This window comes from Halanaerobium hydrogeniformans, from assembly GCF_000166415.1.
GTDB lineage: Bacteria > Bacillota > Halanaerobiia > Halanaerobiales > Halanaerobiaceae > Halanaerobium > Halanaerobium hydrogeniformans.
Window position 1 is genome coordinate 461372 of record NC_014654.1, and the last position, 57671, is coordinate 519042.

General features: G+C 36.8%; 48 protein-coding genes and 1 pseudogene (1 of these 49 cut by a window edge). 43 read left to right on the forward strand and 6 right to left on the reverse strand.

The window, feature by feature from the left end; all coding sequences use genetic code 11:
* The 31 genes and pseudogenes from atpA to HALSA_RS02205 form a co-directional block, all read left to right on the forward strand.
* Nucleotides 1-3, forward strand: the 3' portion of a protein-coding gene (gene atpA / locus HALSA_RS02055; RefSeq protein ID WP_013404983.1) for a F0F1 ATP synthase subunit alpha. It extends 1584 nt beyond the left edge of the window; the window shows 3 of its 1587 coding nt (coding positions 1585-1587); its start codon lies off the left edge, out of view; the stop codon is at nucleotides 1-3.
* A 2-nt stretch (nucleotides 4-5) separates the two neighbouring features.
* Entirely contained in the window at nucleotides 6-908 is a 903-nt protein-coding gene (gene atpG / locus HALSA_RS02060) for an ATP synthase F1 subunit gamma (RefSeq protein WP_013404984.1), read from the forward strand.
* Nucleotides 909-932: 24 nt separating this feature from the next.
* Nucleotides 933-2345 (forward strand): F0F1 ATP synthase subunit beta, encoded by a 1413-nt coding sequence (atpD, locus tag HALSA_RS02065; protein ID WP_013404985.1) that lies wholly within the window; start codon nucleotides 933-935, stop codon nucleotides 2343-2345.
* A 2-nt stretch (nucleotides 2346-2347) separates the two neighbouring features.
* Nucleotides 2348-2779, forward strand: coding sequence for a F0F1 ATP synthase subunit epsilon (locus HALSA_RS02070; RefSeq protein ID WP_013404986.1), 432 nt, complete (start codon nucleotides 2348-2350; stop codon nucleotides 2777-2779).
* 147 nt (nucleotides 2780-2926) lie between these two features.
* Entirely contained in the window at nucleotides 2927-3487 is a 561-nt protein-coding gene (locus tag HALSA_RS02075) for a YueI family protein (protein ID WP_013404987.1), read from the forward strand.
* Nucleotides 3488-3561: 74 nt separating this feature from the next.
* The gene (locus tag HALSA_RS02080) at nucleotides 3562-4812 is read left to right on the forward strand and encodes a UDP-N-acetylglucosamine 1-carboxyvinyltransferase (RefSeq protein WP_013404988.1); all 1251 of its coding nucleotides are present in this window, start codon (nucleotides 3562-3564) and stop codon (nucleotides 4810-4812) included.
* 40 nt (nucleotides 4813-4852) lie between these two features.
* Nucleotides 4853-5830, forward strand: a complete 978-nt coding sequence (locus HALSA_RS02085; protein WP_238524768.1) for a 1-phosphofructokinase family hexose kinase — start codon at nucleotides 4853-4855, stop codon at nucleotides 5828-5830.
* 3 nt (nucleotides 5831-5833) lie between these two features.
* Nucleotides 5834-6292, forward strand: coding sequence for a CBS domain-containing protein (locus HALSA_RS02090; protein ID WP_013404990.1), 459 nt, complete (start codon nucleotides 5834-5836; stop codon nucleotides 6290-6292).
* A gap of 91 nt (nucleotides 6293-6383) precedes the next feature.
* Nucleotides 6384-7673, forward strand: coding sequence for a cation:proton antiporter (locus HALSA_RS02095; RefSeq protein WP_013404991.1), 1290 nt, complete (start codon nucleotides 6384-6386; stop codon nucleotides 7671-7673).
* Between the two features lie 97 nt (nucleotides 7674-7770).
* Entirely contained in the window at nucleotides 7771-8811 is a 1041-nt protein-coding gene (gene mreB / locus HALSA_RS02100; protein ID WP_013404992.1) for a rod shape-determining protein, read from the forward strand.
* Nucleotides 8812-8835: 24 nt separating this feature from the next.
* Nucleotides 8836-10815, forward strand: a complete 1980-nt coding sequence (locus HALSA_RS02105; RefSeq protein WP_013404993.1) for a SpoIVB peptidase S55 domain-containing protein — start codon at nucleotides 8836-8838, stop codon at nucleotides 10813-10815.
* A gap of 39 nt (nucleotides 10816-10854) precedes the next feature.
* Complete coding sequence (locus tag HALSA_RS02110) at nucleotides 10855-15294, forward strand: translocation/assembly module TamB domain-containing protein (RefSeq protein ID WP_013404994.1); 4440 nt, start codon at nucleotides 10855-10857, stop codon at nucleotides 15292-15294.
* Between the two features lie 46 nt (nucleotides 15295-15340).
* Nucleotides 15341-17047 (forward strand): BamA/OMP85 family outer membrane protein, encoded by a 1707-nt coding sequence (locus tag HALSA_RS02115; protein ID WP_013404995.1) that lies wholly within the window; start codon nucleotides 15341-15343, stop codon nucleotides 17045-17047.
* 57 nt (nucleotides 17048-17104) lie between these two features.
* Nucleotides 17105-17560, forward strand: coding sequence for an OmpH/Skp family outer membrane protein (locus HALSA_RS02120; RefSeq protein WP_013404996.1), 456 nt, complete (start codon nucleotides 17105-17107; stop codon nucleotides 17558-17560).
* Between the two features lie 40 nt (nucleotides 17561-17600).
* Nucleotides 17601-18488, forward strand: a complete 888-nt coding sequence (locus HALSA_RS02125) for a coiled-coil domain-containing protein (protein ID WP_013404997.1) — start codon at nucleotides 17601-17603, stop codon at nucleotides 18486-18488.
* Nucleotides 18489-18508: 20 nt separating this feature from the next.
* Entirely contained in the window at nucleotides 18509-18847 is a 339-nt protein-coding gene (locus HALSA_RS02130; RefSeq protein ID WP_013404998.1) for a hypothetical protein, read from the forward strand.
* 18 nt (nucleotides 18848-18865) lie between these two features.
* Nucleotides 18866-19930, forward strand: coding sequence for a UDP-3-O-(3-hydroxymyristoyl)glucosamine N-acyltransferase (gene lpxD, locus HALSA_RS02135; RefSeq protein ID WP_013404999.1), 1065 nt, complete (start codon nucleotides 18866-18868; stop codon nucleotides 19928-19930).
* Between the two features lie 141 nt (nucleotides 19931-20071).
* Nucleotides 20072-21141 (forward strand): annotated as a pseudogene (locus HALSA_RS02140) (IS30 family transposase).
* Between the two features lie 148 nt (nucleotides 21142-21289).
* Nucleotides 21290-22156 (forward strand): UDP-3-O-acyl-N-acetylglucosamine deacetylase, encoded by an 867-nt coding sequence (lpxC, locus tag HALSA_RS02145; protein WP_041595753.1) that lies wholly within the window; start codon nucleotides 21290-21292, stop codon nucleotides 22154-22156.
* Between the two features lies 1 nt (nucleotide 22157).
* Nucleotides 22158-22607: a 3-hydroxyacyl-ACP dehydratase FabZ gene (gene fabZ / locus HALSA_RS02150; protein ID WP_013405001.1), complete on the forward strand. Its 450-nt coding sequence runs from the start codon at nucleotides 22158-22160 to the stop codon at nucleotides 22605-22607.
* A 9-nt stretch (nucleotides 22608-22616) separates the two neighbouring features.
* Nucleotides 22617-23441 (forward strand): acyl-ACP--UDP-N-acetylglucosamine O-acyltransferase, encoded by an 825-nt coding sequence (gene lpxA, locus HALSA_RS02155; RefSeq protein ID WP_013405002.1) that lies wholly within the window; start codon nucleotides 22617-22619, stop codon nucleotides 23439-23441.
* An 11-nt stretch (nucleotides 23442-23452) separates the two neighbouring features.
* Nucleotides 23453-24283 (forward strand): LpxI family protein, encoded by an 831-nt coding sequence (locus HALSA_RS02160; RefSeq protein ID WP_013405003.1) that lies wholly within the window; start codon nucleotides 23453-23455, stop codon nucleotides 24281-24283.
* Nucleotides 24277-25434: a lipid-A-disaccharide synthase gene (lpxB, locus tag HALSA_RS02165; RefSeq protein ID WP_013405004.1), complete on the forward strand. Its 1158-nt coding sequence runs from the start codon at nucleotides 24277-24279 to the stop codon at nucleotides 25432-25434. Before HALSA_RS02160 ends, lpxB begins: the two co-directional genes overlap by 7 nt.
* Nucleotides 25427-26005 (forward strand): LPS export ABC transporter periplasmic protein LptC, encoded by a 579-nt coding sequence (gene lptC / locus HALSA_RS02170; protein ID WP_013405005.1) that lies wholly within the window; start codon nucleotides 25427-25429, stop codon nucleotides 26003-26005. Before lpxB ends, lptC begins: the two co-directional genes overlap by 8 nt.
* A complete protein-coding gene (locus HALSA_RS02175; RefSeq protein WP_013405006.1) occupies nucleotides 25998-26624 on the forward strand; it encodes an LptA/OstA family protein in 627 nt (208 codons plus the stop codon). Before lptC ends, HALSA_RS02175 begins: the two co-directional genes overlap by 8 nt.
* Nucleotides 26614-27333 (forward strand): LPS export ABC transporter ATP-binding protein, encoded by a 720-nt coding sequence (lptB, locus tag HALSA_RS02180; protein ID WP_013405007.1) that lies wholly within the window; start codon nucleotides 26614-26616, stop codon nucleotides 27331-27333. The genes HALSA_RS02175 and lptB overlap by 11 nt, the downstream gene beginning before the upstream one ends.
* Before the next feature lie 15 nt (nucleotides 27334-27348).
* Nucleotides 27349-28449 carry an LptF/LptG family permease gene (locus tag HALSA_RS02185; RefSeq protein ID WP_013405008.1) on the forward strand — a complete coding sequence of 367 codons (1101 nt, stop codon included), beginning with the start codon at nucleotides 27349-27351 and terminating at the stop codon, nucleotides 28447-28449.
* A gap of 15 nt (nucleotides 28450-28464) precedes the next feature.
* The gene (locus tag HALSA_RS02190) at nucleotides 28465-29745 is read left to right on the forward strand and encodes a DUF3084 domain-containing protein (protein WP_013405009.1); all 1281 of its coding nucleotides are present in this window, start codon (nucleotides 28465-28467) and stop codon (nucleotides 29743-29745) included.
* The gene (ruvX, locus tag HALSA_RS02195; RefSeq protein WP_013405010.1) at nucleotides 29738-30157 is read left to right on the forward strand and encodes a Holliday junction resolvase RuvX; all 420 of its coding nucleotides are present in this window, start codon (nucleotides 29738-29740) and stop codon (nucleotides 30155-30157) included. The genes HALSA_RS02190 and ruvX overlap by 8 nt, the downstream gene beginning before the upstream one ends.
* Nucleotides 30158-30467: 310 nt before the next feature.
* On the forward strand, nucleotides 30468-32276 hold the full coding sequence (locus HALSA_RS02200) for an S-layer homology domain-containing protein (protein ID WP_013405011.1): 1809 nt from the start codon (nucleotides 30468-30470) through the stop codon (nucleotides 32274-32276).
* 97 nt (nucleotides 32277-32373) lie between these two features.
* The gene (locus tag HALSA_RS02205) at nucleotides 32374-33114 is read left to right on the forward strand and encodes an outer membrane beta-barrel protein (protein WP_013405012.1); all 741 of its coding nucleotides are present in this window, start codon (nucleotides 32374-32376) and stop codon (nucleotides 33112-33114) included.
* Nucleotides 33115-33307: 193 nt separating this feature from the next.
* Here HALSA_RS02205 and HALSA_RS02210 read toward each other — a convergent pair whose 3' ends face one another.
* Nucleotides 33308-34627 (reverse strand): ISNCY family transposase, encoded by a 1320-nt coding sequence (locus HALSA_RS02210; protein ID WP_013405013.1) that lies wholly within the window; start codon nucleotides 34625-34627, stop codon nucleotides 33308-33310.
* A gap of 358 nt (nucleotides 34628-34985) precedes the next feature.
* Here HALSA_RS02210 and HALSA_RS02220 point away from each other — a divergent pair, with 358 nt between their 5' ends.
* From HALSA_RS02220 to HALSA_RS02240, 5 genes are all read left to right on the forward strand, one after another.
* Entirely contained in the window at nucleotides 34986-36848 is a 1863-nt protein-coding gene (locus HALSA_RS02220; RefSeq protein WP_013405014.1) for an S-layer homology domain-containing protein, read from the forward strand.
* A 139-nt stretch (nucleotides 36849-36987) separates the two neighbouring features.
* Nucleotides 36988-37683, forward strand: a complete 696-nt coding sequence (locus HALSA_RS02225; RefSeq protein ID WP_013405015.1) for an aspartate/glutamate racemase family protein — start codon at nucleotides 36988-36990, stop codon at nucleotides 37681-37683.
* Between the two features lie 25 nt (nucleotides 37684-37708).
* A complete protein-coding gene (locus tag HALSA_RS02230; protein WP_013405016.1) occupies nucleotides 37709-38080 on the forward strand; it encodes a VOC family protein in 372 nt (123 codons plus the stop codon).
* Between the two features lie 75 nt (nucleotides 38081-38155).
* A complete protein-coding gene (locus tag HALSA_RS02235) occupies nucleotides 38156-39652 on the forward strand; it encodes a TrkH family potassium uptake protein (protein ID WP_013405017.1) in 1497 nt (498 codons plus the stop codon).
* A 170-nt stretch (nucleotides 39653-39822) separates the two neighbouring features.
* Entirely contained in the window at nucleotides 39823-41661 is a 1839-nt protein-coding gene (locus HALSA_RS02240; RefSeq protein WP_013405018.1) for an S-layer homology domain-containing protein, read from the forward strand.
* A gap of 117 nt (nucleotides 41662-41778) precedes the next feature.
* Here HALSA_RS02240 and HALSA_RS12325 read toward each other — a convergent pair whose 3' ends face one another.
* The gene (locus HALSA_RS12325) at nucleotides 41779-44823 is read right to left on the reverse strand and encodes a PAS domain S-box protein (RefSeq protein ID WP_013405019.1); all 3045 of its coding nucleotides are present in this window, start codon (nucleotides 44821-44823) and stop codon (nucleotides 41779-41781) included.
* A 247-nt stretch (nucleotides 44824-45070) separates the two neighbouring features.
* Here HALSA_RS12325 and HALSA_RS12330 point away from each other — a divergent pair, with 247 nt between their 5' ends.
* Both HALSA_RS12330 and HALSA_RS13110 read left to right on the forward strand, forming a co-directional pair.
* Nucleotides 45071-45958: a leucine-rich repeat protein gene (locus HALSA_RS12330; protein WP_013405020.1), complete on the forward strand. Its 888-nt coding sequence runs from the start codon at nucleotides 45071-45073 to the stop codon at nucleotides 45956-45958.
* A gap of 58 nt (nucleotides 45959-46016) precedes the next feature.
* Nucleotides 46017-46841, forward strand: a complete 825-nt coding sequence (locus tag HALSA_RS13110; protein ID WP_013405021.1) for a leucine-rich repeat protein — start codon at nucleotides 46017-46019, stop codon at nucleotides 46839-46841.
* Between the two features lie 99 nt (nucleotides 46842-46940).
* Here HALSA_RS13110 and HALSA_RS02260 read toward each other — a convergent pair whose 3' ends face one another.
* Nucleotides 46941-47585 (reverse strand): outer membrane beta-barrel protein, encoded by a 645-nt coding sequence (locus HALSA_RS02260; protein ID WP_013405022.1) that lies wholly within the window; start codon nucleotides 47583-47585, stop codon nucleotides 46941-46943.
* Nucleotides 47586-47803: 218 nt separating this feature from the next.
* On the opposite strand from HALSA_RS02260, the gene HALSA_RS02265 reads away from it, so the two are divergent.
* Entirely contained in the window at nucleotides 47804-49741 is a 1938-nt protein-coding gene (locus HALSA_RS02265) for an S-layer homology domain-containing protein (RefSeq protein ID WP_013405023.1), read from the forward strand.
* Between the two features lie 100 nt (nucleotides 49742-49841).
* Here HALSA_RS02265 and HALSA_RS02270 read toward each other — a convergent pair whose 3' ends face one another.
* The 3 genes from HALSA_RS02270 to HALSA_RS02280 form a co-directional block, all read right to left on the reverse strand.
* Nucleotides 49842-50159: a cytochrome c biogenesis CcdA family protein gene (locus HALSA_RS02270; protein WP_083789286.1), complete on the reverse strand. Its 318-nt coding sequence runs from the start codon at nucleotides 50157-50159 to the stop codon at nucleotides 49842-49844.
* 174 nt (nucleotides 50160-50333) lie between these two features.
* Nucleotides 50334-51587, reverse strand: coding sequence for an RNA-guided endonuclease InsQ/TnpB family protein (locus HALSA_RS02275; protein ID WP_013405024.1), 1254 nt, complete (start codon nucleotides 51585-51587; stop codon nucleotides 50334-50336).
* 251 nt (nucleotides 51588-51838) lie between these two features.
* A complete protein-coding gene (locus HALSA_RS02280; protein WP_041595757.1) occupies nucleotides 51839-52039 on the reverse strand; it encodes a cytochrome c biogenesis CcdA family protein in 201 nt (66 codons plus the stop codon).
* A gap of 126 nt (nucleotides 52040-52165) precedes the next feature.
* Here HALSA_RS02280 and HALSA_RS02285 point away from each other — a divergent pair, with 126 nt between their 5' ends.
* The 4 genes from HALSA_RS02285 (at nucleotide 52166) to HALSA_RS02300 (ending at nucleotide 57567) form a co-directional block, all read left to right on the forward strand.
* Nucleotides 52166-53122 carry a hypothetical protein gene (locus HALSA_RS02285; protein ID WP_013405025.1) on the forward strand — a complete coding sequence of 319 codons (957 nt, stop codon included), beginning with the start codon at nucleotides 52166-52168 and terminating at the stop codon, nucleotides 53120-53122.
* A 78-nt stretch (nucleotides 53123-53200) separates the two neighbouring features.
* Complete coding sequence (locus HALSA_RS02290; RefSeq protein ID WP_013405026.1) at nucleotides 53201-54865, forward strand: LPS-assembly protein LptD; 1665 nt, start codon at nucleotides 53201-53203, stop codon at nucleotides 54863-54865.
* Nucleotides 54866-54980: 115 nt separating this feature from the next.
* The gene (locus HALSA_RS02295; RefSeq protein WP_013405027.1) at nucleotides 54981-55676 is read left to right on the forward strand and encodes a hypothetical protein; all 696 of its coding nucleotides are present in this window, start codon (nucleotides 54981-54983) and stop codon (nucleotides 55674-55676) included.
* 145 nt (nucleotides 55677-55821) lie between these two features.
* Nucleotides 55822-57567, forward strand: a complete 1746-nt coding sequence (locus tag HALSA_RS02300) for a phospho-sugar mutase (RefSeq protein ID WP_013405028.1) — start codon at nucleotides 55822-55824, stop codon at nucleotides 57565-57567.
* The last annotated feature ends 104 nt before the right edge of the window (nucleotides 57568-57671 follow it).

Sequence of the window (57671 nt, forward strand, 5' to 3'; positions counted from 1 at the left end):
TAACAATGCAGAATATGAAAGATATTCAGCGGAGGATAAGCAGTGTAAAAAACACCCAGAAGATCACAAGGGCCATGAAAATGGTTGCTGCAGCCAAGCTGAAAAATGCTCAGGATAGAGCAGAAGATGCAAGGCCCTTTTTTAATAAAACGGTTGAGGTTCTTAGAGGAGTATTTACCAGGACCTCAGAAGAAATACATCCACTTTTAGAAGAAAGTGAAGAGGGCAGTCATCTGCTGATTGTTATTACTGGTGATAGAGGACTATGTGGAGCCTATAATAATAAGGTGATTAATGAAGCTGAAAAGATTTTAGAAGAGGAAGAAGATGTTTCATTGATCTTAATGGGGCGTAAAGCCAGAGATTATTTCCGGAGAATAAATGCAGATATAGTTGCCGAATATGTACAGCTTGATGATTATCCAGGTTATGGCTTTTCTAATAATATTGCCGAAGAGATAATGCATTACTTTTTAGCAGGTGATGTAAGGAAGGTATCTTTGATCTATACCCACTTCAATTCGGCGATCAGCCAGAAAGTAAAGACAATGCAGCTTTTACCGGTTGAAAAGTTTAGTGATGCAGAAATGGATTCACAAAAAGAAGCTACAGGTGATGAACAGGCAGAAGATGATATAGCTAAAAAATATGTTGACTATATCTTTGAGCCCACTCCAGCTGAGGTATTTGATAATATTTTACCCCAGTACCTGATTAATGTAATCTATTCTGCCCTTTTAGAATCAAAGGCCAGTGAATTTGGGGCCCGGATGACTGCAATGGATTCTGCAACGGAAAATGCCAGCGAAATGATAGATAAATTAACATTGAAATATAATAGAGCTCGCCAGGCAGAAATCACCAAAGAAATTACTGAAATTGTCGGTGGAGCAGAGGCGCTTAAATAAAGTTTTAATAAAGGAGGAATTTGAGTGAGTGACCAGAACATTGGTAAAGTAGTTCAGGTAATCGGTCCGGTAGTTGATATAGAGTTTCCGGGCGGCAAACTACCTGTTATCTACAATGCTATAAAAATAGAAGATGAAGAAAGAGACATAGATCTAGTCTGTGAGGTCATGCAGCAGCTCGGTGATAATAGAGTTCGTTCAGTTGCGATGTCGTCTACAGATGGACTTGTTAGAGGAATGGAAGCTGTTGACCAGGGTGATCCCATCAGTGCTCCTGTTGGAGAAGCTGTTTTGGGAAGAATTTTTAATGTACTTGGAGAAACAATCGATAATAGAGGTGGGGTAGATACCGAAGAGAGGATGCCGATTCACCGCTCTGCACCTAAATTTGAGGAGCAGGAAACATCAACCGAATTATTTGAAACTGGAATCAAGGTAATCGACCTGCTAGCCCCTTATACAAGAGGTGGTAAGGTAGGTTTATTCGGTGGTGCTGGTGTTGGTAAAACAGTACTTATCCAGGAATTGATCAATAACATAGCTACCGAGCATGGAGGTTATTCTGTATTCTCAGGTGTTGGCGAAAGAACCAGAGAGGGTAATGACCTCTGGTTAGAATTCCAGGAAGCTGATGTTTTAGATAAGGTGGCGATGGTTTTTGGCCAGATGAATGAACCACCTGGAGCACGGATGAGAGTTGGTTTAACAGGTTTAACAATGGCTGAATATTTCCGTGATGAAGCCGGTCAGGATGTATTATTATTTATCGATAATATCTTCCGTTTTATTCAGGCCGGTTCAGAGGTTTCTGCTCTTTTAGGTAGAATGCCTTCTGCTGTTGGTTATCAGCCTACCTTAGCCTATGATGTTGGTACACTTCAGGAGAGGATTACCTCAACCAAAAAAGGTTCCATCACATCTGTACAGGCTGTTTATGTACCTGCTGATGACCTTACTGACCCTGCTCCTGCGACAACATTTGCTCACCTTGATGCTACAACTGTTCTTTCGAGAGATATCGTGGAAAAGGGTATTTACCCTGCTGTAGATCCACTTGATTCTACTTCCAATATCTTAGACCCCAGAATTTTGGGAGAAGAACACTATAATGTAGCCCGTCAGGTACAGGAAATACTGCAGGAATACAAAGATCTTCAGGATATCATCGCGATTTTAGGTATGGATGAGCTTTCTGAGGAGGATAAATTGGTTGTAAACAGGGCCAGAAGAATCGAGAGATTTTTATCTCAGCCTTTCTTTGTTGCCGAACAGTTTACAGGTACTCCAGGTAAGTATGTAGAGCTTGAACAGACCATTAAAGGTTTTAAAGGAATCTTAGAGGGTCGTTATGATGATCTACCTGAGGAAGCTTTCTATATGGTAGGTACCATAGAGGATGCGGTTGAAAAAGCTAAAAGGTTAGAAGAAGGTGAATAAAAATGGCTGAAGCTCCTAAAATTCAACTTGATGTAGTTACACCACAGAAACTGATCTTCAGTGGTAAGATCGATAAGCTAGAGGGTCCAGCGATCGATGGTTTAATCGGTATTTTACCAAGACATGCACCTTTAGTAACTGCAATGAAAATTGGAGTTGTTAGAATCTCTAAAGATGAAGAAGAAACCCAGATTGCAATCAGTGATGGGTTTATGGAAGTACAGCCAGATCAGATCAACCTGGTTGTTAGAACCGCCGAAACTCCCGATCAGATCGATGTTGAAAGGGCAAAAAGAGCTAAAGAAAGGGCAGAAGAAAAACTGGAAAAAGATGAAGAAAAAATAGATTTTGCCAGAGCTGAAGCAGCCTATGAAAGAGCTGTTGCCAGATTAAAGGCTGCCGGTCATCATGACCATGGCTATTCAGGCATTTAAATCTCAGATTATTTTCTGCTTTAAATAGTGATTATTTTTATCAACTCCCCTGCCTGCAGGGGAGTTTTTTACTCAAAGGTCGATTTTATTCAAAAAAATTTTGAATTAAAAAATATAAATGATAAAATAAAGCAAGGAGGTATAGATATGCAGAACAATAATGGAGAAAGTAAATTAGAAAAAACTGCCCGGGAAGGTGCTTTTGGTGCCCCTGAAATAAAAAAGGGAGAAAAAAATCGCTTTTTAGGAGAGTTTGAAGAACGGATACTCGGCTATTTAGTTGAAGAACAGCTTAAAGAAAATGCAGTTTATCCTGAAATAAAGGAGCTCTTAGAAAAAGATGAGGCCAAAAAGCTTATCATCCGGGGAGATATGGACAAAGATCAGATAGAAAAATACCTTGAATGGGCAAGAGAACTGGGAGTTAGATTTACCCGTAAAAATTCCCCAGATTTCCGGGGAAATGTAGCTCTAGCAGTTGCTGGAAATGATGCAGTAAAATACCAGGTAGCTAAGATTGAAGATCGACAAGAAAAGTTGCAAAACAAAGGCGTATCTGATAATATTATAAAGAATGCAGGAACAACATTGTGTAAGGACTGCTGGGAGCAATTGATGAAAAAAGCACCAGAAGAAAAGGTCAACTATAATAAACCCAGCATATTTGATAAATTAACAGGTACAGGCTGTACAGGCTGCAGTAAATAATAGAAATCAGATAGAGTATAGATGATTTTTTGAGGCGGCCTTTAAAGGCAAAATTCAGAAAGGAGCTTTTAGAGGTGGGAAAATATTTAATAACAGGAGAGAAAGCACTAAAAGGTGAGGTCAAAGTTGGTGGAGCAAAAAATGCTGCTTTACCGATTATAGCATCTGCCTTACTTGCAGATTCACCGGGGGTTTTAGAGGATATACCCAGATTGAGAGATGTAACAAACCTCTGTCGAATTATAGAAGACATGGGAGCTAAGGTAGAAAGAAACGAACATCAGATAAAGATTGATCCAACCACGGTTTATAAGAGTGAGGCAGATCATGAACTGGCAAGAACATTGAGGGCCTCATATTACATACTTGGGGTGATGCTGGCCAAAGAAGGCCATGCCAGAACAACCCTGCCGGGTGGCTGCAATATCGGTAATAGACCGATCGACCTACACTTAAAAGGTTTTAGAGCCCTGGGGGCAGATGTCAGACTGGATCATGGGGTTGTAGAGGTTAAAGCAGATCACTTAACAGGAGCAGATATTTATCTTGATTATCCAAGTGTGGGGGCTACGATAAATATCATGATAGCTGCCAGCAGAGCTGATGGTAAAACAATTATCGAAAATGCTGCGAGAGAACCAGAAATAGTAGATCTGGCTAACTTTTTAACAGTAATGGGCGCTAATATAAAAGGTGTAGGTACAGATGTAATAAAAATAGAAGGTGTAGATAAAATGCACGGGGTTGAACACAGGATTATTCCCGACCGCATCGAAGCAGGCACCTATATGATAGCTTCTGCAATTACCAGAGGCGATATTTTTGTCCGCAATGTTTTAACAGAACATGTTAAACCGGTTATTGCTAAAATGTATGAGATGGGTATTACAGTTGAGGAAGATATAGCAGGAGTAAGGGTCAAGGCTGATGGTAATTTGAAGTCAGTGGATGTTAAAACCCTGCCCTATCCGGGTTTTCCAACCGATATGCAATCCCAGATGATGGCTCTATTAACCCAGGCAGATGAGACAAGTATGATCATAGAAACGGTCTGGGAAAACCGTTTTATGCATGTAGATGAGTTAAAAAGGATGGGAGCCAGGATTAAAATCGATGGACACAGTGCAATAATAAAACCAGGTCGTCTGACCGGAGCTGAGGTTAAAGCTACAGATCTTAGGGCAGGAGCTGCACTTATTCTGGCCGGACTGGCTGCTGAAGGAAAAACTAAAGTGAGCAATATTTACCATGTAGAACGTGGTTATGAAAATATAGAAAAAAAGCTTAGTTCAGTTGGAGCTGAAATAAAAAAAATATCTGAGTAATATAACCTGCCGCTGATATTTCAGCGGTTTTCTGTTTAATATGAAAAAAATAGAGGTGGTGAGAATTTTGATTACAACCGTGACCTTAAATCCTGCCATAGATAGAGAATACTTTGTCGATAAACATGAGGTAATGCAGAATAAATTCATTTATGATTCAAAAGACCTCAAAATATATCCGGGTGGTAAGGGTTTGATAAGTGCTGTAAATTTTAAAGCACTTGGCTATCAGGATGTACAAAATATCGGCTTTATCGGGGGTAAACAGGGCTTATTTTTCGAAAAGATGGTACAGAAATACAATGTTATCAGCAACTATATCCATACAGATAGTGAGATCAGAAATAATGTCAAAATTATCGGCAAAGATCCTGCAACATATACCCAGTTTAATGATTATACCTTTCATGTAGAAAAAGAAGAGGTAAAAGAACTTTTGATTCGCTTTGAAAGATCTATATCAGAAAGCAATTATATATTGATTTCTGGTTCACTACCAGATGGGGTTGATTTTGACATTTATCGGCGTTTAATAAAGATCGCCAAAGAAAAAGATAAAACAGTAATGCTGCAGGCAAGTGGAGAAGCACTTAAACTGGCTTTAGAAGCAGAGCCCGATATAGTGGCTCCCTATTTTAAACACCATAAAAGTCTGCTTGATGTTGAAATAGAGAGTAGAGAAGAATACATTAAAATGGGCAGAGAGATCCAAAAAAGAGGGGCCAAATATGTGATGATCCCCTTCCACTGTGATAGGCTGCTTTTTGATGCCGAGGGAGATGTTTATCAGCTTAGCCCCAAAGAATACTGTATAGTAAACTGGCTTGGGGCAAGTGATGCCTATAACACAGCCTTTTTGGATTATATATTCAAAAATGGTTTTGATTTTCTTGAGGCCAACTTACATGCGGGAGCTGCAGCCCTCTGGATATCTGAAAACAGAGAAATATATTTAGAAAGCCGTGATGATTATCGTCACTGTCTGGATAGGCTGAAGCTAGAAAAACTGGAGGTGTAGAGATTGAGCAGGGTTAGAAAATATATGATCAGAACCATGAATTCTGTTTCACCTGATGACAGTATAGACAAAGTCATAAAAATAATGTATAAATCAGAGCTGTCAGTACTACCGGTGGTTGACCATCAGAACATCTTTATAGGCACCATTTACAGCAATAACATTTTAAAGAATATTATCCCCGAAAGTTTTGGTTTTATAGATAGTTCCAGACTTTTTTATGAGGTCAATGAAGCTGTAGAAAACCTTAAATATGTTAAAGACGAAAAGGTTGAAAAATATATGTCCAAAAACAGGGATGCTGTTAGAGAATCGAGTAATATGAAAAAAATAGCGGAAATGATGCTTGAGAACAAGGAATCTCTGCTCTTTGTGGTCAATGATAAGGGGTATTTAAGGGGTTTTATCGAACGATCTCAGCTGCTCCACTATCTGCTTGATGAAGCAAGTAAGGATGAGTAGCAAAAAAATAATAATTATTTTCAGAATTGCTGACTAAAAAGCATAATTTTAATCTTTTTTTAAGATTCATAGTATATAATGAGGTGTGAAAATGGAAAATATAATAGTAAGCTCTTCTGAACTCTATCAACTTGAACAATGGTTACAGTTAAATGATCTTCAGACAAGGGCAATATATCTGCTGGCATTCTTTTTACTTTTATCACTACTGGCGGTTGTTATATCAAAAAAATACAGTTTACCAATTGTGGTTGGGTATGTTTTATTTGGTATATTAATTTCACCGGATATTCTAGGGCTTCTACCATTTTTAGAAAGTGAGTTTCATCACTGGTATGAGTTTTTAGTTTTTAACCTGGATTATATAACCCAGATAGCTCTGGCCTTTATCGTTTTTACCATCGGAAGCGAATTATCGATTCGAACCTTTAAACGACTTGGTAAAAACATTTATTTAATTGCGTTATTTGAGGCCCTGGCCGCGGTAATCTTTACCGCTCTGGCAGTTTATCTGATCGGAGTTCCAGCTTATGCAGCAGTCCTGCTTGGAGCAATAGCAGCAGCTTCGGCACCTGCTTCAACTGTAATGGTGCTTAAAGAATACAATGCAGAAGGACCTTTAAGTTCTACCCTAATGGCCGTTGTTGGTTTAGATAATACCTTAGCTTTGATTATCTTTGGACTTTTAAGTCCACTTTCTATACTGATGATCGAGGGTGGAGGAGCATTTTTATCGATAGATGTTTTGCTAGTTCCGTTTTTAAATATTATTGCTGCTGTAGTACTTGGTCTGGGAATAGGTTATGCTGCCCAGCATTATATTAGCTATGTAGATGATAAAACAAAAAAGGTTATCAGTATCATCACAGCAGTTGTTTTGAGTTCAGCTTTAAGCCTCTTTTTTGGGCTTTCTTCTTTGATTACCAACCTGGCGGTCGGTTTTTCGATCCGTAATTTTGCCGAAAAAAATCTCCAGATATCTGAGTATCTTGATACTCTTACAATTCCATTATATGCGATGTTCTTTATTTTCGCAGGTGCAGAAATTCGTTTCAGTCAAATGGCATCTTCTACCTTTATCTATACTGCTTTAGTTTTCCTTACTGTCAGAATTATTGCCAAAGTTGGCGGAGCATTTATTGCAGGCAGGATTTCAGATGCTCACATAAATGTTAAAAAATATATTGGAATGGGATTGATACCCCAGGGAGGGGTAGCAATAGCACTTGCATTTTCGGTACAGAAACAGTTTTCCCAGGTTCCCGAAACAGCTTTGTTGATTTTTAATTTAATCATTTTAACAGCTGCCATAACAGAAATTTTTGGTCCGCTTCTAACCAAAGAAGCTCTTATTCGTTCTGGAGAAGCAGAACATGATTAGCAGGAATTCGCTCTTTTTTAGAGAAATTAAATACAATAGACATCTAAATAAATCTAAGATAATTTTAAGCAATTTATAGTAGTGAAAGGGGTAATATATGTTTACAAAACTTTTGAATAAATTTAGCAAAAAAATTGCGATCGATCTCGGAACAGCTACAGTAATTATATATGAACAAAACAAAGGAATAGTACTTCAGGAACCTTCTTTTGTTGCTATTAACACTAATAGTAATAGTGTTATTGCAGTAGGAGAAGAAGCAAGAAGAATGTTAGGAAGAACACCAGATCATATTAAAGTGGTTAGACCATTAAAAGATGGTGTTATAGCAAATTTTGAAGTGGCAGAATTAATGTTGAAAAGTTTTTTGAAAAAAGTCGGGGTAAAAAGCCGTTTTATAAAGCCGCTGATCATGGTTTGTATCCCGGTTGGTGTTACAGGAGTTGAAAGTAGGGCAGTGCTGGAAGCTGCACTTCAGGTTGGGGCCAGACAGGCCTTTTTGATCGAAGAGCCAATTGCTGCAGCAATCGGATCCGGGCTGCAGATCGAAAAAGCAGAAGGCAATATGATAATCGATATTGGAGGAGGAACAACAGAGATTGCAGTTTTATCACTGGGAGGAATAGTTACCGGAGAATCGATCAGGGTAGGTGGAGATAAATTTAATGAAGCTTTAGTTCGTTTTGTTAGAGAACACTACAACCTGGTGATCGGTGAATCTACCGCTGAGGAGATAAAGATCAATATCGGAACCGCAAATCCAGAGCTTGAACTAAGTTATGAAGTTAAGGGAAGAGATCTGATGACCGGTTTACCAAGACATATAGAGATCACCAGTGCAGAAACCCAGAAAGCTTTTAAAGAACTGCTCGATAATATTGCCCATGCTGCAAGAAGGGTTTTAGAGAAAACACCCCCGGAACTTTCTGGTGATATAGTTGAAAAGGGAATAATATTAACAGGTGGGGGAGCACTTTTAAAAGGGATAGATAAATTTATTTCAGCTAACACAGAAGTTAGTGCTTTTGTAACAGATGACCCCCTTATCTGTGTTGCAGAAGGAACAGGCCATGCATTATCGGAACTTGATAATATATCCAATGTTTTAAGTACGGGAGAGAAAGGAAGTTCTTCTTAAATTTATCTGGAGAGGAATGATAATTTGAAAAATAAAAAAGTTTTATTTGTATTTTTGTTGACCATTATAATGATTTTAAGCCTATCGCTGGCCATTTCGGCAGCTGAAAATATAATGCCTTTAGAAGATATAGAGGCAGGTATGAGCGGTTATGGGAGAACGGTTTTTAGGGGGACGGAGATAGAGGAGTTTCCGGTCGAGATTATAAGTGTCACCAGAAACAGGAATTTTGACCACAATTTAATCCTGATTAAGGTAAGCGGAGACAAAATTGAAGCTGCCGGTGGAGTTGCTTCCGGGATGAGTGGTAGTCCAATCTATGTTGATGATAAATTGATCGGTGCTATAGGTTATGGCTGGAATTTTAGTGACCACCGCTATGGTCTGGTAACTCCAATCGAGAGAATGCTGGATCTTTTAGAAGACAAAGAATTGGATGAAGATGAATTTTTCGATGAAGAATTTGAAGGTGAGGTTGAAGATCAATTTGAAGATGAGATAGAAAGTGAATCACTTTCTTTAAGTGAAAATCTGGCCAGAACAAATACTCCATTGATGGTCAGTGGAATGAGCGGTAGGGCCCTAAAAAGATTAGAAGAAGATATGGAAGAATTAGATTTAGAGGTTGTTGTAAGCCCTGGTGTTATGGAAGAAGAAGAGGACCTTGGTGATCTACAGGCAGGAGATGCGGTAGCGGTTCAGCTTGTAAGAGGAGATATTAATGTAGGCTCAACTGGTACGGTCAGCTATGTTGATGATAATCAAATTATAGCATTTGCTCATCAGTTTACAAATCGAGGTGAGGTAAATTATCTTTTAAGCAGGGCTTTTGTGCATGAGATCATTCCAAGTCTACAGGCACCTTTTAAGATGAGCTCTCCCTATCAGACTTTAATCGGCTCAATTACCCAGGATAGAAATGCTGGTATTGCCGGTCAGGTAGGACAATTCCCCCGGATAATTCCCCTCTATGTTTCAATTTCAGAGGATGGGGTCGAGAAAAAAGAAGTTAGTTTACAGATCATAAATGATGAAACTCTTTTTCCAGGACTAGCCAATAGTGCTGCCCTGCAGTCTATCGATGCAGCACTGGACAGAATCGGTTCCGGAACTGCGCGTTCTAGATTAAAAGTAATGGGAAGAGGTCTGCCCGGCTTACAGGTAGAGTCAACTGATATGTATTACAGCCGGAATGATATTGCGATGGTTTCTCTGAATGATTTTGCAGGACTTATTAATTTAATTACTACAAATCCATTTAAAGAAATTAATTTAATAGATGTTAGATTAGAGATTGATATAGATAAATCAGATAGTGTTGCTTTGATTCAGGAAGCTGAGGTTTTAAATGACGAAATATATCCAGGTGATGAGCTTGAGGTAGAGGTAACCCTGCACCGTTATCGAGATGGGACCGAAACAAAAATTGTCAAACTACAGCTGCCGGATGATGTTGAGCCAGGACTGGCCACACTTTTTGTAGATGGAGGCTTTACTGGAGAAACTGCCAGGCTCGAAGACAGCAATCAGCTGCAGAGCAGCTCAAATGGAAGGGCAGAAATTTCTGGCCACACAAGTTTTGAGTCGATGCTGCAGAGCTATCTTGATAGCCCGGATAACAATGATTTAATCTTACAGCTTTATCCAGCTTTTTCCCGCTCAGAATATCTAGAAAGCAGTGATCAAGCACCTGGTGAAGCTGAAGAGATAGATGAGGAAGAGATTCCTGAACCGGAGCGTGAACCTGAAAATGATGAGGAAGTCGAAAAACCTCAAGAAATCAGTGAGGAAGATGAAATTAAACAAAGGTATCCAACCGACTATGTACTGGAAGGAAGCCTTAATTTAGATATAGAAATTCTGGCGCTTGATGAGGATACAGAAACAGATGATTCAGAGATAACTGTTGAAGAGGAAACTGAGGTAGAAGTTGAGGACGAAATTTCTCCAGAAAACGAAGAAGATAATGATCTAGAAGATGAAGAAACTGAAGGCGATAACTAGCCGAAAAGGAAGGGTATCCTGATTAGTGGAGGTTTTTAAATGGATAAGCAAATTAAATATCTAATTGGTGTTCTGATATTCTTGATTCTTGCTGCTTATGTACTAAGCTTATTATCAGGCCTTCCAAGATTTTTTGAAGATGACATTATTGCCCTGCTGGAAAGAGAAATCGGGGGCGATATTGCCTTTGAATCCATTTCACTATGGCCTCTCAACAGAATAAATATTGAAGAATTTGAGTACAGTGATGAACTTGGTAATTCCTTTAGGGCCGAAGAGTTTGAGCTTGATTATAGTTTTAACTTCAGGGCTGATAATGGTTTTATCGGGATAGAATTTATCGGCTTAAAAAATGCTGTTATAGAGATCGAAGAACTTGATATTGAGCTGCCCGGTGCTGGCCCGGATCTTGAGGAAACAACCGAAGAAGAACTGGAAAAAGAGTTGGCAGATAGGGCAGCAGAACTAGAGTTGCCGGCATTTTTGGCCAATTTTGATCTAAATATAGAAGATTCAGTGCTGTATTCACGTCTGGAAGATTATAGTTTTAGATTAGATTCTTTAAATTTAGGTTTAAGAGCAAGGTCTGTTAAAGATTTTGATTTTAACTTCAGTTCTGAAGTTGAGATATCCCAAATTCTACTACCTGATGGTCAGTATTTAAGTGATTTCAATTTAGATAAATTGGAGCTCAACTTAAAGCAATCAGAGCAGCAGACAGATTTATATTTAAATACTTCTAAAATAGATTTAGCTAGTTTGGGACAGCTGCTTGAGGTAGAAAGCTATAATTTAGCTGAGTTCACACTTGATCTGGATGAAATTGAGGGTCTGGCAGCTTTTAAAGGGCAGATCAATTTTGGTGAAGGTAAAATCGAAAGTTATCAGGCAGAAATCGGGCTGGAGAATATTAAGCTACCAGCTAATTATCAATTTGAAAACGAAGCAGGTCAACAGCGAGAAGAGTTTGAGTTCAGTCTGGCTGAAGGAGATTTGTTGATAGATGGCCCCGAATTGAGGGCTGCCTTTGCTAAGAGTTTGATCGATATCGATAACAATATTATAGAGCTTGCATTTAAATACAGTGTAGATGGTGATTTTGAAATTCAAGCTGCAGCTGATGCCTTAAGACTTGACTATGAATTTTTAGAAGAATATCTCAGCTCAGGAATCTTCGATTTCAAACTATTTGCTGAAGGTGAGGATGATAACTTTAAAAAGGGTAGTCTGGAACTTAGTGCTCAAAATCTGTCAACAGCACTTGATTTTGAAATCGAGCAGAGCAGCTTTGAGTTGAGACTTTTAGATGAAGATATTTTTCTTGATAGAGGAGAATTAAATTTCGCTGATGGTGGAGAGCTTAATCTGAAAGGAAACTATAATTATCAGAACAATAACTATCTTTTAAATGCAGAAGCTACCGAACTTAAATTAAATCAACAGCTGCAGAACTTAATTGAAGAGTTTGAATTAGATAATCCTACTTTAGATCTACTGCTGGCAAATGAAGCTAAAGAGCTTGATTTTTTAATAGATACTGCCGGTATTTATACAGGGGATAGAGACCTTTCATCTACCGGAGAGTTAAGCCTTGACCTCAGATTGTCTGAAGACAGAGAGTTTTCTTTTCTTTCTTCTTTCTGGTATTATGAAGAAATTTTAAATTTAAGCAGCTTTAAAATGGAATCAGACCATGGCAGGTTAGATTTAAGTGGAGAAATCAATTTTGCCGATCAGAGCCTTGATTTAAGTTATGCTGGCCGGGATATTGATCCAACTTTGATCGCCAGTTTAAATGGTTTTGAAGAAGAATTTTTAGCAGATTTGAATACAGTGTTTGACCATCTTGAGGGTTCTGTTAGCAGCAGTTTTAATAATCCAAGGGCTACTTTAACCGCTGAGATGTCTCATCTCAGTTATCAGAATTATAATTTAGAAAATTTAACTTTAAGAGCTGTTTATGAAGAGCACAATCTGGATCTGCAGAGATTTTCAGCTGATTTAAATCAGGGAGAACTACTGGGTTCAGGTAGAATTGATAACCTGAATCGGCCTTCAGAAGCAGAGCTTGCTTTAAACTTTAACACAGATAATTTTTATTATAATGATATTTCTGAGATAATTAATAGAGAACTACCCTTAAATGGAGCTGTAAACATCGAAGTTGCTCTAGGTGGTACCCTCTTTGATCCAGATATTAATCTTCATCTGGAAGCAGATAATACTATATTTCTTTCTGCAGGCCAGGAATTTGAATTTTCAACTTTAAATGCCAGACTGTCTAGAGAAAATTCTCGTTTTGAACTGGAAGAATTACGAGCGGTTCACCAGGATCTGGAGTTCAATGCTGCTGGCAGCTATGATCAGCAGGATGGTTTTGAAATCGACTATCAGCTTCAAAACTTTGAGCTTAGTCAGTACTTAGGGGAGTTTATTCCTCGTTCTGATACTTTAAGTGGGATTGTAGATCTTGAAGGAGAATTAAGGGGCGATATCTTCGCACCTCAATTAGATTTTAATATTATCTCTAATTCTTTAAGTTATCAAAATTTAGAGATAGAATTTTTAGAAAACAGCTTTAGCTACCTGGTTTTAGAAGATCGTTTAATCCTTGAGCAATTTGATTTCATGGTTGATCAGGGTAGCTATGATCTCAGTGGAGAACTGTCAGAGCTTAGAACTGTACAGCGAGCTGATTTAGAATTAGCAATTAAAGAGGTTCCGCTAAAAAATACTGTAGAAAAATTTGCTAATTTTTACCCATTAGCAGAAGATATGATCCTAAATGGTCGGGCTGAAATAAGTGGAGAAGGAAGAGATGTTGCAGCTCAACTTGATATCAGTGGGAACTTTATGGAACATCAGAATTCTAGTTTTGAAATCAGTGGTAAAGCAGGTAGAGAATTAGATATAGATTTTAGTTCATCTGATATCCCGATAGATTTTGTCTACAGGCAGTTCGATTACAATTTGAGTTTGATCAGTAATTTTGCCTGTGAGGGTAGTATCAGCGGTAGTATAGATGCTCCACTGCTTGAGCTTGAACACAGTTTAACAGAGATCACCCTTAATGAGATCGCAATAGAATCTTTAGAAGGTGAATTTACCTTTGAAGACGGTAACTTTATTTCTGTTCAGGAAAGAATAGAGTTTCAACAGGGTGGTAATCTTGAACTTGAAGGCAGTTATTCGATTTTAGAAGATCAGCTTGATCTTGATTCTGAGATCAATTCACTACCTATAGCCTTTTTGCTGTCCTTTTTCTCTGAAGATATGACAGCTGATGGGCAGATAGATGGTAATGTTAGTGTTACTGGTAGTATAGAAGAAGCTATTTTAGGTGGAGAACTAAGGATCGCCGGTCGTTCACTAGAGCTCGGCTTATCCCATCCGATCAGAGATTTTAAGGGGGTAATCGAACTAAGCCGTTCTAATATTATTGTACAGAGACTGGATGGTTTGTTTGCAGATGGTAATTTTGATGTCAGTGGAAATATAGATCTTTTTGCTGAAGAAAATGCCTGGAACCTGGATTTAAAAGGAGAAAGACTCTACTTTTTAAGGGGTTCTGTTGATGGAGAGTTCAATCTCGATGGTAAATTTACTGGGGCCCTGCTTGATCCGGTTTTAACAGGTGACTTAGAAGCCTATAATATGAAAATTGGTATACCATTTGAATGGCCTGAACCACAGTTTGATGAAGATGATTTTGTGCCTAGAGTTGATATAGATATAGTACCTTTAGATGAAGTAAGGGTTCGTAACCCTAATATGAATGTTCTCGTTGAAAGTGGCAGTTTAAATATTAATTTTGACAATACAAGAGAAGATGTGCTGGAAATGGAAGGCCGCTTACGCAGTAACCAGGGGGTATTTAATTATTATAATTCTCGTTTTACCCTGGTTAATGGTCAGGCCATCTTTACCCCGGTTGATGAGGATAATATACCATCTCTAAGAGTTAATGCGGTTACCTATGCCGGTGGTAGGGAGATAAATATCAATTTAACAGGACCGGCAGATGATATGCGGATAACCCTGACTTCTACTCCTGAGATGACTGAAGAAGAAATACTTCACCTGCTGACAACAAGAGGTGCTTTGGGTACAGCGATTTTAGGTGATGAAGAAGTAGGGATAGAAAGTATCATTTTGCAGGAACTGACCAGATTATTAAATGTTTTTTTCCAGGAAGATGTGATCAGTAAAATAGAAAGTGGTTTTCAGAGGGCATTAGACCTCGACAGATTAGAGATTGATGCTTTTCAGTATGGATTAGAAAGAGAATTTGCAATTTATCTTGGTAAAGATCTTAGTGATAAGCTTTATCTAGAATATGCAAGCTTTTTTGCTGAGGGTGAAGAGAGAGAAGGAGAACTTTCCTTCCAGTATCGTTTAACAGATATAACATCTCTTAAAGGAAGCTATTTTGGAGATGATGAATATCAAATTAGTATAGAAACAGAGTTTGGATTTTAATGATCAAAAGTTTAACAAATAAAGATATAATTTTAGGAGGAGTATAATGAAAGTAAAATTTCTGTCGATAAAGACAATTTTAATCTTGAGCTTAATCTTATTTGCCTTTGTAACAGTTTCTGCCTCTGCCCAGCAGATACCGATCGATGAGATTACAAGAATTTCGGTTGAGGGCAATGAACATATAAGCGAATCTGAGATTTTAGATCAGGTTGAAACAGAGGTTGGCGAACAGACTGATCAGGATGCTTTGAGAGCCGATATGCAGGCTGTGTATGATCTCGGCTATTTTGCAGATGTAAATATAGTTTTTGAAAATTATGAGGATGGACTCCATGTTATCTTTGAAGTAGTGGAAAATCCGATAATAAACGAGATAAATATCAGTGGTTATGAAGAAATCTACAGTGAAGAACGGGTTTTAGAGATCCTGGATATTGAAATAGATAAGGTTTTAAATGCCAGAAAGATGAACGAAAATCTGAGAAGTCTTCAGGAAAAAATTCAGGATGACGGCTATATTTTAGCCCGTTATACAGATGTCAGCGTTTCTGAAGAGGGAGTACTCAATATTGAGATCAATCCAGGTTATCTGGTTGGAATAGAGATCGAGGGTAATGACAAAACCCAGGATAAGGTTATTTTAAGAGAAATGCCCATTTCAGAGGGTGATGTTGTTAATATCAGAAATATTCAGCAGGGTTATCAGAACCTGGTAAGACTGCAGTATTTCGAAAATATCAGCCCGGAATTAGAAAGGGTAGATCCTGATGAAAACACGGCTAAACTTGTTATCTCACTTGATGAAGCTCAAACTGGAAGACTTAATTTCGGTGGAGGTTATAGTTCCAAAGATGGCTGGCTTGGTTTCGTTGATGTAAGTGAAGAAAACCTCTTTGGTAGAGGTCAGCGCATTGCTGCTAAATGGCAGTTTGGTGATACAACAACCTATTCACTTAACTTTAATGAGCCATATCTCTGGGATACAAATTATTCCTTCGGTTTCAGTCTTTATGATACAACAACCGAGAGAACAAATATCGATGATGAAAGATATGAGGAATCAAAACGTGGTGGTAGTGTTACCCTGGGTCGTCCCCTGCCCCGCAACTGGAGAACCTCACTCAGATACAGACTGGAAGACTCGGATATTGAGTGGCTGGATGATGTTGATGATGATGATACATCAACAAGTCTGCGCTCATTGACCTTAGGTTTTAATAGAAATACTGCTGACAGCACCTTCCATCCCCGCAGTGGTTCTCACAATAACTTTAATATAGAACATGCCGGAGATTTTATCGGTGGAGATGTGGACTTTACCAAATTTAATATAGACAGCAGAAAGTACTTGCCTGGTTTCAGTGACCATGCGATTGCTTTAAGAGCAAAGGCGGGGATTACCTATCCAAGAACCGACCTACCACGTTCAGAACAGTATAATCTAGGTGGGTCAGACACCCTGCGCGGTTATGAACGCAGTGACTTCGATTTTAGGGATAAAGATAACAATAATCTCTTGCTCTTTAATGTAGAATACCGGATTCCATTTAATGAAAGTTTTAGTGGAGTATTATTTACAGATGCCGGTAATGTCTGGGATGAAAGAGGAAAGATCTCGATCAGCGATCTTAATTATGGTTATGGACTTGGGGCCAGGATGAACACTCCTGTAGGCCAGTTAAGACTTGATTATGGTTGGAATGAAGATGGCGATGGTCAGCTGCACTTCAGTATTGGCAGTACATTTTAATAGAGGATTAAAAAAGCATAGAAAAAATAGAGAATACAGTTGATCTGGAGGCAAATAATGATGAATTGGAAAAATAGCAAATTTCAAATAGCAGTTCTTTTGCTGTTATTGGCCATCCTGGCAGCTCTTTTAGCGCTGGGCATCTTCAGTGATGATCAAAGTGTTGATAGTGTAGCCTATGTTAACCTGGAACGGATATTTGAAAAACATCCGGCCAGGCTGGCAGCAGAAAATACCTTAAATCAAAAAGCCGCTGAATACCAGCAGGAGATCGAAACTCAATATGCTGATGCCGGTGGTAGTGAGCAAAAAGAGATTATTAGAAAACACCAGGCACAGCTTCAGGAGCTGGAAGCAGAACTTTTAGATGGAGTAATTGCTGAATTATTGACGGTAATAGAAGAAACCGCAGCAGAAAAGAATGTTAAATTTGTTCTGGAAGAAGAATATATACTCTATGGAGGCTATAATTTAACCGAAAGTGTTTTAGAGAAAATAGAGGCTAAGTGGTAAGCCATAATTAAGAAATTCAAAACAAGGGGAGGTGCCAGCAGTGGAAGGTCCTGATGAACATCAAATATCTATTAAATTTTTGTCAGCTTTGATCATGGGTCTGCTGTTTGCATTTCTGCTTGTTTATGTTTTTATACCTCATCCTAGAGAATATTATCCTGCCTATGAAGTGGAGAGAGAAAATATCGCTTCAGCCGGTGAGGTTCAGGTGCTCGAAAAAGATTTGGAAGCTCTGCTGGCAGAGCAGGAACAGGAACATCAGCGTTTCCGGGAAGATTTTAGAAATAGGAGCCTTCAGCTTATGGAGTCTGCAAAAGAAAGCTCTCTGGCAGTAATAACCAGCCGTGGTCTGGAAAGAATGGATGGTTTAAGAGAAGAAATGCTAAGAGATTTAGATCAGCTGCAGGCTGAGCTTGAAGCCAGAGAAAGCAGCTTGATGAGGGAAAAAAGACGGGAACTCGAAGCAAATTTAAGTTCAGAGCTGCAGGCAATGAGGCGGGAGATTAGAGAAAAATATTCCGATTATAATCAGCGGCAGATAAAAAATAATTATCTGCGGATCTTAAATCTGCGTCTGGCCATTGATAAGGTTGCAGAAAGTGATTCAGAAAGAAGGCCTCATCAGGAAGAACTTGAACAGGTTTTAGCAGAACAGCAAGAGCTGATGTCAGAACGAAGTCAACAGGAAAACATGGATATTTCTGCCCGAACCCAGACCCTGATATTAGAGTTCAACCAGGAATACTATTCTTTCAGGCAGGAAATTAGAGATGAGCACAATGAAATACTGGCCGAGGAAGAAGAGGAAATGCTGGCCGAATTAGAAAGGATCAGAGCAGAAATCAGGGCTGAGATGGAGAGGGAAAGAGAAGATAAGGCAGCTAGAATTGAAGCATTGATCGAAGAAAGTCTGGAAAAATATTATTGATCTGGAGGCTTTGACCTAAGATGGAATATTACCGTAAAGCTGCAGCAGTGCTGATAGTTGTGCTGGCATTAATACTGCCTTTTGTTTTAAAACAAGCACAAATAACGGCTGTTGTGGATTTAGATCAGTTAACTGCAGAAAGCAGCTATATAAATAATTTAAAAGAGAATGTGGAGGCTAATCCCCGGCCAAATGCTGAACTTGAGGCAGAGATCATGCAGCTTCTTAAAGAAACTACAGCAGAGCTGGCCGCAAAAGAAAATTATCAAACAGTAGTTTTAAAACATCCTATCTACAAAGGTGGAGAAGATATCACAGAGACTGTTATCAGGGAAATAGATAACAATAATGGTTTTTAAGCAGGGAGGCAGATTTAATTGCAGACAGAAAAAGAAAAAGATTCTAAAATAAAGGCTGCTGTACTGGCTGAGTATACCGATTCTGAGCTGAAGGGAGATCCCGAACTTTTAATCGATTCTGCTCGGGGGATCAATGAAAGCAAGAAGTTTTCTGCAACCTTTGCTGACAGCAGAGAATTTTTATCTAAAGCCTTAAACTCAGCAGCTTCTTTAATAATTACCAAAAAAGGACTTTTAGATGAGCTGGAATTAGAAAGTTTTGAAAAAACATTTTTGCTGAGCGATAACCCGCGTCGGGTTTTTGCCCAGACAGCCCAACTTTTAACAGACAGACCCTATTTTACAGCTAATATCTCGGCTGAGGCTGTTATAGCAGATTCGGCAGAACTTGGTAAAAATCTATCGATCCATCCCGGGGTTATTATCTCCGAAAATGCAGAAATTGGTGATAATACGATTTTAGCTCCAGGGGTGATTATCGGACCTGATGTAAAGATCGGAAACGACTGCCTTTTCCATCCCGGTGTCATAATCGAGCGGGAAAGTGAGATCGCCGATCAGGTGATAATCCAGTCAGGGGCGGTTATAGGCTCAGATGGTTTTGGTTATGCAAGTGATAAAAGGGGTCATCACAAAATACCCCAGCAGGGAAATGTAGTTATCGAATCTGAGGTAGAAATAGGAGCCAATACTACAATCGACAGGGGTGCCAGTGGTTCAACGGTGATCAAAAAAGGTGCCAAGCTGGATAATCTGGTCATGATAGCTCACAATGTAGAGGTCGGTGAGCAATCCATGTTGGTCGGTCAGGTGGGAATTGCAGGCAGCACAACCTTAGAAAAAAGGGTAACCCTTGGTGGTCAGGCAGGTGTGGTTGGTCATATCAATCTGGCCGAAAATACTACCGGTGCTGCTAGAGCGATGATCACCTCTAAAACCAATCAGGGAGATTTTATCTCAGGTGCACCGGCCCATGATCATAAAGATGCTTTAAAAGAACAGGCATATCTGCGCCGTCTGCCCAAATATATTAAGAAAATTAAGCAGCTTGAAAAGAGAATAGCCGAGCTGGAAGACAAATAACAAATATTTTTAATTTTAGCTATTCTGCCTATTTTTTGAATTGTATAATTAAATGCACGCGGTGATTAGATAAAAAATAGACACATACCTGTACCTTTTGTATAATGTTAATAGCGACAAAAACATTAGGAGGTACAGAATATGTGTCAAAGTAATTGTAACACAAAACGAAGCAAAGGAAAACACCTGAATTTTGATGATCGCAAATTAATTAAACATTTATATAATGTCCAAGAAAAAAATTATACTGAAATAGGCGAAGAATTAAACTGCCATAGAACAACAATCAGTCGAGAAATAAAAAAGGTGAGGTAGAACTTGATAATGGTGATGGAACAACCAGAAAAGAATATGTACCAGAGATAGCACAGAAAGTATATGAATTTAATAATTCGAATAAAGGCCCTGATTTAAAAATCGATAAAAATAAAGAGTTAGCAGAATTTATAGAAGAAAAAATCAAGGAATTAAGATCTCCTGCAGCAGTGGCAAAAGACATTGAAGAATCAGATAAATTTGAAATTCAATTACACTGGAAAACAATCTATAATTACATAGATAAAGGTGTTTTGAATATAGACAGAAGCGATCTCCCACATGGTAATTATAAAACTGGGAAAGACAGACCAAAAGAAAGTGAAAGCACTACGAGGCGTAAGGAAGGTCGTACAATTAGAGATAGGCCTGAAGGAGCTGATACCAGGGAGGAATTTGGGCATTGGGAGATGGACTTAGTAGAAGGGTTAAAACAAAAAGATGAACCTGCCTTACTAGTGCTGACAGAAAGACAAACTAGGCAGGAAATCATAGAAAAAATACCAAACAAAAAAGCAAAGTCAGTGGTAAAAGGACTTGATCGTATAGAAAGACGATTTGGGGTTGTTAATTTTAGGGAAACATTTAAATCGATTACTACAGACAACGGTTCAGAATTTGCAGATTATGAAGGTATAGAACAATCATATACAGGTAGCAGTATACCTAGAACTAGTTTGTATTATTGTGATGCATACTGTAGCTGGCAAAGGGGATCAAATGAAGTAGCTAATAAGTTTATCAGAAGATTTTTACCTAAAGGCACAAGTTTTAAAGGTATTAAGAGAAAACTGATAAAAAAGATTCAGGATTTTATAAATACTTATCCTAGAAAAATGTTTAACTATGAAAACTCAGATAAATTATTTAAAGAGAAATTAAGCTTTAGTGTCTAGAAGTAATGAAGGTACAGGTGATTTTAAGAAAGATTAAAAAAGCGTGCATTGCATGTTGCAATTCACCATTCTGCCTATTTTTGCTTTTTGCTTGAATTCTTGAGTTAATAAATATATAATATACTATTGAAAGGCTTTAAGCGAGAGGATGAAAGAGTTGTTTATAAAAAAAGGCAGGCAGCAGACACTTAATAAAGAAATTAAGTTAAAAGGTATAGCACTTCATACAGGTGAAGAAGCAGAGATAACGATCAAATCTGCAGCTTCTGACAGGGGAATAGTTTTATTCAGAGCTGACCTGGAGTCGAAAGAACTGATAAAAGCTCGACCGGAATCGGTTGTTAACCTAAAGCGGAACACAAGTATCGGCAGCAGGGAAAATAAAAAAGCAAATATAAGCACCATCGAACATCTTATGGCAGCACTCTGGGGAGCCGGGATTGATAATGCAGAGATTGCAGTATCTGGTCCCGAAATACCGGTTATCGATGGTAGTGCTTACCCCTATTATCGAAAGATAAAAGAAGTGGGAATCAAAAAACAGGAGCAAAAACGAAGCTATTATGTAGTGGAGAAAACACTTTCTGTACGTGATAATTCAGCTTCGATCAGCATTTCACCCTATACAGGCTTTAAGATTTCTTATACACTTGATTATGACCATCCTGTAGTTGGGAAGAGTTTTTTCGAATTTGATGTTTCAAAAGATGATTTTGCAGCAGAAATTGCACAGGCTCGGACCTTTGGTTTTGCAGAAGAGATAGAAAAACTGCATCAACAGGGGCTGGCCCTTGGTGGAAGTTTAGATAATGCTGTTTTAATAGATAAAGAGGGAACAGTTAATCCACTCAGATTTGAAAATGAATTTGTCAGACATAAAATTCTTGATGTTATTGGTGATATGGCCTTAAACGGCAGAATAATGGGTCATATTAAAGCAGTAAAGTCAGGTCACAAATTACATGTCGAACTGGCTAAAAAAATAAGGGAAAATATGATTGAGGAGGAAAATTAATTTGAGTGAGTTAAATGATATAATTGATATTAATACAATAAGGTCGATTCTACCTCACCGCTATCCTTTGCTTCTGGTAGATAAGATTGAAGAGATGACAAAGGGCGAGTCAATACTGGGGATAAAGAATGTTACGATAAATGAGGAATTTTTTCTGGGTCACTACCCGGAGCGTCCCATCATGCCTGGAGTTTTAATAATCGAGGCGATGGCCCAGGTAGCAGGTATCTTGATCTATTATAGTTTTGATGATATGGAAGATAAGCTGCCCATTTTTACAAGTATAGATAAAGCTAAATTTAGAAATCCAGTTGTACCTGGAGATCAATTGAATATAAAGGTAGAAATAGTAAGACTTAGAAAAAGAATATCGAAGGTTAAAGCAGCAGCTTATGTTGATGATCAAATTGCTGCAGAAGCCCAGATGATGTTCACATTTGAGGACAAATAGGGAAGGGGAATGATCGTTTTGGCAGCAGAAAAGAAAAAGGGAAAAGTGCTTCATATGAATCAAAACATTCATGAAACAGCAATTGTGGCTGATGGAGCCAAACTAGCGAAAGATGTAAAAATAGGACCTTATTCTATTATCGGCGAAAATGTTGAAATAGGAGAAGGTTCAGTTATTGGACCCCATGTAGTTATTAAAGGCTGGACTACAATCGGGAAAAATAATGAGATATCACATGGGGCTTCAATTGGTTTTGAACCTCAAGATTTAAAATTCAATGGAGAAAAGACTTATCTATTTATTGGTGATAATAATATTATCAGAGAATATGTAACAATTCACCGGGGGACCGCTGATGGCGGAGCGGAGACAAGAATTGGTAACGATAATTTAATCATGGCCTACTGTCATGTAGCACATGACTGTCATCTTGGCTCTAATATAGTGATGTCAAATGGCACAAATCTAGCAGGACATGTAACAATAGAAGATAGTGCGGTTGTATCCGGAATGACCGGAATCCACCAGTTCGTTAGGGTTGGTAAGATGAGTATGGTAGGTGCCCATTCTAAGGTAGTTAAAGATGTACCACCATATATTCTGGTAGATGGCCATCCAGCTGGAGTCAATGGGATCAATGTAGTTGGCTTAAGAAGGAATGGTATTTCTCCAGAGCTGAGAAAAGAAATCAAAAGAGCCTATAAGATCCTCTATAGATCTAAATTAAATATTGCTGATGCAATAGAAAAAATGGATCAGGAACTTGATGCAAGTCAAGAGATAGAACATTTTCTGCGCTTTTTAAGAAATGCAAGCCGCGGAATTTGCAGGTAGGTTGATTTAAGATGGCAAAAACAGCACTGCTGGCAGGCTGGGGAGATATGCCCCGCCTCTGGGCCGAAAGAGCAGAAGCCCGGGGAGAAGATTTTATAGTAATCAAAATAGCAGAAGAAATAACCGCTCAGTTCTCTGATCTGGATTGCAAGGAGCAGACAGTTAACCTGGCAGATTTTAATCTGCTGCTCGAGCTTTTAAAAAAAGAAGGGATAAGCCGGTTGATCCTTTTGGGCAAGATCCATAAAGAAAAGCTTTTTAAAGATTTTGAAGCTGATCTTAAGCTGAAAATGCTTTTAGCTTCACTACCCAACTTCAATGATGATACCATTTTAAAAGCTCTGGTTGATCAGTTTATAGAATTGGGGATAGATGTCTTAGCTCAGCACTATTTGCTGGAAGATATTTTAGCGAAAAGAGGTATTTTAGCAGGTGATCCTTCAGCCAAGCTGAAAAAAGAACTGGCTTATGGTTTTAAAACAGCCTATAATCTGGGTCGTTTTGATATCGGGCAAACCGCTCTGGTTAAAGATGGAGCTGTTATGGCCCTTGAGGCAGTTGAAGGTACAGATGAGGCGATCAAAAGGGCTGCTAAATTTGGTGGTCCTGGTTTTGTGATGGCCAAATGCAGTAAAAAGGAACAGGATTTCCGCTTTGATATTCCCACAGTTGGCCTTAATACTTTAGAACTGCTTTTAGAACATCAGGCAGCAGGGTTGGTAATCGAAGCCGAAAAAACTTTTATGCTTGATCAGGCAGAATTCTGCCGGAGAGCAGAAAAAGAAGGGCTGGTTGTTGCAGCTGCTTCTTTTGATAAAGGAGAAATGATCTTAAATTGTTAAATATAATGGTTTCTGCAGGAGAAGTGTCTGGAGACATGCATGCTGCTGCAGTTATAAAAGAATTAAAAGAAAAAACTAAAGCTTTAGATATAGAGGTTAATGTGTTCGGGATGGGCTCAACTGCTTTAAAAAAAGCAGGGGCCGAGATAATCATCGATCCCACAGAGATCAGTACCATCGGTTATCTGGAAGCCTTTAAAAATCTCAGAACCCATTTTAAGCATTTAAAAAAGCTGAAAGAACTTTTAAAAGAGAGAAAACCAGACCTGGTTTTTCTGGTTGATTATTCTGCTTTTAATATGAAGCTGGCTAAAGCCTGTGCTAAAGAGGGCATTAAGGCTGTTAACTATTTTCCACCAACCGCCTGGATCTATAATAAGGGGCGGGCCAAAAAACTGGCTGATTATGGAACCCATATTGCAGCTGTTTTACCGATGGAAAGGGATGTTTATCGGCAAGCAGGGGCAGAGGTTACATTTGTTGGTCATCCACTCTTAGATCTGGTAAAGGTCGAGGGTGACAAAAACTCTATTAAAGCAGATTTTAAGATCAGAAAAAAGAAAAAGGTAATCGGGCTTTTTCCCGGCAGCCGCAGGGGAGAGATCAAGGCTCTTTTACCGGAGATCTTAAAAGCAGCCCAGAGATTGGATGAAAATTTCGATCACCTTAGTTTTGTTCTGGCTGCAGCAGAAGGGGTAAAAGATGAATTTTTAAAAGAATTTACTGATGATTTTAAGCTAGACCTAAAAATAGTGCGTGATAATAACTACAGGCTGATGGAAGCAGCCGAATTTTTAATTACTGCCTCAGGTACAACGACTTTAGAGGCAGCTATTTTAACTACACCCCATATAATAGTCTATAAATCCAGTTTAAGCACCTATCTTCTGGCCAAATATTTTTTCAAGATAGAATTTATCGGTAAACCTAATATCATCGCCGGTAAGCAAATACTGCCAGAACTTTTGCAGCAGGAATGTACGGCAGAAAATATCTATGTTCAGGCAGAAGAGTGGCTTAATTATAAGGGGCTTTTGGTTGAAGCAGAAAGAAAACTCCGGGAGGTAAAAGAAAAACTCGGAGGTGGAGGTGCGGTTAAAAAGACAGCAGAATTATTGTTAGCAGAGGGAGGGCTCAAAGGAAATGGATAAAAAACATATTTTTCTGGGGCTCTTTATTTTTATGATAATAGTAATTTCTCTCTTTTTAACCCTTGATGATCCCCCTTTTATAGAACCGAATGATCTAAATGAGGTCGAAGAGGGGGCAGAAGAAGAATTAGAAGATGTCAGGTTCAGCATCATCAACAGAAATCAAAACCATGAACTGAAGTTGATCAGTGAGCGGGTAGATAACTACCAGTCTGAAAATAGGATGGAGCTATACCCGGTTGAAATCGAGGTCTATGACCGTGAAGATGGAGAATTACTCTATACCTTAAAGGGAGATTTCGGTCAGTATTTTACCCGGGAAGACTATATTGAACTCAGGGGTAATGTGGAAATAGAAAGTGACCGCTATTTTATCGAGGCTGATGAACTTGACTACTTTTTAAATGAAGATTTTTTAGAGGGAAGAGATTCTGTGCAGATCAGAGGGGCTGATTTCACTTCTACAGCTAAAAGATTTGATTCTGATTTAAATTTAAGGAATTTAAGACTCTATGCCGAAGAAAATCAAACAAGGGCAGGAGTATATTTTGAGGAGCAGAATGATGAATAAAAAATTTATTACAATTTTATTAATTTTAATAATGATTTTTACGGTCGGAAGTGTAAGTGCAGCCAGGCAGTTAACCGGTGATGAGCTAGATTTTTTAGATAGTGAGGCCGGTCAGATCATCGAGGCCCGCAGAGATGTGGAGCTGCTGTATGATGAGCTGAGAATTACTGCTGAAGATGAGGGTATTTACCACCGCTACAGTGGAGAAATAGAGTTCAGATATAATGTAGAACTTTTTTATCAGGACTATCAGGGTAGAGCCCATGAATTAACCGGTAATATAGAATCAGAGGTTTTTTATCTAGAACAGGATGCTGTTTTAGAAGCTGCTGACAGCTATCTTGAGGCTGATAGGATAGAAATCTATCAGGCTGAAGAAAGGATAGAAGCTTTTGGCAATGCCTATCTAGAATATGAGGATTTCTGGGCAGAGGCAGATGAGATCATCAGTTATCTGGACCGGGAAGTAACCCATTTAAGTGGTAATGTCCGGGGAGAAAGAAATGGAGAAAGATTTTCAGCTAATTCTGCAGAGATAAATCAGGCTGAAAATGAGATAAGACTGAGGGGACAGGCTAAACTGAGTCTACCCGAGGGGGAAGCAAACGATGACAATTAAGGCAGAAGGCCTGGTTAAAGTATATAATAAACTGAGGGTTGTAGATGAGGTTGACATTAAGGTAGAAAGGGGCCAGATAGTGGGTCTTTTAGGTCCCAATGGGGCCGGGAAAACCACCACCTTTTATATGATCCTCGGTTTGATCAACCCCGATGGGGGTAAGATCTTTTTTGATGAACACGATATTTCTGAGCTACCCGTTTTTAAAAGGGCAAGGCTTGGAGTAGGCTATTTACCTCAGGAGGCCTCTATTTTTCGCAAGCTGACGGTTGCCGATAACCTGAGAGCTATTTTAGAACACAAAGATTACAGTAAAGAGAAAATAGAACAGATTACTACAGATCTTTTAGAAGAATTTCATATAGAGGGGCTTAGAGACCGCAAGGGCTTTCAGCTTTCCGGGGGAGAAAGACGTCGGGTGGAGATCGCCCGTTCTCTGGCAGCAGATCCAGATTTTATCCTGCTTGATGAACCCTTTGCCGGGGTAGACCCGATCGCTGTTAACGATATTCAGGATATTATCCGCTATCTTAAAAAAAGAGGGCTGGGTGTATTGATCACAGATCACAGTGTTAGGGAAACCCTTTCTATCACAGATAGAGCCTATATCATGCATGAAGGTAAGATCCTCTTTTCCGGAACCTCTGAGGAGATCTCAGAAAATGAGCTGGCCCGCAAATTCTATTTAGGAGATAAATTTAAAATTTAGTGAGGTGCATCTTTTTTGAAAACAGTTGATAAATACATCTACAAAGAATTGATAGCACCTTTTTTATTCGGGGTGGCAGCTTTTACCGGTATCTTTATCGGTACAGATCTGATCTTTGAGGTGACAGAATATTATATAGAATGGGGAGTAGATGTTTTAACCCTGCTCAGGCTTTTCTTTTTAAGTTTGCCGGAGATAATTATTTTGACCTTCCCGATGGCAGCACTTTTAGGAACCATTATGGCCTATAACAGGCTGTCCGGTGATAGTGAGATAACAGCCATGCGGGCGGGAGGAATCAGTATTATGGCTATAGTCTTACCTGCCCTGATTATGGGACTTGTAACAAGTGGGATTACAATCGCTATCACAGAATTTATTGTACCTGGTGCAAATTATCAGGCAGAACAGATAATCCATCAATTTAAACACGGGGAGCGAAGACCGGATACCCAGTATGACCTCTTTTTAACCCCTTTAGACAGCAGGACGAGCAGACCTGACTATATGCTTTATGCAAAAAGTTTTAATGCCGAAAACGGCAGGATGACAGATGTGGTATTACAGAGCTTTGAAGATGGTAGACCCAGAAGCGTACTTGAAGCAGAGGAAGCCCTCTGGCTGAGAGATGGCTGGAGCTTTTTTAATGGCACAGTCTATTTTCTGGACAGAGAGGACCGTTCACCATCTTTAGAGTTCAGCCAGTACCGTTCTCGGGAGGATATCCATTCTCCAGCCCAGGCTGGTAAGCTTGGTAAGGATATAGATGAGATGAATATCAGAGAATTAAATGAACACATCGCACTTTTAGAACAGCAGGGCAGGGCAGCATATGAAGAGCGGGTTGAGTTCCACCACCGCTTTTCGGTTCCGATGGCAAGCTTTATCTTTGCCCTCCTGGCAGCTCCACTGGGGATCAAACCACAGCGTTCTGCCGGTTCGGCAACAGGTTTTGGGATCAGTATCATAATCATCTTTATCTATTATGTGCTGATGACCATCGGAGATGCTTTAGGCAGTCAGGGTACGATAGAACCATGGCTTGGAGCCTGGCTGCAGAATATAATAATCTTTTTAGTTGGTTCAGGACTTTTATATAAAACGGCAAAACAATAATTTAAATTTTAGGAGGTGGAGATTATTAACGCTTTTGTAATTATCTTTTCAGTAGTATTTTTAAGTGGTTTAATAGCTTATCTTGGTGACAAGATAGGGATGAAGATGGGTAAAAAACGAGTCTCTTTATTTGGTCTCCGCCCCCGTTATTCTTCTGTAATAATTACCATTATTACCGGTGTTTTAATCGCCGTACTTTCAATAACAGTATTATTAGGGGTTTACTCTGAGTTGAGAAATGCCCTCTTTAATATTAATGAGGTATTAACTAGATTAGAATATCTAAATGAACAATTAGAAGAAAGGGACCAGGAGCTGGCAACTAGAGATCAGATGCTGGCCGAAAGAGATGAAGAATTAAGTGATTTACAGCAGACAATAGAGGCCAGGGAAGAAGAAATAACAGACAGGGAAGCTGAGATCTTAGATAAAGAAAGAGAAATTGCAGCCAGAGATCAGGAGATTGCAGAAACAGAACAGGAACTGGCTGATTTAACAGAAAACAGAGATCAACTTTTAGCCCGGGTAGATGAGTTAAGTGCCCAGCGGGATGATTTAGAAGCTCAGATAGATGATCTGGATGAAGAAATTGCTGCCCTAGAGGCTGACTATGATCAGTTAAGGGATCTGGCAAACCAGCTCCAGGCAGGAGTTATCTATTACATGGGTGAAGATATGGTCTACCAGAGAGGTGAAGTAATCTATAGTGATGTTATAGAGGGTGGACGCAGTGAACAGGAAACAATTTCTGAACTGAATCGCTATCTACAGTCAGCAAATGAGGTTGCCAAAGAAAGAGAAATAGAGGTCAATGAAGAAACAGGTATGGCCTTAAGACTGCAGACAGAAGATATCTTAAATGCCGCCCGCGTAATCTATAATATGGATCCAGGCTCCAAGGTTATAGTAAGTCTTGTTGCCAGGGTAAATGTTCCCAAAAATGACTGGCTTTATGCAAACTTCCAGCTTAATCAGGATTTTATAGTCTTTGAAGAAGGTGAACTGATAAATTCCAGGGTCATAGATTCAGACCAGAGCAGTGAAGAAATCGAGGCAGAATTAGAAACCCTGCTTAGATCTGTCAACCAGAGAGCGATCAACAAGGGTCTTTTACCTGATGATTCCGGTCAGGTGGGCAGCATCAACTTCAGCATGTTCTATGATATTGTAAATCAGGTTAGAGATTCGAGTGGTAGGATTGAACTTAAAGTATATGCAGCTTCAGATATCTGGCGTGAAGATAGACTGACAAATAATCTGGAGTTCGAATTAGAGGAGATAAATGACAATGACTGAGGAACTATTATCTTTGGATCCGGGTAGAAATAAAATTGGAACCGCTGTTATAAGCAGAGATAAAGAGGAAAGAGAAAAGACGATAGTAAGCCTAACTGAATTTGAAGATCATTTAAATGAGATATTTGATAAATATCAAATAAACGAAATCATCGTCGGTAATGGTACAGGAGCAGAAAAAATTATAAAAAAGATTGAAAAATTAAAAATAAATAAAAAAATAACGGTGGTTGATGAAAAATTCAGCACAGAAGAAGCTCAGGCCCGCTATCTAAGGGAAAAGCCGATGTCTAGATATGAAAAACTTTTGAGGAAATTCATCTCATGGAAGGTAAAAAAGCCCTTAGATGACTATGCAGCCCTGATTATTGCCGAAAAATACCTTGAAAAACTTGACAAAGAGCTTAAATAACCTTAAAATAGACAGTAGGATAGCCAGAATTTGAAGTTTTTGTGAAATATCTTTGAATTAATTCTTCGATTTTGGATTATCTGTGTTTATTAACTTATGCTTATAATCTCGAAGCTAAAATGCGGTGGAAAGGAGGTGCCCCCCGAAGCTGCGGAGTGGTAGAGATATAAGAGTTCTAAAACTTATACTTAAATCGATTGGACAGATGAAGAGGAAACTAGGCAACTCGCTCGGATGTCCTCTGAGATTATATAGGTCACTTAGAACTTATATAAATTAGATCGAAAACAATCAAGGGGGATAAATAATAATGAGAAAACTTACAATAACAATAGCTTTAATGCTAGTCGTTGCATTAGCTGTTCCAGCATTAGGTGCAGGACATGGTTCATTTTCTGACGTACCTAGTGATCACTGGGCATATGATGCTATCAATTCACTTGTCGCTGCTGGTGTAGTAGAAGGATATCCAGATGGCGAATACAAAGGTCAAGAATCAATGACACGTTACGAAATGGCTGTTATGGTTAGCCGTGCATTAGATAACATCATGGCTGAACAAGAAGCAATGGCTGAAGGTCTAACTGAAGGTCAAGCTGATGACGTAACTGCTATCGTTGAGTCTTTAATGGAAAGAAACATGCCTGAAAGTCTTACAGATCAACAGGCAGAAGAAGTAGCAGATATCGTAGAAGCTCTTACTTTTGAATTAAGAGCAGAATTAGAAGTACTTGGTGCAGATGTAGACGCTCTGTATGAAGACTTTGAAGCTTTAGAAGCTAAAGTAGACGCTATGGACGTACCAGAAGATAACATTGAATTTGGTGTAACAGTAGAAACCATCTTTGAGGTTGCAGATTATGGTGACAATGTAAAAGAAGCTGGTCGCTTATGGGCTGATGGAGATGCATTAGATCTTGATTTAGCTGAGGATTTTGGTGATTGGGAAGATGCAAATGTAGATGAAGCAGACCTTCCTTCTGAGAAGAGATTCTGGCAGGAAATTGGATTCGATGTATATGGTAACGTTGGCGACGCTGACTTCCACTTAGAAGTAGATACTTTAGTTAATGTATTTACCGAAGAAAAATCTGCTTTTGGATATGCAGAAGATGATGAAAGTAACTTCGCAATGGATACAGCTCTTTTAACTGTTGACTATGCTGATACCACTTTCTTAGTTGGAGATCATGTAGATGCTAGTATAGCTCGCTACTTCGTTGATGAAGAAGATCTACAGGGGTTAGCAGTTGTTAAGAACTATCTAGATATTGACTGGACATTCTTAGTAGCCGGTTACGGTGAAGGTGACGAAGAGGTAGGAGATACTGGTATCATATTAAATGATATCGATATTTATGGTGTAACTGCTTCAACCGATATGGACTTCGGTACAGTTACAGGTAGAGCTTATCAGGCTAGACTTCCTGAAGATCAGTTAAATGTACTTGGTTTAGCTGTTTCTAATGTAGCTTTAACAGATGTTGTAACAGTTGGTGGAGAAGTTGCATTTACTGATAGTACAGTTGGATTTAATGAAGAAAGTGACTTCCTATTTGCTGTAGACGGAGAGTTCGTAGTTAGTGATGAATTAACTCTTACTGCTATGTTCGAAACTGTTGGTGAAGACTTCAATAACTGGCAAGGCGACTTAGAAGAAGATAATAATTATGATCTCTTCAATGTAGCTGCGGCATTTGACTTAGATGAAAATAATACAGTTAGTGGATCATATACATGGGTAGATGCTAATCAAGACGAAGATAAGCACACTGTTGAAGTTATGTTAGATAATGTTTATGGTGATTTCACAAACTATGCATCTGTAGAATATACAATGGATGATGATTTTGCAGAAGATCGTGATGTTAGAGTAATCGAACTTGGTACTGAGTATGCATTAGATGATGTAACTACTCTTGGTGCAGCTTGGGTTAACAAAGACATAGACGATGCTGGTACAACTGAAATTAACTATAACTATCTGAAAGGTCATATGAACAGAGAACTTTCAGAAAATACCGTTTGGAATGTAGAAGCTAAATGGATCGATGGAGAATATGAGGGTGATGATGCAGATTCAAGTGCTTTAACTACTTCTCTAACAGTAAGCTTCTAAATAGACACATATAAAGAAATATAATGACCCGGGGGATTTTCCCTCGGGTTTTTTATTTGCAGGAAAATATTGTTATTTATTATGAGGAGGATTAGAATTGAAAACAAAAATATCTTTATTGGTTTTGGTTTTAGTAATGGTTGCTTTATTGTCGGGCAGTGCAGCTGCTTCTGATTGGCAGCTTATCGGTGGTTTTAATATTACTAATGTTACTTTAGATACTTATAATGAGACGATTCGTGATTTGAATAATATTGCAGAAACAGGTGTTTTAGGAGGAAATCAGTTATTCACCCCATCTAATGTGGAAAAGATGGATGAAATTGATAGGGTTCCATTAATTTATTTAGGTGTTAAAAGACCGATTAATGATAACTGGGATTTAAATATTCGATATGAATATATTTTTGGTGAAGTAGAGCAGAGTTATGATGCTGAGGAAGTTAATAATAGTGGCATTCAAGGACCACATGAAGGCTCAATAGCTGTGGATCTTCATGGATTAACTTTTTTAGCAGATTATAATATTGATGAAAACTGGTATCTTAGTGGGGGGATTGGTTATCATTGGGGTACTAAAACCACTGATTTAGAAGGTGCTGTTTACCAGACATTAGATGCTTCTCCTGACAGCAAATTAGAGGCAGGGAAAAATGATTATGATCTCAGCAATGGTATCAGTGTTAGAGCTGGGGTTGGTTATGTGAGAGATTTTGCTGATAACTGGGATATAAATGCTAAAATCGATTACCTATATATTGAGCTTGAGGATGAACAGCAGGGTAATATCTACAGTCGCGGCTTTTCTTATACTATCGGTTTAGGATACGATTTTTAAATTAAATATAAAGACAAATATTTTCTACTAGACTCCCTCTATGCCAGTCATAAGAAGGAGTCTTTTTTTATTTTTCTGGACAAAAAAATCCTATGTCAATAACTTTTGAAAATGTCACTTTTTTATACCAATTTTATCTTGAGAAAATGTCACCCCCAAAGGGGAGATATGTTTGGGGTTTAAACCAAACATATCAGGCAATTTGAGTGAGAAATATTTTTTCCAGCATTTTCAGTATATCGTGATCACTGTCTTCAAAAGTTACTTTTTGCCAGGCTTGATGTCCATATTTATAATAATGCCCATCGTCTGGTCTGTATTTGTTATTAGAATTAGTTTTACTCTTTTTAACTTTTGATTTTTTATGTTCAGTCCAATGGATAACATCATAAATTTTTTCACCATATTGTGCTTTCACACCGAATTTAGGACTAAGAAGAACTTTGATTTTCGATTTTGGATAGACTGACATACTATTAGTAACGACCTTGAAGCGCTGATTATAAAAAGAAAAAGTTAAACCATTATCAAGTATTCTTTCTTCCTTAACGCAAAGTATATTATCTAGACAAATTTTTTCAGGAAGAGTTCTAAAAGCGCAAATGGTGTCTTCAGGTGCTACAGCAAATTTTTCATTAAATTTGATTAAGTAGCCAGCAAAAAACTCATTAGCCTGCTCGATAGTGGATATACCTGCTATCTTAAATTCAACAGGCAGTCTGCTTTGAAGAGTATCCCATAATCTTTCAATACGTCCTTTAGCTTGCGGTGAGCGTGCAGGAATCATAGTAATTCCAAGTTCTTTCATGGCTCTTCCAAACTGAGTATCTTTAACAGTTTTACCAGCAAGTTGTTCTTCAATTGTAAGTTTGTCTGCCTTAGGTGAACGGAAGATAGTATGTCTATCAGTATAAATACTGACGGGTATACCATAATTTAAGACCACAGATCTTAAAGTTTCAAAATATCCCTGTCGGCACTCGTTTTTAGTCATGTAAAGGCCCATTATTTTACCGGTGGAATCATCTATGGCACCATGAATGTCATATTTTTCTCCCGTACCAAACCAATCGTGTGGACTGGCATCAATTTGGATTAATTGGCCTTCTTTTGCTTTGCGTTTACGACGGTTATGAACTTTCTTTTTGCGATGCTTTTTGGGACTTTTGACACCATTGCTGCTTAAAATAGTATGAAGTGCGTTGTAACTAATGGTGATGTTTTCATGTTTTTCTAGTAATTCTTGAAAATGCAGGAAGTTAGCACCTTGATACAAGTCGGATTTTTTCAGGGCAACAATTTTACTGATGAAATCCTCAGAAAAAGCATGAATAGGTTTACGACCTTTATTTTTATGAACTAAAAATGATGGACCTTCTTTTTTCACACCTTTCTTCAAACGAATTATTTGGCGAACACTAAGGTCTAAAGCCTGTGCAGCTTCTGAGTTGGTCATACTTTTATCAATGACCATAGAAATGACATGATACCTATTCAATTGTGTTTGGGACATAAGATAATATTTTTCTCCTCTCATAGTGACATTTTATCAAGATAATTTCACTATGACATTATCACAAGATAATCACATGGACAAAAAAATCCTATTGCCAAATATTTTAAACGGTGATATAATTTCGAATCATGGAGTTAAATTTTTAAAACTGGATTATATTCTCTTGGCTAGTTTACGTAGGAAAGGAGGTGCCCCCGATACGTCTGCTGAGAGTTATAGTAGTTCTAAAACTTAGATTTGAATATTGGACAGATGAAGAGGAAACTAGGTTACTCGCTCTGATGTCCTCTGAGATTATTTAAGTATTTTAGAACTTAAATAGATCAATTAGAAAAATCAAGGGGGATAAATAATAATGAAAAAATTAATAATAACAATCGCTTTAATCCTGGTAGTTGCATTGGCGGTTCCAGCATTTGCTTCTTTTTCTGATGTACCTGCAAATCACTGGGCATATGATGCAATTAACTCACTTGTTGCTGCTGGTGTAATTGAAGGTTACCCAGATGGAGAGTACAAAGGTCAGCAGTCAATGACACGTTATGAAATGGCTGTAATGGTTAGTCGTGCTTTAGACAATATTATTGCAGAACAGGAAGCAATGGCTGAAGGTCTAACTGAAGGTCAGGCAGCAGATGTAACAGCAATAGTTGAGTCTTTAATGGCAAGAAATATGGCTGATAGTTTAACAGAACAACAGGCTTCAGAAGTTGCTGATATCGTAGAAGCTCTTACATTCGAATTAAGAGCAGAGTTAAGAGTTCTTGGTGCAGACCTGGATGCTCTTTTTGAAGATGTAGAGGTTTTAGCGGCTAAAGTAGATGCTATGGATGTTCCAGAAGATAACATCGAATTTGCAGTAACAGTAAAAACTATCTTCGAAGTTGCAGACTATGGTGACAATGTAGGAGCAGCTATGAGATTATGGGCTGATGGAGATGCTTTAGATTTAGATCTTCCAACATGGGATCCAGCAGCTTCATTAGAAGATGCATTAGATGCAACAAATAATGATTTATCTGAAGAAAGTATTGCAAATGCACTTGGAATAACTCCTGAAGAAGTTAATTTAGACTGGGAAGATGCAGATGACCTTCCTTCTGAAAAGAGATTCTGGCAGGAAATCGGTTTCGATGTCTATGGTAATGTTGGAGATGCTAACTTCCATCTAGAAATGGATACCTTAGTTAATGTCTTTACTGCAGAGAAAAGTGCTTTTGGTTATACAGAAAATGATGATAATAATTTTGTGATGGATACCGCACTTTTAACTGTTGAATATGCTGATACCACAATCAAATTAGGTGACTTATTGGATTATGGTATAGCTAGATATTTTGTAGATGAAGAAGATCTTCAGGGTTTAGTAGTTCATAAAGATTATTTGGATATAGACTGGATATTCTTAGTTGCTGGTTATGGTGATGATAGTGAGATAGATCTTTATGGAGTAACAGCAGCAAAAGACATGGATTTCGGTACTGTTACCGGTAGAGCTTATCAGGCTCGATTAGCTGATGACCAACTAAATGTACTTGGTTTAGCGGTTTCTGATATTGCTTTAACAGATACTGTAGTACTTGGTGGAGAAGTTGCATTTACCGATAGTACAGATGCTCCATTTAACAATGATAGTGACTTCCTGTTTGCTGTAGATGGTAAATTTATGGCTAGTGATGATCTAACAGTAACAGCTATGTTCGAAATGGTTGGCGAAGACTTCTCTTTCTGGCAGGATGATCTAGAAACTGATCAAGAATACTACAAAGTTGAAGTTGGAGCTGTATTTGCTTTAGATGCAAATAATAGTATCAGTGGTTCCTACAAATTTGTAGATGCAGATGTACAGCCTGAAGACGAAATGACAGCAAAAGTAAGATTAGATAACCTCTATGGTGATTTCAATAACTATGCTTCAATCGAGTATGTTATGAATGATGGTTTTACTGCAGATAGAGATGTTAGAGTAATCGAACTTGGTACAGAATATGCCTGGGATGAAGTTACAACTTTAGGTGCAGCCTGGGTTAACAAAAATGATGAAACTGATGGTACAAACAACATTAACTACAACTACCTTAAAGGTCACATGAACAGAGAACTTTCAGAAAACACTGTCTGGAATGTTGAAGGTAAATGGATCAAAGGTGATGTTGGTTCAGAAGAAGTTACTGGAGAAAGCAGTGCTTTAACTACTTCTCTAACAGTTAAATTCTAAATAAAAGAATTATATATAAACAATCAACCGGGAGTATTATACTTCCGGTTTTTCTTTTGCCTTAAAAACAGGAAAATTGTAGTTGATATTGAACTATATTAATACAGAAAGATTGATATATTTTACTGGGGGAATCTAGATGAAAACTATTGCTTTAATTGGTGGGATGAGCTGGGAGTCATCACTTGAATATTATAGGATGCTCAATCAATTCGTTAAAAAAGAGCTTGGAGAGCCGCATTCTGCAGAAATTATTATGTATTCTGTTGATTTTGCTGAATTTGAAAAGCTTCAGCATCAGGGCCAGTGGGAGCTTTTAACCGAAAAGATGATAGAGATAGCCCTTAAATTAGAAAAAGCAGGTGGAGATATACTTTTAATCTGCACAAATACCATGCACAAGATGGCAGCTGAGGTTGAAGCTGCAATCAATATTCCTCTCCTGCATATTGCTGATAGTGCTGGTGAGAGTATAAAAGAAATGGGCCTTAATAAGGTTGCCCTGCTGGGAACTAAATTTACCATGGAAGAAGATTTTTATAAAAAACGTTTAAAAGACAATTATCAGCTGGAGGTATTGATACCTGAGGCAGAAGAAAGAGAGATAATCCATAATGTTATCTATCAGGAATTGATTTCTGGAATCATTAAAGAGCAATCAAGGACTAAATTTAAAAAAATAATCGAGGCTCTTAAAACTCGGGGTGCAGAAGGTGTTGTTTTAGGTTGTACAGAAATACCACTTTTGATAAAAGATGAGGATGTTAGCATTCCTGTTTTTGCTACTTCCCAATTACATGCTAAAAAAGCTGTTGACTTTGCCTTAAAAAGTTAATCAATCTATTAGGGGGGATTCTTGCATGAGATTTAAATTTGCCACGATAGAAGTCAAGGACCTTGAGAAATCTTTTAAGTTTTACACAGATGTATTAGACCTTTCACTTGTGAGAAGATTTAGTCCCAGAGAAGGAGTAGAGATCATCTTTTTAGAAGACCGCAATGGTAACCAGCTGGAACTTATTGAAGACCAAAATGTTAGAGACTATATTGAAGAAAGAGCTTCTAAAGTTCAGCTTAGTTATGAGGTAGATAGTCTGCAAAAAACGATGCGTTTTTTAGCTTCACAATCGGTAGAAATAGTTGGAGGTCCTGTTGATATTCAAACAGGTAGATTTATTATAATCGAAGACCCGGATGGCGTTAGAATAGGACTTTTTGAAGAGAACAAATAGTATTAAGCTTAAGGGGCTTCACTTCTATTCTAGCTGTGGAGCCCTTTTAAGATTTTGATTTCAGGAGGAAAGTAAATGATCAAGTCAAGCCGAGTGAATGCAATATTTTACTATTTAAGTTATCTGCTTTTTATATTAGCAATTATTTTATTATTTCCTCTTGCTTTGGCATTTATTTATAGGGAGGGTAATAATCTTTATCAGGCTTATTATTATACTATTATATTGTCTGCTTTCACTGCCATAATTTTAAAGGTATTGAGTGATAAAGATAACAAGAACATAAATTTAACTACAGCCATGCAGCTTTGTGCAATTAGCTGGATTGTAATATCTTTTTTTGGTGCTTTTCCTTTCATATTCGCTTTAGAAAAATCACTGATTGATGCTGTTTTTGAGTCAACAGCTGGTTTTACATCTGCCGGTTTAACAGTTTTTATCGGGCTTGATTTTATGCCGAAATCTATTATTTTCTGGCGGAGTTTAATGCAGTTTTTGGGAGGGCTTGGAATCTTAACTTTCTTTTTATTAATTTCAACCAGGGCTGGTGGAGAAAGCTGGCATTTTTTCAGTGCTGAAGGACATAAATATAATTTATCAAGACCGGTGCCCAATATTTACCGTACGGTTAAAATTTTATGGTCAATCTATATTGTATTTGTTATTGCACAGACTATAATTTTAAATTTATTGGGGCTTTCTTTTTTTGATGCTTTAAATATCAGCTTTACCACCATTTCCACCGGTGGATTTACACATTATGACCAGAGTATAGCTCATTTTGCTGCTAGTGGCTATCAGTACTTTAGATTAATAGAATATGTTATTATCTTTTTTATGTTTTTAGGTGGGGTTAACTTTCTGCTGCATTTTCGCTTTTTTACTAAAGATTTTGCAGAAATTAAGAATAACTCTGAATTTCAAACCCTGCTCAAAATAATATTCTATGGAACACTTTTTCTTTTTGTAACAATTGTGCTTTTAAATACCGCAGTCGATAGTTCCATAGAGGAGATATTTCGAAAAAGTCTTTTTCAGATTACTGCCATAGTTACTACCACTGGTTTCAGTACAGAAAGTATAAATTCTTCATTTTTCCCGGTGGCAGCCAGACAGCTATTTTTATTATTGATGCTTATCGGAGGAAGTGTTGGTTCTACCTCTGGTGGTATAAAAATTATGAGGCTTAATATCTTAAGAAGCCTATTTAAAAGAGATATTAAAAAGATATATTATCCCAGACATGCTGTTTTACCGGTAACTGTAGATAAACAAATATTATCTAAAGATGAAATCTATAAGTTGACCGGTCTTGTGACCTTCTGGTTAATTTTGATAGTGATCGGTGGGATTATAACTGCACTTTTTTCTGATTTAAATGGATTAGAAGCTTATTCTACCATGTTTTCTGCCCTGGGTAATATCGGGCCATCTTTTATTTCAACCGAAAGAATGCTTTCTTTATCACCGGTAATCAAGTTCACCTATATTATTGGTATGCTGGCCGGTAGGTTAGAAATATTACCACTGATTATTCTTTTTTCCAGAAAAGCCTGGAAATCTCAGGCTTAATTTTGATATCTTAAAATATAAATGATATAATGAAATTTAGTAATTGGATTATATTTCTTAATTGTTTAGGAATTAGCATTTTAAGAAAAGGAGGTAGATATTAGTTCATTTTGATTATATTAAATATTTAAGTTTGACCTAGATAAAAAATAATTGGAGGTTAAAAAAAGATGAAGAAATTAACGCTGATAACCGCTTTATTTTTAATATTTGCTTTAGCTTTACCAGTATCAGCATCTTTTTCTGATGTGCCTGATGGTCACTGGGCATATGATGCTATCGATTCCCTTGTTGCTGCTGGGGTAGTAGAAGGATATCCAGATGGGGAATACAAAGGCCAGGAAGCCATGACTCGTTACGAAATGGCTGTCATGGTAAATAGGGCCTTAGATAATATGATGGCTGAGCTGGAAGATAGAGATGATGGTTTAAGCTATCAACAGGCTCAGGAAATTTATGCAATGGTAGAAGCACATATGGAAGCCAATCTACCGGAAGAATTTACAGATGAACAGGTAGAAGAAGTAACAGAAATTACCGAGGTTTTAGTTTATGAGCTGAGAAATGAATTAAGGCTTTTAGGGGTAGATATAGATGCTTTAGTAGAAGATCTTGAGGCTTTAGAAGCTAGAGTAGATGCTATGGATGTTCCTGAAGATAACATAGAATTTGCTGTAACAGTAGAAACCATCTTTGAGGTTGCTGACTATCCAGATGAAGATGAAGAAATCGGAGCAGCAATGAAATTATGGGCTGATGATGATGCCTTAGATTTAGATCTGCCAACTTATGATGGAGATATAGTTACTCCTGAAGATGGAAACTTTGATCCTACAGCAGATGATTTCGACTGGGGAGACGCAGATGATCTTCCATCTGAAAAAAGATTCTGGCAGGAAATAGGTTTCGATGTTTATGGTAATTTAGGTAGAGCTGATTTTCATTTAGAATTAGATACAATAGTAAATGTATTTAGCGAAGAAAAAAGTGCATTTGACTACAGAGAAAATAATCAGGAAGATTTTTTAATGGATACAGCCCTATTAAGCGTTGATTATGAGGGAGAGCTATTTAATACCCTACAGGCTGGAGATCTTTTGGATTACAGCATAGCTACCTATTTTGTAGATGAAGAAGATCTACAGGGAGTAGAAGTAACCACAGATTATTATGGTCTTGATTGGACTTTCTTAACTGCCGGTTTTGGTGATGATGAAGTAGATGATATCTATGGAATCAGTGCAGCTACTGAAGTTGATTTTGCCCTGGTTACAGGTAGTGTATATCACCTTAGAGGTACAGATGGTAAAACCACTAACTTCTCTTTAGCACTTGAAGAGATAGCTTTAACAGATGCTGTAACTTTAGGTGGAGAGCTGGTCTTTAATGATTCTGAAGACGAAGATGATATTCTCTTCAATCTAAGCGGAGAATTTGCTGCAAGTGATGAATTAACAGTATTTGCCGGTTTTGAAACCGTAGGTGAAGACTTCTACGCTTTTAAAGATGATCTAGCAGGTGCTGAAGAAGGAAATAATGTTGACTATGATAAGTTCAATCTGGGAGCAGAATTTCTTTTAGATGCAAACAATACTATAACAGCTAATTATAGTCTGGTTCAGCCAGGTGATAATTATACTGTTAATGATGAAGATGAAATGGCTGTAGAACTTAGATTGGATAATCTTTATGGTGACTTCACAAACCATGCCTTAGTTGAGTATACTATGGATGATGGTTTTGCAGCAGATAGAGATGTTAGATTTATCGAAGTTGGTACAGAATATGCCATGGATGAAGTTACAACTCTAGGTGCAAGCTGGGTAAATAAAGATATTGATACCGATACAGGCACTGAGCTTAACTATAATTATCTCAAAGGTCATCTGAATAGAGAACTTTCAGAAAATACGGTTTGGAATGTAGAAGCTAAGTGGATTGATGGAGAATATGAAGATGAAGATGCAGATTCAAGTTCACTTACTACATCTCTAGCAGTTAGCTTTTAATTAAAGCAATCAAGCAAAAACTAACCACCTGGAAATTAAAACCCGGGTGGTTTTTATATATCTAATATGGTCCCAAAAGTTAATATCATAACATAAAATCTTCTTAATTAGATAAATTTAAGAATTTTTTTGCATCATTGCAGTAAATTCTAATGCTAATTCTGGATCAAACTGACTGCCCGCACATTTTTTGATTTCTGCTAATGCTTGCTCTTTGGTTATAGCCTTACTGTATGGTCTCTCATTGGTCATTACATCATAAGCATCTATAATTGATATTATCCTAGCTAAATATGGTATTTCTTTTCCTTTGATTTGGCGGGGATATCCGCTTCCATCCCATCTTTCATGATGTGTATATATTTCTTCTGCTATGACAAAGAAGTCTTTTGAAGAGTTTGCAATTTTATATCCTGTTTCAGGGTGTGACTTCATTATTGCCCATTCTTTTTTTGTTAAAGGATCTGCTTTATTTAACAATTCTTCATCTATAGTTATTTTGCCAATATCATGTAAGCTGGCAAGCAGTGATAATCTGTTTGATTCTAGATTAGTTAAACCTAACCTTTTAGCAAATTTTGCGGCTAACTTCTTCATCCTTAAGGTATGCTCTTTTGTTTCATTACTTTTTACCTCTAGACTATTTAACAGCCCTTTAACTATTTTACTTTTGGTACTGCGGCTTTCTAATAATTTATTTTGATACATATTATCATCAGCTTTTTTTAAAACACTATTTATATCCTGGCCTGCCTTAGTTTTTGAGGCTGTACCTAATGCTATTGAAACCGTTAATTCATCTTCTGCAGTTTCTTCAGTTTTTTCTTTGATCCTATCTACTATTTTTTGAGCAGTTTTATTTTTTGTTTTAGCTAATAATATTATAAACTCATCTCCACCATAACGAGCTATTATATCTTCATCTTGTATTTCTTCTTGCAACAATTTAGCACTTTTGATAAGCAGTTGATCTCCTTTTTTATGGCCTAAAGAGTCATTGATAAGTTTTAAGCCATTGATATCTGCCATGATAAAGCTGATCGGCAGCTGTCTTTTGGTATCAAGTCTTTCTAATTCTGCTTCAAAAAAACGCCTGTTATAAACACCAGTTAAACTATCATTAAAGCTCAGCTCAATTATTCTTTTATTGTTTATGTTTTTGGCAAAGGCATTTTTAAGAACATTAGTAAATATTTTTAAAGAACTAATATTTTCTTTATTAAATTTGATATTTTCAATTTTATAATCGAAACCAAAACAACCAAAAAAGTTGTTATCGATAAACATGGGTAAAACAATTAATGAATCAAAAGCATAAGTTTCTAATAATTCTTTTTCTGCTTCAGCACAAGCTGGCATATCAGATATATCTTCAATATTTATAACCTCATCATTTGCTAGCTCTTTGGTCCAGCAGGGGAAATCATCTATAGCCAAACTTTGTTTAAAATTTTTAAAAGATTCGATATCATCAGCACACCATTCATGACTATAATACATACGTTTTTCTGCTTTTGAAAACTGAAATATAAAGCCTCTATCTACATTGAAAAACTTTGCTATCTTTTCTAAAGCTTTATTTAATTTCCTGTCTATATTTGCAGAATTTACTTCAAATAATAAGCTTGAAATTTCAGCAAGGGTCTTTTGAAACTTAAGTTGAAAATTCAATTTTTTACTCTGCTTTATCTTCGCGGTTATATCTCTTTCTATTCCAATATGAGCATATATTTCTCCTTCTTCATTTCTTATTGGTGTTATTTTAAGTTCACAGATAAATGTTGAACCATCTTTGCGTCTGTTTAAAAGCTGTTCTGTATGTATTTTGCCTTCTGATATTTTCTCATACATTTCTTGCTGGATTTTTTCTGATAGTGGCTCAGCATTAAAGATCCCTGGCGTTTTATTTTCCAATTCATTCAAACTATAGCCAAAGAGCTCTTCAGCAGCTTGATTGATATATTTTATTTTAAAGTTATTATCGGTTAAAACAACTGAATCTGAAACATTTTTTAATGCATTAGCTAAAAAAGCAATTTCTTTTTCCTTTTCTTTTCTTTCGGTAATGTCCAGCCCAATAGATTGAAATTCTTTTAAATTACCCTCTTCATCATAGATTGGATAGTCAGTCCATTCATGCCAAATCTTATTACCGTTTGCAGACAAAATTTTGTGTTGATAAGTTATTTCTTCTTCGTTTTCGGTAAGTTTTTCAAGGTGTTTTAATATCATTTCATGCCTATTCTCAGGGATAAAGCTAAGAAATTTTTTGCCTAAGAGTTCTTTTCTGCTTTTACCCATATTTCTGCAGTAGGCATCATTAACAAATGTTAAAGTGGTGTCAGGTAAAAATCTGCAAATCATTTCTTTTTGTGTTTTAACAATATTTTCATACATTTCTTTAGTAGAGATTAGTTCTTCTTTTAATTTTTTACTATCGCTAATATCCATTATGAAACCTACTATTTTATTACCACTTTTATTTTTCACTAAACCTGCTAGTTCTTTTACCCAGCTGATTGTCCCATCTTTTTTTATTATTCTGTGTTCATATTTAAGTTCTACATCTTTTTTAAGATCAAATATAGGCTGGTTTTCTTTAATCACATAATCTCTATCATCAGGATGTATTCTCTGCAAAAAAGCAGCAAATGTACCTTCAAATTCACCTTCTTCAAGCCCAAAAACTGCTTCACATTCTTTAGACCAATACAATGAACCACTATTAATATCATATTCCCAAAGCCCGGCATTGGCAAAGTTTAGTGCTTGGACAAACCTTTTTTGATAAGTTTTAAGTTTGTTTTCAATCAGCTTATAATCTGTTATCTCATCTATGATTATTTGGGCACCAGTAATTTCTTCTTTTTCTTCTATAGCTGTAATAAAAACCTTGCTCCAGAAATGTTCTCCCCAAAGAGATTCATATTCCATTTCAAAACTTCTTGTATCACCAGTTTTTAAACACTGCTTAAGTTCTGCAGAAAACTGAGTGTTTTTTAATAGATCAAAATCCAATAGATTTATTTTTTTACTTTCTTCTCTGCCCGGAGAACCAAGAAGTAATAACATATGGTCATTGAGATAATTCACATTACCTTTTAAATCACAGGTTATTATACCAACTGGGCTTTTTTCGGTTAATAATTGATATTTGCTCATTTTAGCAGATCACCACCAATGAAAATAAATATTATTAGATAACTTAATTTTTATAATTCTATGAAAGGTGCAATATTCCTTTAATAATTATAAAAATTTTATTTATTTGACAAAATAAGACATTTTATATAAAAAAATTTAGTTATGAAAGAGTCTCCTTAAAAAAATAAATAAAGGAATTAATTAAGTTATAGTGAATATAATAATATTAATATAAGATATTAAACATTAAAGATAGGTGAATTTTATGCTAAAAAATATTTATTTTTTAAAAAAAGACAACTCTGCTTTCACAATGATTGAACTTTTAGTAGTTATAGCAGTTTTAGGTATTTTAGCTTCTATTGCTCTGCCAAGGATGTCAGGAGTAATCGAACGGGCAAAATTTGCTTCTGATCAAGCGGCAGCAAGAAATCTGAATAGTGTAACTTCAGTTTATAGGTCATCTATATCTTCAGATCCATTTAGCGATCAATCGAATACAAATCAATCTCTGCTGCAGATATTAGCAGATAATGATTATATTTCAGATGATTTTGAACCTCAAAGTGAAAATATTGAGTTTGCCTGGCTCTTTGCAGAAGAGAGATGGTCTTTGTCATTTGAAGATAAATTTTATGTTGTTTCTGCAAATGACGGCTTAGAAATTCATAATAATGGAATGTTAGGTGCTTGGAGTGGTAATGATCATATTTACTCTGGGATTGGGGAAAATATATTTATACCTTTTTCAATAAATGACACTACTTTAGAAAATATTGGGCGTTATGCTTTTTATAATGTCGGTTTAAATAATTTGGAATTTGAAGAGGGAAGCCAAATAAAAAAGATACACACTGATGCTTTTCATAATAATAATCTTTCAACTATTAATTTACCTGATTCAATACAAGAAATTGATATGAGATCTTTTAGAAATAATAATTTAACCGAAATCCATCTACCAGCGAGTTTAAATAAAATTGAACAAGGAGCATTTGAGGGTAATGAACTGAATAAAATAACTATAGATTCATCAGAAGTAGATATTGGAGAAGATGCTTTTGGAGCAAATACAGAACAATTCAAAAATGCTTATGCTGATAATGGTGCAGGAACTTACATTTGGGATGGGGAGAATTGGATAAAACAATAATAGATTCACTACTTGATGCCTTTTAAATTTACTAAGATCACATAGGGACGTGATTCTGATGCGAAAGCTTAATAACACAAAAGGATTTACTCTAATAGAATTAATTGTTGTAATAGCTATACTTGGTATACTTGCAGCTATTGCAGTACCTAGGTTTTCTGGTGTTATTAAGCGTGCCCACATTTCTGCTGATCAAACTAAGGTAAGGGCATTGAACAGTGTGACTTCGGTAGCTAGAATGGCACTGCTTTCAGAGGACCCCTTTATTGATAATAATGAAACAGATCAGCAATTAATTGCTTTTTTACAGGGGAGGGGCTACTTAGATGATGGGCCGATTGAGCCTCAGACTAGAGATGCAGAATTTAAATGGTCCTTTGATGATGAGAAGTGGTATCTTATGATAGGGGATTCTTTAACACATTATTTGCTCACTACAGATGACTATGAATCTTCAGAGGATAATGTTACTACTCTATTTTCATTAAATAATATAGAGCATATCGGAAAGTATATTCAGATCCCAGAAGGAATAAAAGCCATTCACGGTGGAAGTGATGACGCAGCTTTTTGGCAAAAAGGCCTTGAATCTGTTATTCTACCTGATTCATTGGAAGAAATTCGCGCCCATACATTTCAGGGAAACAACTTAAAAGAAATTTTGATACCTAATAATGTGCAAAACATTGGAAACAATTCCTTTTATAATAATCCGATAACAAAAGTTACTATAAGTGGTGATCAGGTGAATATAGAAGACCGAGCTTTTGGAACAGGGTGGTCAGAGGCAAAAGAACAAACAGATGCTTTTAGAGAGGCTTATTCAGAAGGTGGTGCTGGTACTTATGAATGGACCGGTGATAAGTGGATTAAGACTAGGTAATAATTTTAAAAAGAAAGATAACATCACAAAAAAAGCACAGAAGAGATGGGTTTCTCTTCTATGCTTCAATTTTAAGAAAAGTATTTTTCCTTAAATAATTTAAAACTTCATTCCAAGACTCAAGGTGAATTTAGAATATCCAAGATCTAAGTCAATATCATCATTTGTATCTGATATAGTTATATTAACATCACCTTTATTAACTGAATACAAGCCTTCAATCACATAGTTTCGACCAATATTATATCCTAAACCCACTCCATAATATAGGCCGCCATTTACATCAACATCTTCTACATTAAATGTATCAGTAATACCTGATATGTCTGCATCTATAATACTATAACCCAATTTACCGACAAGATAAATTGGTTCATTTGCAAGATCGTACTGTAATAGAGCATATAAAGCAGTAGAACTAAAATCAACATCGATCGTATCAGAGCTAGAAGATTCATATAACAAATTAATAAAACCTGTTTCTAAATCCCTATTTAGTTGATATGTAATGCCTGCACCTAAGCTCCACTGACTATCCTCCAGAGGAACCTTATATTCTCCAATTAAAGAAAAATCAGTTGCTACATCTACAGCTGGTAAATTTAAACCTTCATAATTTAATTCTAATTCGCCAAAAAAATCTGCACCTAACCTTGCTTCAAAATAACCTGAACTTTCAGCCATGACCGTACTACTAAAGATTAACATTAATACAATTAAGACTCCTAGAACAATTTTTTTCATCAACTTTCCCTCCTGTATATATATTATTATATTGAATTATATTGGTAATTAAACATAAATTATAAAAATCCTTTATTTTTTTGTAAAAATTATAAAAATATTCTTTTAAGATTGTAATTAAATTCTTTTTTGTTTTTCGTATTCTTCTGGATATAAAAGACTATTACTGATATAATTAAGTTAAATATTGTCATATTTAACTACAAGGGGGAAATTATGTGCTTAAAAAATTAACTTTAGCAGTAGCTATTGTTTTGATTTTAGCTTTAACCATGCCGGCTTTAAGTCTTTCTTTAACTGATGTGCCTGCAGATCACTGGGCATATTCAGCAATTGAAGAACTGATTGAGTCAGGGATAGTAGAAGGATATCCTGATGGAGAGTATAAGGGCCAGCGGACAATGAACCGCTATGAGATGGCTATTATGGTCAATAGAGCTTTAGATAAGATAGCTGCTGAACAGGAAGAACTTGCTGAAGGTTTGAAAATGGGACAGGCAGAAGATACAGCTGCCATAGTTCAATCTTTATTGGAAAAGAATTTAGGCCAGGGACTTACATATGAACAGGCTTCTGAAGTTGCAGATCTGGTAGAAGCGCTGACTGCTGAGTTTGAAGAAGAACTTGCAGTTATAGGAGCGGATTTGGATCTTATCTCTGAGGATTTAGCAGCCCTGCAGAGGGAAGTAAATGCTTTAGATCTACCAGAGGATAACTTGGAATTTTCTCTGGATATAGCTACATATTTTGAAGCTGCAGCTTATGATGATGATGAATTAGAGAGAATATTGGCTGCTTTTATCTGGGCTGACGAAGATGTTTTAGATATCGATGATATTAATGACATTGATGAATTACCATCTAAAAAGAGATTCTGGCAGGAGCTGGATTTTGTAATCAATGCTGAAATTGGTGATGCAGCCTTTAAACTGGAAATGGATACTTTAACAAATGTATTTACTCAAGAAAAAAGCGCATTTGATTATCAGGAAGAAGATCAGCCTGACTTTAAAATGGATCAAGCTCTTTTAACTTTTGATTACAGAGAAGTACAGTTAAGAATGGGAGATTTTGAAGACTATAATATAGCTCGTTATTTTGTAGATGAAGAAGATCTTCAGGGTGTAGAATTAAGCACCAACCAGCTTGATATGGATCTCAAATTTCTGGTAGCAGGTTATGGTGATGACTCTGACTTTGATGTCTTTGCTATTGAAGGTAGAAGTGAAACTGATTATGGAGTGCTAACAACTAAAATTAATCAGGTTCGTAGAGATGCTGATACCTGGAATATAGAATTAATAGATTTCTATTTTGATACTATATTTGTTGATTTTGTGGTACCTGCTGAAAGACTGACTAATGTTTCTTTAGCCATCGATGATTATTACTTTAACGATAATCTGCTCTTTGGTGGAGAATATGTTTATAATGAATATAAATATGGTGATGAAAGTCAGGATGACTATTTACTTAACTTTTATGCAGATCTTTTTGCTTCTGATCAGTTAAAATTAAGTGCAGTATATGAAAGTGTTGGTGATGAGTTTTTTGCCTATCAGCATGATTTAGAAGCTGCCTTAGCTTATGATCTTTATAAAATTGGAGCTGCCTATGATTTCAATGAAAATAGCTCTGTAATAGGTAGCTATACTCTGGTTAAACCGGGTAGCATCTGGGATGATTGGTTTGGTGATGATTTAACTGCTGAAGATAAAGATAAATATGAGATAGTATTTGAAAATGATATGAATGGATTCAATAATTCAGCTAAAGTGGAAGTTGTTAAAAATGAGTTGTTTTTTGACAATTTTGACGAGAGAACAGTTACCTTAAAAACTGCTTATGACTGGAATGAAAAAACTACCTTGGGAGCTAAGTTTGTAAATAAAAACATTTCCTGGGCTGGAGAAGTTAATGATGATGGGACTCTCAGAGAAATTGACCTGGATTTGGACTATAAATACTTAGAGGCATTTATGGAAAAGGCTTTAAGAGAGAACCTGAGCTGGAATATTACCGGTCGCTATATTATGGGTGACGTAGAATATACTGATTCTGTAGGCTTTGAGTTCATTGATGGTCAGACATACAATAGTTTTGATCTTGATACAAAATCTTCGATGATCAAAACAGGCTTAATAATCAGCTTCTAGAAAACCTTAAAAGCTGAAAATAAGGCAAACATAAAAAACCCGGGGGATTTTTTATTTCCCGGGTTTTAACAATCTGTTATTCTATTAAAGTAACATTCTATTAAAGTAACATTCTATTGATAACCTCGATATAGCCTGTTAGTAATAATATACCAAAAATTATCAGTAAGACTCCAGCCGTTTTATTGACAAGAGGCAGGTATTTGTTGAACTTTTTGTATTTGGGCAGCAGTTGATCCATGAAAACTGCTGTCAGCAAAAAGGGAATACCTAAACCGATTGAATAGATCAAAAGTAGATAGGCACCTTCAAGAAGATTTGTCCTTGTTGCAGCTGCTGCCAGGATAGAGCTTAAGATAGGGCCGATACAGGGAGTCCAGCCTAAGGCTAAAATGACTCCCATTGTAAAGGCCCGCATATTGCCCTGCAGGGAATATGGTAAAGATAATTTCTTTTCTCTGTGAACCTCTCCACCTAAATCAAAACCAAGATTTAGAGGGAGCTTCTAACTGCTTCATATAGATTAAAGTTCAACCTATATTACTAGGTCAGTTTACAAGATGTTTGGCTTTTAAGTTTTGCTCCTAATAGTTTAGGATACCCTTAATCTTGAAGGATTGTCCACAAATCCATTATCTCTCGCCTCTTTGATGGGTCTGAGAATACATTTATCCTTATGATATTTACGAAGTATATTAAAGCTACCATTCTGATCAGCATTAATTAATAGGCCCTCGTTAGTTTTAAAGAGACCTCTAGTAATTCTTCTGGATTTATCATAGTTACTTTTATTTATTTTTTCCAGATCTACTGAACTACATCCAGAAGTATAGCTTTCATCAATTTCAACAACTTTGATACCTTTTAGTTTAGCTTTGTATTCAATTAATTTTTTTAATCTCTGGATCGGTATTTGGACAAAAGATTTAAGCTTGCTGCATTGTTTAATATTTTTTATATCTCCGATTACAATAGTTTCTACTTGATTTTCAATTGCTAAATCAACTATTTTGCAACTAGCTTTATGGAGATAATTGCTAATATAATTTCTTCTCTTTAATCTCAGATATTTTATTCGTTTAGTATCTCTAATTTTACTGGTAGCTAACTGCCTCATTCTAATGCTTTGTAGTCTGGCAATTTCTTTATTAAAATAAGAATTTTTGGATTTAATAGTTTTACCATTGATAATATAACACTCAGAATTGTTTTTAAATGTTAAAGTAGCCAAATTATCAAGACCTAGATCTACTGCCATTATGTTAGGGTTATTATTTTCTTTTATTTCCTCGGTCTTATAGATGATTAGTAGATACCATCTTTTAGAAATACGGTCCTGCTTAATCTTTATCTGCTGGACAGCATCTAAATCTATAATGCTTTGAACTGCTTCAGGCAGCTCAAAATTAAGGCTTTTCACATTATATTTAGATTGTATCTTTTTAGATAAGGATAAGAGTAATTTGTTATCTTTAATTCTAACAGCTAAATTGGTAAAAATTATTTCACAGGGATTACTGTTCATATGTTTAAAATTAGGTGACCCTGGCTGCCCCTTATATTTTTGAGGATTCTTTTTATAATCTTTGAGAGAATTAAAAAAACTTTTCCAGTCCTGAGCTAACTGCTTTAATGCCTGCTGTCTGTTATGGGAGTGAAGGTAGTCATTATGCCAGTTATTTTTATATCTAGTTTCTAATTCAGTATAGACAGCTTTTACATCTTTATTATTTTTAATCTGATAATTGACTATATTATATAATTTAGAGCAATGCCAGGCTAATTCATTAATTATTACTAATTGCTTATGGCTTAATTTAGGGTTGAATTTAAATGATAATCGCATTGATTTTTCACCTCCATCCTACTATAATTATATCATACATATGTTTGCTTGTAAAAGAAAAAATGGAGGTTTGATCTTTATGAATAGAGACTTAAATAACAATTATCATTCTGTTTATAGTCTACAATATCATTATTGTATCTTCTGGTGGTGCTACTATTGAGACAATTAAAAAGTATATTGAAAATCAGAATAAATAGCCAATTCATCTCCACCTAATGCATAGCTTGGATGGAGTTTTCTTGGCAGTTTTAGATAAAAATAACTGTAAAGCCAGCTATAAAGCTGATAGCTCTGATTGCTGCAGAAAAATTATTTTCTTTTTCTTTAGCTTTAGCATAATCTCCCAGCATATATGAGAGATAACTGGGGATCAGAGGTAAGATACATGGTGAAAAAAAAGAAAGCAACCCTGCAGTCAGTGCTGCAATAAAACTAATATCTGCTGTCATTGCTTCACCTCTCCATATTTATTTGCTAATTCCCTTAAATTATATCATTTATGCTCTAGATAATTCAAGCTTTTTCTGTTATAATGATATTGTGTAACTAAATTAAAGCAAAGGGGGCAGGCAAAGATGAAAAAAACATTAATATTGGCTTTGGTTTTTCTTCTGGTCTTTACATTTAACGTGGCAGCAGAAGATGCTGTACAGTTAGATCAAAGCATGGAAGAAAATATAGAAGATCTTGACCTGTCTCAAGAAAGAGGCTTTTCTGAAGAAGCTCGAGAAGAATTGATGGGTATAGCCTCCCAGTTCGATAGTCAGACTGGAATAGATAATATAGAAATAGATAGTGCAGTTTTCAATTTAACAGGTAATGGAGTAGATGAAGTCCCTGGAATGAGGCTTTTATCTGATCTCTTTTTAAATGCAGATTATTCTCAAAAGATGGTTGATGACAAACTGCAGACAGAAACAGACTTACAGCTTGAATATTTTTTAAATTCTCGTTCCTTGATTAGAGCAGGTTACAGTCTTGCCAATCGTGAATGGTGGGAAAGACAGCACAATCCAAATCTGGAAACCATGGACTTTAGCGAAAACTCAACCGGTGCCAGGGGTACAGATACAGTTTTTAGAGAAGAAAGTGAAGTTAGTCGTAATATCGGTCTTGCCTACAGAACCAGTGATCATTTGACAGTTTCGGCTGACTATATAGAAAATACTGATTTTAGAGATTATACAGGCAATCTAGACTATTATGGAGATTCTACGGTTTTTGGGATGCAGTATGATAACCCAATGGGTACGATCAGGGCCAGTTATCAGATGAACCTCAATGATCAGATAACCCAGAGGATTACCGGGGTAGAATTAGAATTTAACAATCTGGCTACTTTCAGTGCTTCCTATAAACTGCTTGATCCAGAAGAACTAGAGTCAGCTTTTAATTCGCAGACAGCCTGGGATCTTGGACTTGGCTTTAACATTAATGATACTTATGGTTTATCACTTGGTTATGAGATTATAGAAAGTGATGATGAAGAAGATGAAAGAAACATTAGTGCATCTTTTGAATTTAAATTTTAATAAAGCTAAAAAAATATTATATTAATCTAAAAAACCTGCCTTGAAGGGCGGGTTTTTTAATAGCTAGGAGTTATAATTGTGTTGAAAATCAATAATTTAAATTGGCAAAAATTAAAATACATTGTTCTGACCTGCTGTTTTCTTTTGCTTTTCAGTGGAGCTGTTTCTGCCCGATATACTCTGGAGGCAGATGAAATAATATTTAGGGAAGCTGATTCGCTGATCCTTTTTGAGGGTAATGCTTCTTTTAGAGCTGAAGAATATACCATTCAGGCTGATAAGCTGCTTTTAGATACAGAGGCAAGGCTGCTTAAAGGTGAGTCGAATATCATAATCTCCTCTGATAAAGAAGAACTTTATGGGGAAAGTTTAGAGTATAATTATGAAGAACAGAGCGGAAGTCTTTACAGGGCAGAAGGAAGTTTAGAAGAAATCTATTTTTCCGGGGCCAGACTTGAGATAATAGCAGCCTCTCCCTTTGAAGGTAAGCTGACAGAAGCAGAGTTTACCCCCTGTAAACGTGAAGATCCCCATTATCATTTTAAGGCCAGGGAGATCAGGATCAATCCCGATAATACCCTTTCAATTTATCATATAGTACCTCATGTGGCTGGAATACCGGTCTTTTATCTCCCTTACTATTCAGTTACCTATGATCCTGAGGGAGAAGCAGGAGAAACTTTAAGTGATACCATTCCCTTTCCTCAATTTGGTTATGAACAGGGAACAGGAATAACTGTAGAGATGTCTTATCCCTATCAGATAAGTGACAGCAACAGTGGTAAGATCTATTATTACCGGGCTGGAGATGAAGAAGAAAGAAGGGAATTCAGCAATGTGCACCGCTTAACAGATAATTTAAATTTGATCAACCGTTATAACTATCTTTATGAATATGATAGTGATGCAGATGTGATCGATGAAGAGGAAGAAGAATATACTTTATCACTTGAGTACAGCATTCCGGGTTTTTCTGTAGAAGGTGGTTATTTAAGAAATCTACTGGTTGAAGATAACCGGGACCGTTACTATATTACTTCAAGTTATTTACATAAAAGTGGGGTCAATACATATTTTCGTCAGGAATATGACAGTGAAGAATTGATCAAAGAAAACTATCGTTTAAGCTATAATCGGGGACCGGTTCCCTGGAATCTGCGTTATGTAGATGGAGAAAGCTATAATTATTATCCCTACCTTCATCTCAATTTACCGCGAGTTTTAAATTTCAATCCCTATCTGGCCTTTGGTCGGGTGGAAAATGCCGGAATTGAATTAAATAAATATAGAGCCGGCTTAAACTTCAGCTATAACTTTGATCTGACAGATAGTGTGCGCTATCACTTCCGTCACAATTACCGCCTTGATCACTATAAGAGTGGTTTTGATCAAAATTATCATTACTTTAACCTGAGAACCGGTTTGAGCTATCGCGGTAATCCAGCTGAGCGTTTGAGTGTGAACAGCTCATTGTTTTATGAAGAAAAACTAAGTTCAGGCAGTTCACCTTTGCCTGATGATCGGGAAGATGATGAAAGGCTGCTTAAACCTGCTTTGAGTTTCGAACTAGCCGGAGAGCTGCCGGAATCAGCCTGGGCCATCGATGCTGACGGAAGCTATAATCTGGATACTGAAGAGTGGGATGAGATAAACTTAAGGATCCGTAAAAAAGAGGATTGTTTTGACTTTTTCATCGGATATGAATTTATCGATGAAGCCCTGATCTTTGGTTTAGAACTTTAATCAGCAGGCTTAAGTTTAAAATAGCTTAAAATACAATAATTAATTGTAAATAATTTCTAAAATTTGCAGGAATTATCCAACCTGTCGTGAATTATAAAATAAAAGGGTGATTTCTGTGAAAAAATCTGTTAATCTTTGGCTGAGATTATTAGTCTGCTGTATTTTTTTCCTTTTTTTGAGTTGCTTTTCAAGTCAACGAGTTCTGGCCAGAAGTTATCAACCTGTAATATCCGGGAGTATAGAAAGTGGAGATAGGCTTTATACTGATCCCGGTGATGATGGAGAAGAACCGGTAGATTACTATAGTTATGACAGGATGTGGCTTCGTTACCGCCAGCAGCTGGCAGTAGGAGAATATTATTACCTTAAGTTTCAGCATCAGCAGAGGATCTATGAGCACAGTGATAGTTACGATAATTTGACCAGAGAACTTGAGGGTAATTATACCTTTTATTTGAGCGAAAAGCTCCGCAATAGAATAGTACTGCTGCTCAGGGATAAAGATTATCTGCAAGCTGACTATGATTATAAGTCATATCAGACCTATAGAATCCAGTATACCCTGCAGTACGATTTAAGTGATCAACATGACTGGGAAGTGGTTATGCAGAGACAGCAGAACAAATATGATCCCATATTAAATAGAGATTATTTTTTAGATAGGCTGGGCCTTAACTGGACCTGGGATATCAGTGATAATCTGCGAATTCAGAGCAGATTTCAGGTTGACCGTCAGTTGAATGAGAAGGGCTCAGACAGCACTGATAAATATGGACGCAGGCTAACTTTTAATTTTAGATATAGAATCTAAATATAGTTTAAAATATTAAAATGGAATAATTTTGCTCACGCTTTATTATAAAAATTATTTGTGATATAATACTTTTTATAAGAATGATAAAAATCAAGGATGATAAAAATTATTGAGAGTTTATCAACAAAGGAGTTGATCAATTTTGAATTATATGTCCAGATATCGAGATTGGCTTATGAGTGATTATTTTGATGAAGAAACAAAAGAAGAACTTGAAGCCATCAAAGAGGATGAAGCAGAGATTGAGGATCGATTTTATAAAAATCTTGAATTTGGAACCGGTGGAATGAGAGGGATAATGGGTGCAGGCACAAATAGGATTAACAAATATATCGTTAGAAAAGCTACTCAGGGTTTAGCTAATTATATAATTAATTACAGTGAAGATGGTCAGGACAAAGGGATAGTAATCGCCTATGATTCCAGACATAATTCACCAGAATTTTCACTTGAGGCAGCACTTGTACTTGCTGCTAATGGGATAAAAACATATTTGTTTGATGGGATGAGAACAACACCTGAACTTTCTTTTGCGGTTAGAGAACTTGATGCTATCGGAGGAATAGTTATAACAGCAAGCCATAATCCTCCAGAATACAATGGTTACAAGCTTTACTGGGAAGATGGTGGTCAGGTTGTACCAGCTCAGGCAAGGGATATAATTGCCGAAATAGAAGAGATCGACGATTTTTCTATTGTTAACATAATTGATGAAGATGAAGCTCTTGATCAGGATTTATTGGAATACATCGGTAGTGAAATAGATGAAAAATATCAGGATACTGTGGTTGATCTTTTAATCGATACAGATCTAGCTGAGGAAAAAGGCAAAGATTTATCAATAGTCTATACTCCACTCCATGGAACAGGCAGCACAGCAGTTCCTCAGGTTTTAGAAAAGCTAGGTTTTACTAATCTGGCTGTGGTAGAAGAACAGGCAGATGGAGATTCAGACTTTTCAACAGTGAAAAGTCCAAATCCGGAAGAAAGAACAGCCTTTGAACTGGCTTTTGAGCTGGGCAAAGAAAAAAATGCCGATTTAGTTTTAGCAACTGATCCTGATTGTGACCGTCTGGCACCTGCTGTTAAAGACGGTGATGGTAACTACCAGACTTTAAATGGAAATGAACTCGGGGTATTATTTGCCGACTATTTACTTAAAAGTATTAGTGAAAGTGGAGAACTGCCAGATAATGGAGTTATTATCAAATCGATTGTTTCCACAGATATGGTAAGAGAAATCGCTGCAGATTATGATATAGAAGTACTAGATGTTTTAACAGGCTTTAAATTTATCGGGGAAAAGATCACAGAATTTGAAGAAACAGGAGATAAAGACTTTATTCTCGGCTTTGAAGAAAGTCTCGGCTATTTAGTTGGTAAACATGCTAGAGATAAGGATGCTGTTGTCGCAGCCGCTCTGGCAGCCATAATGACCTTAAAGTACAAAGAAGAAGATAAAACATTACTACAGAGACTGGCTGAACTGCGTGAACAGTATGGATATTATTTAGAAGATCTGGAATCTATCAGGTTAGAAGGTAAAGAGGGCCAGGAAGTTATAGAAAAAACGATTGCTTCTTTAAGAGAAAAGAGTCCGGAAAAAATTGCCGGTCGCAAAGTGCTGCTTGCTAAAGATTATAAGGAGTCTAAGGTAGTCTATATAGAAGAAGAGCGGGAAGAAGAATTAAAGCTTCCTCAATCTAATGTACTGCAGTATCTATTAGAAGGTGATGCTAAATTAACGATCAGACCTTCAGGTACAGAACCGAAACTTAAGTTCTACTTTGCAATTAAAGCAGCAGATAAAGAGGCTGCTGAGGCAGGCATAGCAGAGTTTAAAGAAAAAGTTATGTCAGAAATGGATACGGTTATGAAAAGTGTTTAAAAAGCTAATAATTAAATAAAAAAAATTGAATAAGGGGGCTTTTGCTCCCTTATTTTGTCTTAAGTTTAAATTGGCGAATATTTAGTCAGCTTTGTTTAAAGTGA

Excerpts from the sequence above, each read along its gene's own strand:
- atpG (WP_013404984.1), top strand. The coding sequence starts at position 6 with ATGCAGAATATGAAAGATATTCAGCGGAGGATAAGCAGTGTAAAAAAC.
- HALSA_RS02070 (WP_013404986.1), top strand. The coding sequence starts at position 2,348 with ATGGCTGAAGCTCCTAAAATTCAACTTGATGTAGTTACACCACAGAAA.
- HALSA_RS02075 (WP_013404987.1), top strand. The coding sequence starts at position 2,927 with ATGCAGAACAATAATGGAGAAAGTAAATTAGAAAAAACTGCCCGGGAA.
- HALSA_RS02085 (WP_238524768.1), top strand. The coding sequence starts at position 4,853 with ATGAAAAAAATAGAGGTGGTGAGAATTTTGATTACAACCGTGACCTTA.
- HALSA_RS02095 (WP_013404991.1), top strand. The coding sequence starts at position 6,384 with ATGGAAAATATAATAGTAAGCTCTTCTGAACTCTATCAACTTGAACAA.
- mreB (WP_013404992.1), top strand. The coding sequence starts at position 7,771 with ATGTTTACAAAACTTTTGAATAAATTTAGCAAAAAAATTGCGATCGAT.
- HALSA_RS02110 (WP_013404994.1), top strand. The coding sequence starts at position 10,855 with ATGGATAAGCAAATTAAATATCTAATTGGTGTTCTGATATTCTTGATT.
- HALSA_RS02115 (WP_013404995.1), top strand. The coding sequence starts at position 15,341 with ATGAAAGTAAAATTTCTGTCGATAAAGACAATTTTAATCTTGAGCTTA.
- HALSA_RS02120 (WP_013404996.1), top strand. The coding sequence starts at position 17,105 with ATGATGAATTGGAAAAATAGCAAATTTCAAATAGCAGTTCTTTTGCTG.
- HALSA_RS02130 (WP_013404998.1), top strand. The coding sequence starts at position 18,509 with ATGGAATATTACCGTAAAGCTGCAGCAGTGCTGATAGTTGTGCTGGCA.
- lpxC (WP_041595753.1), top strand. The coding sequence starts at position 21,290 with ATGAAAGAGTTGTTTATAAAAAAAGGCAGGCAGCAGACACTTAATAAA.
- lpxA (WP_013405002.1), top strand. The coding sequence starts at position 22,617 with ATGATCGTTTTGGCAGCAGAAAAGAAAAAGGGAAAAGTGCTTCATATG.
- HALSA_RS02160 (WP_013405003.1), top strand. The coding sequence starts at position 23,453 with ATGGCAAAAACAGCACTGCTGGCAGGCTGGGGAGATATGCCCCGCCTC.
- lptC (WP_013405005.1), top strand. The coding sequence starts at position 25,427 with ATGGATAAAAAACATATTTTTCTGGGGCTCTTTATTTTTATGATAATA.
- HALSA_RS02175 (WP_013405006.1), top strand. The coding sequence starts at position 25,998 with ATGAATAAAAAATTTATTACAATTTTATTAATTTTAATAATGATTTTT.
- lptB (WP_013405007.1), top strand. The coding sequence starts at position 26,614 with ATGACAATTAAGGCAGAAGGCCTGGTTAAAGTATATAATAAACTGAGG.
- ruvX (WP_013405010.1), top strand. The coding sequence starts at position 29,738 with ATGACTGAGGAACTATTATCTTTGGATCCGGGTAGAAATAAAATTGGA.
- HALSA_RS02200 (WP_013405011.1), top strand. The coding sequence starts at position 30,468 with ATGAGAAAACTTACAATAACAATAGCTTTAATGCTAGTCGTTGCATTA.
- HALSA_RS02210 (WP_013405013.1), bottom strand. The coding sequence starts at position 34,627 with ATGTCCCAAACACAATTGAATAGGTATCATGTCATTTCTATGGTCATT.
- HALSA_RS02220 (WP_013405014.1), top strand. The coding sequence starts at position 34,986 with ATGAAAAAATTAATAATAACAATCGCTTTAATCCTGGTAGTTGCATTG.
- HALSA_RS02225 (WP_013405015.1), top strand. The coding sequence starts at position 36,988 with ATGAAAACTATTGCTTTAATTGGTGGGATGAGCTGGGAGTCATCACTT.
- HALSA_RS02230 (WP_013405016.1), top strand. The coding sequence starts at position 37,709 with ATGAGATTTAAATTTGCCACGATAGAAGTCAAGGACCTTGAGAAATCT.
- HALSA_RS02235 (WP_013405017.1), top strand. The coding sequence starts at position 38,156 with ATGATCAAGTCAAGCCGAGTGAATGCAATATTTTACTATTTAAGTTAT.
- HALSA_RS02240 (WP_013405018.1), top strand. The coding sequence starts at position 39,823 with ATGAAGAAATTAACGCTGATAACCGCTTTATTTTTAATATTTGCTTTA.
- HALSA_RS12325 (WP_013405019.1), bottom strand. The coding sequence starts at position 44,823 with ATGAGCAAATATCAATTATTAACCGAAAAAAGCCCAGTTGGTATAATA.
- HALSA_RS12330 (WP_013405020.1), top strand. The coding sequence starts at position 45,071 with ATGCTAAAAAATATTTATTTTTTAAAAAAAGACAACTCTGCTTTCACA.
- HALSA_RS13110 (WP_013405021.1), top strand. The coding sequence starts at position 46,017 with ATGCGAAAGCTTAATAACACAAAAGGATTTACTCTAATAGAATTAATT.
- HALSA_RS02260 (WP_013405022.1), bottom strand. The coding sequence starts at position 47,585 with ATGAAAAAAATTGTTCTAGGAGTCTTAATTGTATTAATGTTAATCTTT.
- HALSA_RS02270 (WP_083789286.1), bottom strand. The coding sequence starts at position 50,159 with ATGCGGGCCTTTACAATGGGAGTCATTTTAGCCTTAGGCTGGACTCCC.
- HALSA_RS02275 (WP_013405024.1), bottom strand. The coding sequence starts at position 51,587 with ATGCGATTATCATTTAAATTCAACCCTAAATTAAGCCATAAGCAATTA.
- HALSA_RS02280 (WP_041595757.1), bottom strand. The coding sequence starts at position 52,039 with ATGACAGCAGATATTAGTTTTATTGCAGCACTGACTGCAGGGTTGCTT.
- HALSA_RS02285 (WP_013405025.1), top strand. The coding sequence starts at position 52,166 with ATGAAAAAAACATTAATATTGGCTTTGGTTTTTCTTCTGGTCTTTACA.